Genomic DNA, 57,671 nt, shown 5'->3' with positions numbered 1-57,671 from the left:
ACACGGTCGGCTTCATTGAGGGCTGGGGCGGCCACGTCATCGACTCCGATGAGAAGCCCGTCGTCGACTCCGACGACTCCAAGGCGGGACTGAAGGCACTCGTCGACGCCTACGATGACGGCGTCATCGCCGGAGACTCGATCTCCGCGACCGAGGAGGAGACGAACCTCGCCTTCACCGAGGGGCGTACCGCCTTCGCCATCAACTGGCCCTACATGTACGGCAACGCGGAGAAGGACAACTCGGCGGTCAAGGGCGAGTTCGAGGTGCAGCCGCTGGTGGCCAAGGACGGCGTCGGTGTCTCCACCCTGGGTGGATACAACAACGCCATCTCGGTCTACTCCGAGCACAAGGCAACCGCGCGTGACTTCATCGAGTTCATCATCTCCGAGGACAACCAGATGAGCTTCGCCGAGGCCTCCTTCCCGCCGGTTCTCGCGTCGATCTACGACGATGAGGACCTCATCAAGGAGTTCCCCTACATGCCCGCGCTGAAGGTCTCCCTCGAGAACGCTGTCCCGCGTCCCGTGAGCCCCTTCTACCCGGCGATCTCCAAGGCAATCCAGGACAACTCCTACGCCGCGCTGACCGGCGAGAAGAGCGTCGATGACGCAGCTTCCGACATGCAGGCGGCCATGGAGCAGGCCAGCCGCTAGTCGGCCCCGGGTGAGCGGCGGAACACCGCCCACCCGGATTCACCATCCTGCGGGCCCGCCCCGGTGGTCGACATGTCGTCGAGCATCGGGGCGGGCCTCTGTGTACCGAGCCAATTGTGCCGCCCTCCGCCCCCACACCACCCCCGACCTCCGGGGAGGATGTCCACCCCCGGTGTCCGGCGGGTAGATGTAGTAGAGGGATGGCCCCACCGGGTCCACCGTATTCCACCGGACCCATCACCACCGGACCGAGGAGTTCCATGTCCAGGTTGAAGCAGACCCGTTCCGCGGCCGCACTCATCGCGCCGACGATGATCGTGCTGGCCATAGTCATCGGGTATCCCATCGTCCGGGCCATCTGGTTGTCGTTCCAGGCGGACAAGGGCCTCGATCCGACGACCGGATTCTTCGTGGAGGGGGGCTTCGCGGGGCTCCGGCACTACCTGTACTGGCTCACCCAGAGCTGTCCCGCGGGCGGCGGTGAGTACAGCACCTGCCCACCCGGTGTGTTGTCCACGGACTTCTGGCCCGCGCTCCGCATCACCATCTTCTTCGCGGTCGTCACCGTGAGCCTGGAGACCGTCCTCGGCATGTGGATGGCGACCGTGATGAACCGGGAGTTCTTCGGCCGTGGTCTGCTCCGGGCCGCGGTCCTGATCCCCTGGGCGATCCCGACCGCGGTCACGGCGAAACTGTGGCAGTTCATCTTCGCCGATCAGGGCGTGGTCAACGCCGTGCTGGGGCTGGATGTCCGGTGGACGACCGACCCGTGGGCCGCACGAGCCGCGGTCATCCTCGCCGACGTGTGGAAGACGACACCATTCATGGCGCTGCTCATCCTCGCCGGTCTGCAGATGATCCCCAAGGACGTGTACGAGGCCGCGCGCGTCGACGGCGCCTCCCGGTGGCAGATCTTCACCCGGATCACCCTCCCACTGGTGCGTCCGGCGCTGATGGTGGCGGTCCTGTTCCGTACCCTCGACGCACTGCGCATGTACGATCTCCCGGTCATCATGATCTCCGGGGCGTCCAGTTCACCGACCGCCACCATCTCACAGCTCGTCGTCGAGGACATGCGGCAGAACCACTTCAACTCCGCCTCGGCGCTGTCCACCCTGATCTTCCTGCTCATCTTCGCGGTGGCGTTCGTGATGATCCGCTTCCTCGGGGCGGACATCCGCAGTACCTCCCGGACCGCGAAGGGCACGACCGCGGCGCCGCCCGATGATGCTCCCCCGGCACACAATCCACTCGTCCTGGCCGCGTCCGGTGTCCGTCCCGGAACCGCCTCGACTCCCGGCCCGGCCCACACCGAAGGAGAGGAAGGGTAATGAAGAGCATCCGCAACTACATCGGCGTCCTGGCGATCCTCGTCTGGGGCCTCGCGCCCTTCTACTGGATGCTGGTCACCGCGCTCCGTGACTCGGACTGGACCTTCGACACGACCCCCTGGCCCACACACGTAACCCTGGACAACTTCCGCGATGCCCTGGCGACGGATGCCGGCAACAATTTCCTCGCGGCGATCGGGAACTCCCTGATCATCGGTCTGATCACCACCGCGGCCAGCGTCCTCGTCGGTGTCTTCGCCGCCTACGCTCTTGCCCGACTGGACTTCCGGGGCAAGGGCATCGTGACCGGCATCGTCCTGGCCGCAAGCATGTTTCCGGGCATCGCGCTGGTCACCCCCCTGTTCCAGCTCTTCGGTGATCTGGGGTGGATCGGCACCTACCGGGCGCTGATCATCCCCAACATCTCCTTCGCACTCCCCCTGACCATCTACACGCTGGTGAGCTTCTTCCAGCAGCTCCCCTGGGAGCTCGAGGAGGCCGCCCGCGTGGATGGGGCATCCCGGGGGCAGGCGTTCCGGCTGGTTCTGCTCCCGCTGGCGGCACCCGCGCTGTTCACGACCGCGATCCTCGCGTTCATCGCGGCGTGGAACGAGTTCATGCTGGCCAAGCAGCTCTCCACGACAGCGACGGAGCCCGTGACCGTGGCGATCGCGCGCTTCTCCGGTCCCTCCGCGTTCGAGTACCCGTACACCTCGATCATGGCCGCGGGTGCGTTGGTGACGGTCCCCCTCGTCATCATGGTGCTCGTGTTCCAGCGCCGCATCGTCGCCGGTCTGACCGCCGGTGGCGTGAAGGCCTGATCACCCCACACCGCAACCACCCGGGAGGAACCCGCCTTGGCCACGACCCCGCCCGACCGTGACCCGTCGGAGACCCGCCGCCGGAAACTGCAGCGCGACACCCTCACCGGGTTCCTGTCCTTCTTCGCGGCCGTCGCACTGCTCCAGGCGGTGATCAACGTGACCCGTCCCGAACCGGAGGTGTGGCCCGCCGTCCTCGCCCTCGTCCTCGTTCTCGCCGCCGTCTGGTTGTGGCGTTCCGGCAGGAGGCGCTGACCGGGCCCCGTGGGAACGGTCGTTCAGGAGCGGATGCGCCGCCAGATGATGCGGAGCGCCGAGTGGAGCAGTGCGAATACCTCACGCGTCCACAGGTGGGGAATCCTGACGAGCGGGGTCCTCGCGGCGACCATCCGCACGCGGTACCCGTGGTGCCAGGCCCAGAGCTTCACCCTGGGGGTGTGGAACTCGTTGGTGACCACGATCCACTCGGGCCAGTCGACGAGCAGCTCACGGGTGTTCTCGAGATTCTCGTTGGTGGAGGTCGCGCGATCCTCGGTGATGATGCGCGCCGCGTCGACCCCGTTGCGGACCAGCCAGTCACGCATCGCCGGGGCCTCCCCGGATCCGGTCACCACGACGGGTGAGTCCGGTTGCCGACGCACGGCGGGAAGGGCCGCGACGAGACGCTGCTCGAGGGCGCGTCCGGGGCGACCGTCGCGGAGCCTGCAGCCGAGGATGACGACCGGGAGCCGGGAGCCGTCGCCGACGGGCGGGGTCACTGTCCCAGCAGCCGCTCACGCAGTGCCGCGTCCTTGGCGAGCACCGCGTCACGCATCTCGTCCTGATAGGCGGCCATCCGCTCGACGAGTGAGGGATCGCCGGCACCGAGGATGCGGGCGGCGAGGAGCCCGGCGTTCTTCGCTCCGCCGATGCTCACGGTGGCGACGGGGACACCGGCGGGCATCTGGACGATCGACAGCAGGGAGTCCATCCCGTCGAGGGTGGCGAGGGCCCGGGGGATGCCGATGACCGGCAGCGGGGTCGCCGCGGCGACCATACCGGGAAGGTGCGCCGCTCCGCCGGCGCAGGCGATGATGCAGGACAGACCGCGGGTATGGGCGGAACGGGCGTAGTCGAGCATGCGCTCGGGGGTCCGGTGCGCGGACACGACACCGACCTCGAAGGGGATGCCGAACTCCGCGAGTACCTCTGCGGCGGGTTCCACGGTGGGCCAGTCGGAGTCGGATCCCATGATCAGGCCGACGAGCGGGCCGGTGGGTCGTTCGGAGGCGCTGCTAGCGGTGGTGTCCATGACCGTCCTTCGGGTGGGCTGATGGGGTGCGGGAGGTGGGGCGTGGGTCAGTCGGAGATCCAGCCGTCCGCCCAGGTCGCGTGGACGAGGTAGTGGGCCGCGAGACGCGCCCGCCGGCGTAGTTCGGGGACGTCACCGTCGTGACCGGGTCCGGCGACCAGGTTGACGTGTCCGATCTTACGTCCGGGGCGCCAGTCCTTGCCGTACATGTGGATCTTCGCGTCGGGGAACCGGTTCCACACCTCGATCATGCGGGCGTGCATGCTCTGCCCGGGGTCCTCGTCGGCACCGAGGACGTTCGCCATCACCGTCGTACCACCGACGGGGTCCGGGGAGCCGAGCGGGAGATCGAGGACGGCACGGATGTGCTGCTCGAACTGGCTGGTGCGGGACCCGTCCTGGGTCCAGTGTCCGGTGTTGTGCGGCCGCATGGCCAGTTCGTTGACCAGTATCCGGGCCTCATCGTCCCCGTCCGCGTGGGTGAGGAAGATCTCGACGGCGAAGACACCGGTGACACCGAGTTCTGCGGCGATCTCCACCGCGAGTTTCTCGGCCTGCTCCGCGAGTCTCGGGGGAAGGTCGGGCGCGGGCGCGACCGCCTCGGTGCAGACGCCGGAGGTCTGGACCGATTCCACGACCGGCCACGTCGCGCAGCACCCGGAGGGGGTTCGGGCGACCATCGCCGACAGTTCCCGGTCGAGGCGGACCTTCTTCTCCGCCATGAGCGGGATCCCGCGGCCGAGCAGCTCGGTGACCAGCCGGATCAGTTCCTCCCGGGTCCCGGGGAACCAGACCCCCTTGCCGTCGTATCCACCGCGGCGCGCCTTCAGACAGACCCGGCCGTCGACCTCGTCGAAGAAGTCGGTGGCGTCATCGACCGATCCGATCGCGGCGAACGGGGGTACCGGTGCTCCGAGATCGCGCAGCCGTTCCCGCATGACCAGCTTGTCCTGCGCGTGGACCAGTGCGTCGGGACCGGGTTGGACGTTGACCCCGGCGTCGATCAGCGCACGCAGGTGACGGGCGGGTACGTGCTCATGGTCGAAGGTGACGACGTCCGCGCCCTCGGCGGCCGTCTCGAGTGCCGCGAGGTCGGTGTAGTCGCCGATGACGACATCGGCGGCGACCTGGGCGGCCGAAGCTGCGGGAGATCCGGCGAGAAGCCTCACGGACTGTCCCATCTCGATCGCGGCGGTCTGCATCATCCGGGCGAGTTGACCGTCACCGATGACGGTGACGACAGGCATTCCGGCGGCGTGCGCCTGGTTGTTTCCACCGGCGGGCAGGGGATCACGGGGATGGTTGCTCACACCGCACAACTATAGCCGCGCAGCCGTCGGGTTCAGATGAGGGGATCGTTGATCATCCGGGCGATCTTCCGGATTTTCGGCAGTCCGCTGTAGTAGACGGGTAGATCACTGTCCTGCAGGTAGACCGCGAGCAGTCCGCGTTCCTTCTCCGCCCAGGTCACCGCGGACATGGCGAGGGTGCGGGGGCGTGCGCGGAAGCCGTCCGCCCGGAAGATGATGCGGCGGTCCGTGACGACCATCCGGCGACGACGCTTCCTCAGGAGCGGGAGCACGAAGCGCCAGAGGACCAGCATCACCCACAGATACACGAAACCGTTGCGCCACTCGGGCGGCAGACGGAGCGGCCCCACCCCGTATCTCCCGGCGTCCGCGGCATCGAACCAGCCGATGACGATCCAGAGCACGCCGGTGATCACGATCGTCTCCAGGAACGGGAAGATCATCTCCCGCAGCGGCGCCCGCACATCGACGAGGACCTGCTCATCGGGATCGGGGATCATCCGCCCACTCATACGGACCTCAGGTGCGTGACGTCCCCGGCCGCCAATTCGTGGTCCGTCCCATCTTCGTCACGGAACAACAGACGCCCGTCATCGGCGACGCCGGTGACGGTGCCGTAGATGGTCCGCTCCCCCTCCGCGGCAGGGACGACGACCTTGGCGCGGGCCCCGATAGAGGAGCAGACCCGGCGGTAGTCGGCGAGGAGCGCGGGTTCTCCGGCCGCCCACTGCGTCAGTCGGTGATGGAGCGCGAGCAGCACATCCCCGGTCAGCAGGGTGCGGTCGAAGGTGTGCCCCGGATCAGCGAGATCGAGGGAGATCGCGTGCGGGACCGGCAGTTCCTCCTCCGTGAGGGACACGTTGATGCCGAGACCGACCACCACCGCCGGGGCGTCGGAGAGATTCGCGGCCTCGGCGAGGATTCCGCAGAGTTTCCGCCCCCCGATCAGCACATCGTTCGGCCATTTCAGTACCGGGTCCAGGGCAACGGGATGGCCCGAGTCCGCGGCGGTCCTCCCTGCGGCGGCGGTGACGGCGTCGATCACCGCAAGTCCGGCCGCCAACGGCAGGGTACCGAGGCGACCGAGGCTCGACCGTGGTGGACGGATCAGGACACTGACGATGACCTGACTGCCCGCGGGGGCCGTCCAGACCCGTCCGTGCCGTCCCCGACCGGCGGACTGGTCCTCCGTTATCGCGGCGGTCCACTCCGGCGCCCCCTTACCCGCCGCAGCGACCAGGTCGGCGTTCGTGGAACCGGTCCGCGCGGTGTGGTCGATGCGGTTGTAGGGCCCGCCGTCCACACAACGGCGGCGCAGTGCGTCGGTGTCGACCGGGTTACGTGGGCTCCGCGAAATCATGCCTGCCACGATAGCGCGTGCGCGGCCGGCCGGGCGACACGCCCGAATCCACTGTCACCGCCGGAAACAACCTTTCACCAGCACGTTCTCTAATTGTGATGCAGATCACCACGTTTTTGCTTTGAAAACTAAAACTGCTCCCCTAGACTCCCCAAACATGACGATTTCCTCACCTTTGATCGACGTTTCCTCGATGTCCGGCCCGATGACCACAGCCGACAAGATCGCGGACCTCAAGGCACGCCGCGCCGAGGCCACCTTCCCCATGGGTCTCACACCGGTGGAGAAAATCCATTCCGCAGGCCGACTCACCGCCCGCGAACGCCTGGATTTCCTCCTCGACGAGGGTTCCTTCATCGAGACGGACCAGCTGGCCCGGCACCGCACCACCGCCTTCGGGATGGGCGGCCGACGCCCGGCCACCGACGGGGTCGTCACCGGCTGGGGCACCATCGACGGCCGTGAGGTCTGCATCTTCTCCCAGGACGGCACCGTGTTCGGCGGTGCCCTCGGCGAGGTGTACGGCGAGAAGATGATCAAGATCATGGAGCTGGCCGTGGACACCGGCCGCCCCCTCATCGGCCTGTACGAGGGAGCGGGCGCACGCATCCAGGACGGTGCCGTATCCCTGGATCTCATCGCGCAGACCTTCTACCAGAACATCAACGCCTCCGGTGTCGTCCCGCAGATCTCCGTGATCATGGGTGCCTGCGCCGGCGGCAACGCCTACTCCCCCGCACTCACCGACTTCGTCGTCATGGTCGACCAGACCTCGAAGATGTTCGTCACCGGCCCCGACGTCATCAAGACCGTCACCGGCGAACAGATCACCCAGGAGGAACTGGGGGGCGCGAGCACCCACATGGAGACCGCCGGCAACAGCCACTACACCGCCGCCTCCGACGAGGACGCCCTCGAATGGGTGCAGGAGCTCGTCGGATACCTCCCCTCGAACAACCGGAGCTTCGCTCCGCTCGAGGACCACGACCGTGATGAGGGATCCATCAGCGACAACATCACCGCGGACGACCTCAAGCTCGACGGGATCATCCCCGACTCACCGACCACGCCCTACGACGTCCGCGAGGTCATCGAGTGCCTGACCGACGACGGCGACTACCTGGAGATCCAGGAGGACCGCGCCGCGAACGTGGTGATCGCGTTCGGCCGCGTCGAGGGACAGTCCGTCGGATTCGTGGCTAACCAGCCGACCCAGTTCGCCGGCTGCCTGGACATCGACGCCAGCGAGAAGGCCGCCCGGTTCATCCGCACCTGCGACGCCTTCAACATCCCGATCGTCATGCTCGTCGACGTCCCCGGCTTCCTGCCCGGGGCCGGACAGGAATACGAGGGCATCCTCCGCCGGGGAGCGAAGCTGCTCTACGCCTACGGCGAGGCCACCGTCCCGAAGATCACCGTCACCATGCGCAAGGCCTACGGCGGGGCGTACTGCGTGATGGGGTCCAAGGGCCTCGGTGCGGACCTGAACCTGGCGTGGCCCACGGCCCAGATTGCCGTCATGGGAGCCAAGGGCGCCGTCGGCTTCATCTACCGCAAGCAGCTGAAGGACGCCGCCGAACGCGGTCTCGACGTCGCCGAGTTCGCCGCCTCGTTCGAGCGCGAGTACGAGGACTACATGCTGACTCCGTACCTCGCCGCCGAACGCGGCCTGATCGACGCGGTCATCCTGCCCAGCGAAACCCGCGGCCAGATCGCCCGCAACCTGCGCCTCTTCGCGGGGAAGAACGTCCAGAGGCCCGCCCGGAAGCACGGAAACATCCCCCTGTAGGCGGGAAAACCGGTTCCTCCACCTGACGGAAGGCCACACCATGGCCCCCTGACCGGGGGTAATGGATGAGAATCCCCTGGCGCCTCCCCGGCTCCGTTGCGGAACCGGGGAGGCGCCTTCCGTAGCTGATGTTCCGGGACCAAAAGTGCTGTACAACTCGTACCCGCAGCCCTCCGTCCGGGGCTGCGTCCCCTGCTAGAGTGTCTCCGTCCACCGGGCTCTCCCACCGGGAAGGCGTCCCGACAAGAGAATGCTGTCCGGTTTTCACTCCTTCGGGCGGCCCCACCCCTATAAACTTGGAAAACATGACGACCGAAAACTCCACACCCGACCTGACCACCACGGCCGGTAAACTCGCCGACCTCCGCGCGCGCCTCACGGAGACCGTCGCCCCCATGGGTGAAGCCTCCGTCGAGCGTGTCCACGAGGCGGGCAAGAAAACCGCCCGCGAACGCATCGAGTACCTTCTCGACGACGGCTCCTTCGTTGAGGTGGACGCTCTCGCACGCCACCGGTCGAAGAACTTCGGTCTCGACGCGAAGCGTCCCGTCACCGACGGTGTCGTGACCGGCTACGGCACCATCGACGGGCGGAAGGTCTGCGTGTTCTCGCAGGACGGCGCCGTGTTCGGCGGTGCCCTCGGCGAGGTCTACGGCGAAAAGATCGTCAAGATCATGGACCTGGCCATCAAGACCGGGGTCCCGCTCATCGGCATCAACGAAGGCGCCGGAGCCCGGATCCAGGAGGGCGTGGTCTCCCTCGGCCTCTACTCCCAGATCTTCTATCGCAACACCATGGCCTCCGGTGTCATCCCGCAGATCTCCATGATCATGGGCGCCTGCGCCGGCGGGCACGTCTACTCCCCCGCACTGACCGACTTCATCGTGATGGTCGACAAGACCTCCAAGATGTTCATCACCGGCCCCGACGTCATCAAGACCGTCACCGGCGAGGAGGTCACCCAGGAGGAACTGGGCGGCGCCGACACCCACATGTCCATGTCGGGTACCTCGCACTACACCGGGTCCGACGACGCCGACGCCCTCGACTGGGTCCGCGAGCTCATCACCTACCTGCCGCAGAACAACCGTGCGGAGACGCCGCGCCAGGAAGCCGAGATCATGGAGGGCTCCATCGCGGACAACATCACAGACGCGGACCGCGAACTCGACACGATCATCCCGGATTCCCCGAACCAGCCGTACGACATGAAGGATGTCATCACCCGTGTCGTCGACGACGGCGAGTTCCTGGAGATCCAGGAGGGCTACGCGGAGAACATCCTCATCGGATTCGGTCGCATCGAGGGCCGGAGCGTCGGGTTCGTCGCGAATCAGCCGATGCAGTTCGCCGGCTGCCTGGACATCAAGGCCAGCGAGAAGGCCGCCCGGTTCATCCGCACCTGCGACGCCTTCAACGTCCCCATCGTCGAGTTCGTCGACGTCCCCGGCTTCCTGCCCGGCACGAACCAGGAGTACGACGGCATCATCCGTCGCGGCGCGAAGCTGCTCTTCGCCTACGCCGAAGCGACCGTCGGCAAGATAACCGTCATCACCCGGAAGGCCTACGGCGGAGCGTACTGCGTCATGGGGTCCAAGGACATGGGCGCGGACATCTGCCTCGCATGGCCCACCGCACAGATCGCGGTCATGGGTGCCTCCGGCGCCGTCGGCTTCATCTTCCGCAAGGAGCTGAAGGCCGCCGCGGCGGAAGGCAGGGACGTCGCCGCCGTGATGAAGGAGTACGAGAAGGAGTACGAGGAGACCCTGTGCACCCCGTACATGGCGGCCGAGCGTGGCTACGTGGACGCCGTCATCCCGCCGTCCGAGACCCGTGGTCAACTGATCGAGGGCCTGCGTCTGCTCGACCGCAAGGTCGTCAACGTCCCGGCCAAGAAACACGGCAACATCCCGCTGTAGGGGCCATCGCCCTTCCCACGGCACAGTCACCGAAAACTCAACCGGAGGTTCCATGTCCGACACCACCACCGCCCCGGCGGAGACCGACGCCGCCGACTCCGCGGCTCCGGCGAAGCCGGCCCTGCAGATCATCAGCGGCAACCCGGATGACGCCGAAACAGCCGCGTTGACGGTGATCTTCGCCGGTCTCGCGGCACAGGCCGCGGCCGAGGCGGAGAAAACCGAACGCTCGCGGAACATGTGGGGCAACCTGGAGGAGCGCCTGCGTCGCCCGGTGACCCACAATCCGACCGCATTCCAGAACGTCAGCTTCTACTGATCTACCGAAAATAGACCCTCCGCACCGGACCCTCACGACGTCCTGGGCGGAGGGTCTCGTCGATTCAATACAAAGCACATTAGGTCCTAATAATCACCGTTGCATCGAACAGTAGTAGATTTCGGCCGGAGCGAAACGAAACTAGCCAAACCACAGGACCAGAACATACCTCCCCCTGGTGACCTGACCGATACTACCGCGACTCGGTGAAAGAATCATCAGAAAACTCGAACACCAAAACCGCGACGCCTCACATCGATATCTTCGGGCATCACCACTCCAGTACAGCTGCTGGGCCAACCAATCAAACGGCAAAACATAACTGCAGCACAATCGTAGACTTGTTAGATTCTTTCCCCTCGCATAGTTGACAAACGCACCGCTGACCACTCGGAGAAAAAGATATTCCTCCGCAGATCACCAGTAAATACTCCAGACAAATCCAGATAGACCGCAGGAAACCAACCCCGTTCCATGGTGCAATATTCCAAATCTCGAGACCAGAAGATGTCCAAACAAACAGCAATGCAGGACGTCGCCGAACCAAGGCACAACAATAAGAGCGCCGCCGGCTAAAATAGATACACAAATGGATTAAATATGGGAAATCCTGGACCTAAAGAATAATGGACTGTATACTTTTGGCCGTATAGGTACCCGTCGCCGACAAAGCGACCACTTCGACGCCGAACCGGCCCGATAGATCAGCCCAGGCATTCAACAGGCACACACCAAAGCAGAGCCCAACCCGAGGCATCCTACCCGAGAAAAGAGAATACCATGCTCACCGTAATATCCAATAAGCCTTTGAAGAACGTCAAAGAAGACGCTCTAAAAGGCGTTCTTTTAAACAAAAATACCGTTTTCTTCGGAATTAACGGTGCAGGTAAATCGACAGTTTGCGAAGTATTGCGAAGTGGGTCCACCTTCAAAGATAGTGACCCCACCAGCAGTGATGAGGCCAATATTTTCTCCTTTGACGAGAAGTGGAAAAAAGACAATATAGGCGATTTTATCGAGGGCGGATCAGCTAAAGGCGTAACCACGGTACGACTCAGTAAAAATGCCGGCGAAATCGAAGAAAAAATCCGACAAGCCGAATCAGACTTGGAACGGAACAAAAAAGCTACTGCGAGAAAACTGAAGGAAAAAGAACAATTACTGGAAAAGCAAAAAGAAATCACGTCCGCGGTTTTCAAAGGTGAACGCAAGCGACTAGAAAATCGGTGCGCCCAGTTGAGCGGAAAATCTTTCAATCGTACAAGAATAGCGAAACTACTGGAAAAAGGTGGCGCAACGGTCCTTAGCCCATCCGAAATCGACCAGAGGATAGAAATAGCAAACTCACCACACCCAGGCGGCCTTCAACCACTGCCGACATACCCGGCGCGCTGGTCTATTTCTGAAGATCTATGGAATGAAATCTGTAGAACAGATCCTCCACCGGAAGAATTTGATATAGATATTAATGAATGGGTCCGCACCGGTTTGAGCCTCCACCAGGTGAATGATAAGTGTCAGTTTTGTGATGGGCTTTTCACAGAAAGCCGGTTCAACGCCCTCGTGAACGCGATTCGGCAGATTGAGAAAAAGACGTCATCGTCTATAAAAGAAGCATACAATGATTGTTGTTTTGCACTTTCAGAACTGGATAGATTCGGAGTGCAATTGGATAGTACTAGCTTCTCTGACACCACCTATGGAGCAGATCTAGAACCGATTAAAAATAGAGTCCTCCTTTTAACCGGCCCGGTAATGGAAGAACTCCGAAAAACTAAAAGTATACTCAATGAAAAGATAGAAAATCCCTGGACCCCGGTTACAAGAGATAGACCCCGCATCGACTATGGCCCGCTAAATGCCGCATTCGAACAGTTAAGGACCAAATACTCTGAAGCTCTCACAGAGATGGAGAACCATACACGCAATCAAGAGAAAGCTATTGAAGACCTAAAGAAGCACTGCTGTGCGACAGATGGTGCCGAATGGAGGTCTAATTCAGACAACCTTGAAGAAGCTATTGAGGCACTTAATCAGGCATCAGCGAGTGAACATCTGGCACAGCAACGACTAGACGAACTCAAGCACTCGATATCCACTACCTCTGATACCGCTGATTTTATTGACAAATATCTGGCCATAATACTCGGCGAAAATATTCTACGCGTAACCGAAGGGAAGTCTGGAGAGGGATACCGTATTGAGCGCTTTGGAAAACCGGCCGATGGAATGTCTGAGGGAGAGCGCAAACTGGTTTCGCTTCTGTACTTCTGCGCGGAGTTTCGGACGGAAGCCCGCAAAGAAGCACTGAAGAATGCTCTGGTAATGTTCGATGATCTCGGGTCCGAACTCGATGAAACGCGACTACTTGCCGTAGATAGATTTATAACTAACCAGTTTCAAAAACGCTCGGGCGTCAAGCTAGTCTACTTCACCCATAGCCACACTCATTTGAAAATACTACAGGAACGGCTACGCAAAAAGGTGAAAGAACAGAAAAAGCGGGACAAAATTATGCCTGCAACCGCAGTGTTCTACGAGGTGTATAAGGATCACCTAAACGATAATCAACAGTCGACCGCCGTCCGTCTTTGGGACGTCAAAGCTGTCGAGTTAGTCAATGACTACTGGCTTTCATTTTATATGGTTATTCAGGCGTTCAAAAATATTCAAAATAACGAACCGCCACCTTTCTCGGCAGGAAATTACTGCCGGAAGGTCCTTGAAGGCTTTACGGAATTTAAGGCCCCGACCAGTGAACAGTTCGGAAGTAGAATTGATCATATTTTAAATAGCGCCGATATTCCCCTATCTCCGTCTCTATCGAAAATTGTCAACATCTTTTCGCACTCAGGCCTTGACAGAAAAAGTGCATTTTGGTCTCGTAGCGAAATTGAATCTGCCATTATTCAAACCCTGCACTTTATGCTACGGGTTGACCGGTGCCATTTTGAGACCTTGTTGAAAGCTATCGAAAAGGACGATTATAATAGCATCCTCACTTCACTGCGCACGCGGCTCCAAATAGACAGGTAAGGCAATAGTTTTTGTTCGACACAAGCCGTTCCATGCCGCTTCGCAGAGGAAGAAATGGTACATCATTTCGTGAGGTCGAGAAATAGATTCGGGATGTTCAAATCACGACACTCAGACGTCAGGCTGGGGGTCTCTACCTTCCACCAGGAGGACACCTCCGGTGTAACTTCATGTCGTTTTCCGGTTCATTGTTCAAGATTTCATATTATCCTTTGCCGTGAACTTTCCTTAGGCGTTTCATGAATGCATGACAGATTCTGGAACGTACGAATTTGTCACCAGCGGCCGGAAAACCGATTTTCTTGGGACTGTGAGTTTCCTCATGTCCAAAAGCTATAGAGCTGTATATAGGCGGTTTTCCACACCAATAGACCTCGCATTTGCTGGCGCAATGCGAAGGCGGCTCGGCCCGGGGGCCTCGCGAGCTCCTGTTGGTTCGCCGCCAGTACATCTCCGTCGCGCTTCCCGGGGAGGATGGCGCCGGAGGCTCGAGTTTTACGCTTCGCCGTCGCAGTTTTACCGGATCCCGCACGGCGCGGCACACACAATGCCCCGGCCCTACAGGACCGGCCCGATGGTGGCCAGAATGTTGTTCCACGCCCGCTTGGACAGACTCCAGTCGAGCACTTCCTCAAGGGGGACCGTCCGGGACGCCTCGATGTACCGACTCTGACGGGCCTGCACGGCAGCGGTGACACCGGCGTCGTGGATGAGAATGTTGTTCTCGTAGTTCAGGTCGAAACTGCGCAGATCGACGTTGGTGGACCCGATGAGGGTGACCGTTTCGTCGATCGTGAGCGTCTTCGCGTGCAGCAGCCCACCGCTGAATTCGTGGATGACGACGCCCGCGTCCAGAAGCTGACGGTAGTAGCTGCGGCTCGCACCACCGACGACCCAGCTGTCGTTGTTCGCGGGAAAGATCATCGTGACCTCGACCCCACGGAACGCCGCTGCCATGAGCGCCTGAACCACGGTCTCATCGGGCACGAAATAGGGGGTGGACATGGTCAGCCGATGATGCGCCGAGGCGATCAGGGTCGCGAACAGCTGCGGCGTCGCCCCCTTACGTTCGGTCGGGCCATCCCCTATCACCTGCGCGGGGAAGCCCTCCGGGTCCGCGGGTTGCGGAGGAACCGGTACGACATCGATGCTCTCTCCCGTCGTCTGGGCCCAGTCACTGGCGAACAGCAGCTGGTTCTGGGAGACGACCGGACCGGTGAACCGGAGCATGATGTCCACCCACGGCGCGTACTTCGGCTTTACCCGGAACTCGGGGTCCGCGGAGTTCCGGGAGCCGCAGTAGGTGACGCGGCCGTCGATGACGGTGATCTTGCGGTGGTTGCGCAGATCGATTCTCGAGGTGATCATCGTCACCAGTGGATTCCGGATCGGGAGTGCGACGCCGAGCTGCACCCCCGCATCCGCCATCTCCCGCCACAGGCTCGACCGGATGAGGGCACGGGACCCGAGTCCGTCCGCGAGTGCCCGGCAGGTCACACCCCGCTCCGCGGCACGGATCAGCGCTCTCGCGACGTCGGTACCGGTGGTGTCCGTCAACCAGATGTAGTAGAGGACGTGCACGTGGTCGGTGGCCGCGTCGATGTCCGCAATGAGCCGCCGGTTGGTCTCCGCCGCATCCGCCATGAGCTCCGCGCGGTTGCCGGGGACCGCGTGGAAGCCGTTGATCGAGGCGGAGTAGTGGAACGCCGGCCGATACCGGGCTTCGACGAGTTCATCGGTGGCGGCCTGATCTCCGAGAAACACGGCACCCCGGTCACGCATCTCCGCGCACACCTCATCGTGCCGGCGGTTGGCAGACTGCCCGAGGTCAACCTCACCGAAGAGGAAGTAGACGATCGCACCGATGAATGGCAGCAACAGGAGAACGATCATCCAGGCGAGCCGCACCGGTGGCTCGAGATCATCCCTGACGAGAATTCGGAGCCCGAAGCCCACGAGAATCAGGATGTGGAGGATGACGACGATGGTCACGGAAATACCGCCTTCGGGTTGCCGTTACCGGGAAAACCGGTGCTGAGAAACGGATTCTACCCGGCCCACAGCTGGCCCGGCCGCCCGAGAGTCTGACGGTCACGCCTCCGCGGCGAGGTCCCCGTAGTCCCCGATTCTCAGAAGGTGCCATTCACGCGCGAGGCTGATGCAGGGACGGACACCGAAAAGGATCGAACCTATGAGGAACAACCAGGTGCCGGTGTTCGTGGTCGACTCCCGGAAGAACAGGATTGAACCGATCACGAACAGTACGGCAGCGGCCACATCGACGACGGTGTAGGCGATGGCGTAGCACGCGTAGATCCGCTGAGTGGCAGGGGACCGCGTCGCGTTTCGTGGATCGAACATCTGACCGCTCATGCACTCATCTCCTCGTCGTCCGGAGGGCGGGTCGACCAGATTAGCAGAATCGACGCCGGTCCCGTTGCCCGGCCGGGAGGGTGCGCAATAGAGTCGGGGCATGAACATCGTTCTCGCCTCCGCGTCGCCCTCCCGCCGGTCCATCCTCAATTCGGCGGGGGTGGAGCCGGTCATCCATCCCGCAGACGTTGACGAGGACGCACTGATCGCCGGTTTGCGGGAGGCGGAACCCGACGAGGTGGTCGCCGCCCTCGCGGAGGCGAAGGCCCGGAAGGTCGCGCCGGACCACCCGGACGACATCGTCATCGGGTGTGACTCGATGCTGCTCCTCGACGGCGAACTGCAGGGCAAGCCGCGCACCGCGGCCGCCACGGTGGAGCGTTGGCGGCGGCAACGTGGCCGGACCGCCGAGCTCATCACCGGTCATTGTGTGGTCGGCCCCGGGGGCGCCTGCAGGGTCACGGTCTCCCGCACGTCGGTCGTGTTCGCGGACGTGTCGGACGCGGACATCGAGGCGTACGCCGCGACGGGTGAACCGTGGCAGTGTGCGGGCGCCTTCACCCTGGAGGCACTGGGCGGGTGGTTCATCGACCGGATCGAAGGGGACCCCTCCAACGTCATCGGCCTGAGTCTCCCAGTCGTCCGACGCGCGATCTACGAGCTCGGCCACGATGTGAGCGGGTTCTGGAACCTGACGGCCAGACCTGTCGCCCGGTAGCCGCGGCGGGACGGTTCACCCGCCCGGACCCCGGCGGCTAAACTCCGGGTATGAACAACACCAGGACAGCTCTATCCGGTCTTCTCGCCGCCACGGCGCTCCTCGCCGCGGCCTGCGGCTCGTCGAACGACACCGAGGACTCCACGACCACCGGCAGTGCGACGCAACCGGAGACGACGGCCGCTGCGGAATCGTGTGAGTACACGGCCTCCCGCGCAGCGGCGAAGGACGTCGATCTGCCCCCGTCGGAGCCGGAACGCGGCACCGTTTCCATGACGCTGGACACCAGCGCCGGTGAGATTCCGGTGAGCCTCGACGGTGATCGCGCCCCGTGTACGGTCAACGCGATCACCCATCTCGCCCGGGCGGGCTACTACGACGACACCGTCTGCCACAGGATCACCACGTCGGGTATCTACGTGTTGCAGTGCGGGGATCCCACCGGAACGGGAACCGGTGGACCGGGATTCACCTACGCCGACGAGTATCCGGTCGGTTCGGGCGAATCGCCCCTGTACGCGGCAGGGGTTCTGGCGATGGCGAACGCCGGACCGGGGACCAACGGATCCCAGTTCTTCATGAATTACGCCGACTCCCCGCTACCGCCGAGCTACACGATGTTCGGCACAGTCGAGCCGGACGGGATGAAGATCCTGGAGGAGATCGCGGAGAAGGGTGCCGCCGGCGGCTCCGCGGACGGTGCCCCCGCCGAGGAAGTCCGCATCAACCACGTCACGGTGAACTGACGGTCGAGCCGGAACGGGGTGGGTCTCGACATGTTCGGTGCAGCGTACCGCCCGTATTGTTAGGCTCGGACCCATGCAGCAGTTCCTGGCTCTACTCGGCGCACTCGGTACGGTGCTGACGCTCATCGCCCAGCTCCTCACCGGATCACCCTCCGCCGGGGTCGGGGAGACCCCCGCCCCGTTCCCGGACACCCCGGCCGTCGTCGTCACGGACGGCCTCGGAGACGTACACGTCAACGGCATCACCGTGGGACAGAGCATCGACCAGGTCCGGGCGTTGAACGGTGGTTTTCCCGCGAACGGCACCCCCGTGTTCCTCGAGACCGGTGCCGCCCGGATCCGCTACAGCTTCGAGGGCGCGGAGTACTACGTCGCCGACGGCGCGGTGTCCCGCATCCGGATGCCGCACACCCCTGAGGGAATCCGGAAGGGATCGAGTCTCGTCGAGGCGACCGCCACCTACGGGAGCCCCGTCCACGGTTACAGTTCCTCCAACGGAGGCCGGTACGCCGTCTACGTCGCCGAGGAGCAGCTGAATCTGGCGTGGATCTTCGAGTACCGCGGTCGCACCGTGCAGAAGGTCTATCTGGACGATTCCCTCGAGCAGATGCGGAGGGACGCAGCCGCCGCACCCCGGGCGATGTTCCGCCAGCAGGGATCCAGCTAGACCCGACGCCGTTTGTGGCCCATGGTGTCGACACGGACCACGTAGGGTTGGCGACATGAACCAGTTCAAGGACATGCTCGCCCCACCGCCCGTCACCCTCCCCGATGACCCGGCGGCCGCCGTGGTCGCCGACGCTACGGACGATATCCCGGCACTTGCCGTGAAGGCACGGGAGTATCCGGAGTCCCCGCTCGTCTGGGCCGTCCTCGCGGAGCACGCGCTGACCACGGCTGTCGCCGATTCAGCGTCCGATGTCGACGCGATCACCGCCTACGCGTTGTCCCGTACCGGATACCACCGGGGACTCGACAAGCTCCGTGGGAACGGCTGGAAGGGGTTCGGCCCGGTCCCCTATTCACACGAACCGAACCGGGGCGTGCTGCGCGCAATCGCCGCGCTCGCACGCGCGGCCCGTCTGATCGGCGAAGAAAACGAGTATGACCGGTGCCGTGCGCTTCTCTCCGACTGTGATCCGGAGAGTATCGCCACTCTTCTCGGATCCTGACCGACCTCAAAAAGGCCGACCACCGACACTTTTTGTGTCGGTGGGCGGCCTTTTCCGTCATACGGGGTTGTCAGGCGCGGTTCTTGTCCTCGACGCGCTTGATGGCCTCTTCGGCGACGAGTTCCTGGATCCCCATGTCCAGCTCGGAGGTGAAGCCGACGCAGGAGCAGTTGATCTCGCCCAGGACGTAGTCGTCGCCGCCGTCGGCACCGTCGGCGAGCATGAAGTCGGCGGTCCAGATCAGCGGGATGTTGTCGCCGCCGAGCTTCTCGGCGATGACCGGGCGGGCCGCGGCGAACTGGTCGATGAGCTCCTGCCACGCCTCCGGCTTGTCGTAGGTGTACTTCGCGCCGGAGAACAGGGTGGCGGAGAAGTTGTCGCCGCCGGCGGCGGGCTTCTTGTGCACGACGAAGACGGGGTGGGGACCGACCAGCAGGATGCGGATCTCACCCTCGACGATGCGCGGCATGAAGCGCATGTCCACGAGCATGCCGTTGTCACCCACGATGTACTGGTCACAGAAGTCCATGAACTCGCCGAGCTCGCGGACCTCGGTGTGGTTGTCCACGGCCTCGGTGCACTTGAGCTTCGTGTCGAGGGGCAGTGACGTCCCGGGCTCGACGGAGGCCGCGAGTTCCTTGTCGACGAGCTGCACACGCCAGATACCGGAGCCGGTGGAGCCACGGTTCTGCTTGAGGACGCGCTCGCCGTAGGACAGCGAGGACGGGAACGTCTCGTGGAAGTTCTCGACGTCGTAGTACGCGTAGGTGTCCTCGGGGACGAGGTCGGTGTCGGCGAGCTTCACGAGCGCGTCCTTGGCGCCGTAGGACATCATCTCGTCGGGACGGGACATGCCCACGAGACCGGCCTCGTCGGAGAGCCTGGTCAGCAGGTCGAAGTAACCCCGCTCGCCGCCGGGGATGTTGCCGGGGTTGACGCGGGAGATGTAGGCGTCGAAGTTGTTCGACACGTACTCGAAGAGGGCATCGGCCCACTCCGGGCGGTAGAAGACGACCTCCGCGTCCCACCCCTTCTCGCGGATCGCGCGGACGATGGGCATGGTGTCCTTGCGGTGTCCGTCAATGAACTTGTCGGAGCCGCCTTCGACCTCGAAAACGACGATGCTCTTGTGCACGTAATTTCTCCTTGTTTCTTCGGGTGATTCAGCTGATGCGGGATCGTGCGTCCGTGGTTGCGTCCGATCGTTTTCCGGTGCCCCGGAACCCCGTCCGACACTCCACCGGACATCTCAAGGCTATGTCAGATCTGGGGGCTGCACCGGCGATGCGGACACAACGTAACTAAGCCCACATCACCTCCACCCGGATGCCGTGAGGTGCACGACATAATATGCTGGGATCGCATGTGCGCCACACAGCGCTCCTCATCCGGCGAACCCCGCCGTTTGCCGCACCCGAGAGTCCCGAAGAAGAGGAACCGATGTCCGCAGCATCCGACCAGAACCCACCCACCGTCACCCCCGGTTCACAGGAGAAGCGGGGCTACGCACACCCGGACCGCCTCGTAGAGGCCGCGTGGTTGAGCGCCCGCCTCGGCGGCAAGGGACTCAAGGTCGTAGAGTCCGACGAGGATTTACTCCTCTACGACATCGGACACATCCCGGGCGCGATCCGGATCGACTGGCGTCGGGAACTGAACGATCCCGTGCAGCGCGATTTCATCAGCCCCGAGGCTTTCGCCGAGTTGATGCGGTCCAAGGGAATATCCAGGGACGACACGGTGGTCGTCTACGGCGACCGGTCCAACTGGTGGGCGAGTTTCACCCTGTGGGTGTTCGAGCTCTACGGGCATCCCGACGTCCGGCTGCTCAACGGTGGACGCGACGCCTGGATGGCCGAGGAGCGGGAGACCTCCTACGTGGTCCCCGAATACCCCCGCACCGACTACCCGGTCCCGGACCGCAGGGAACCGGAACTCCGCGCTTTCGTAGATGACACCCTCGCACAGATCGGGACCGGCCCCCTGGTCGACGTCCGCTCCCCCGCCGAGTACGTCGGCGAGCCTGTCCCCGCGGACTCCGCCCCCTGGGAGTTCGTCATGCGCGACGGTCACATTCCGACGGCGGTGAACATCCAGTGGACCCGCGCGGTCCACCCCAACAGCCGCTTCCGGTCCAGGGAGGAACTCGAGGAGATCTACTCGGGTCTCGATCCGAAGGAACCGACGATCGTGTACTGCAGGGTCGGAGACCGCAGTGCCCACACCTGGTTCGTCCTGAAGCACCTGCTCGGCTTCGAGTCGGTGCGCAACTACGACGGATCCTGGATCGAGTGGGGCAACATGGTGCGGATGCCGATTGCTGTGGGAGAGGAGCCGGGAGAAGCCCCGAACATCACCCCCGGTTCCCCCACCCGCAAATGAACGGCGTTCAACTCCCCTGTTCACACGGTGGTGTCCACCACCCCCTACCCCCGTAGTGGCGGAAAAGCTACCCCAGATACAGTATTCCGGCCCAAACCAGCCCCCTCATTGTGCAAGAATGTGAGGTATTCCGCAGTTCGGCCATGATGCGTCTCCGACGCGCCACAGCCGAACCCCACGGTAAAAATGTCAGGCCCGCCCACGTCCACCCCGTCGGGGTGCGCTCGTCGGTGGCGCAGCAATCTATCAGGAGTGTTTTCAGTGACCGTCGAGACGAAGAAGATCACCAAGGTTCTGGTGGCCAACCGCGGTGAGATCGCCATCCGCGTTTTCCGGGCCGCCCGGGACGCTGGCATCGCCAGCGTCGCCGTCTACGCTGAGCCGGACGCGGACGCGCCGTTCGTGACCATGGCAGACGAGGCCTTTGCCCTCGGTGGACAGAACTCCGCCGAGTCCTACCTCGTCTTCGACAAGATCCTGGACGCCGCCAAGAAGTCCGGCGCGGACGCCATTCACCCGGGCTACGGTTTCCTCTCCGAGAACGGCGAGTTCGCGCAGGCCGTCATCGACGCCGGTCTCATCTGGATCGGTCCTTCACCGCAGTCCATCCGTGACCTCGGCGACAAGGTCACCGCACGTCACATCGCGCTGAAGGCCAACGCACCCATGGCACCGGGCACCAAGGAACCGGTCAAGAACGCCGAGGAATGCGTCGCCTTCGCCGAGGAGCACGGCCTGCCCATCGCGATCAAGGCCGCCTTCGGCGGCGGAGGCCGCGGCATGAAGGTCGCCTACGAGATGGAGGAGGTCGCCGACCTCTTCGACTCCGCCACCCGTGAGGCCACCGCCGCGTTCGGTCGCGGCGAGTGCTTCGTGGAGCGCTACCTGGACAAGGCCCGCCACGTGGAGTGCCAGGTCCTCGCCGACCAGCACGGCAACGTCATCGTCGCCGGCACCCGTGACTGCTCCCTCCAGCGCCGTTTTCAGAAGGTCATCGAGGAGGCCCCCGCCCCCTTCCTGACCGACGATCAGCGCAGCCGCCTGCACGAGTCCGCGAAGGCCATCTGCCGCGAGGCCGGCTACTACGGTGCCGGTACCGTCGAGTACCTCGTCGGCGCCGACGGCCTGATCTCCTTCCTCGAGGTCAACACCCGTCTCCAGGTCGAGCACCCCGTCACCGAGGCCACCACCGGCCTGGATCTCGTGCGCGAGCAGTTCCGCATCGCGGAGGGCGCTGAGCTGCACCTGAAGGAGGACCCGAAGCCGCGTGGCCACGCCTTCGAGTTCCGCATCAACGGCGAGGACGCCGGCAACAACTTCATGCCGGCCCCCGGCAAGGTCACGAAGTACGTCGAGCCCTCGGGTCCGGGCGTCCGGATGGACTCCGGCATCGTCGAGGGGTCGGTCATCGGCGGCCAGTTCGACTCCATGCTCGCCAAGCTCATCGTCTTCGGTGAGACCCGTACCGAGGCACTCGAGCGCTCGCGTCGTGCTCTGGCCGAGTACGTGATCGAGGGGCTTCCCACCGCGCTTCCCTTCCACCGTCACATGGTCGAGAACCCCGCCTTCGTCGGCGACGAAGATGGCTTCGACGTCTACACCAAGTGGATCGAGGAGGAGTGGGAGAACACCATCGAGCCCTTCGTCGATCCCGCCGACGCGGAGGAGGAGGACGAGTCGATCCCCGCCAAGAAGGTCGTCGTCGAGATCAACGGCCGTCGCGTGGAGGTCGCTCTGCCGGGCGATCTGGCCCTCGGTGGCGGCGCCGCCAAGAAGAAGGCCAAGAAGCGCCGCGCCGGCGGCGCGAAGAAAGCCATCTCCGGTGACGCGGTCGCGGCCCCCATGCAGGGCACCGTCATCAAGGTGAACGTCGAGGAGGGCCAGGAGGTCAACGAGGGGGACACCGTCGTGGTCCTCGAGGCCATGAAGATGGAGAACCCGGTCAAGGCACACAAGTCCGGCACGGTCACCGGCCTCGACTGTGAAGCCGGCGCCGGCGTCAACAAGGGCGCCGTCCTGATGGAGATCAAGTAGCGCTTCCCCGCTCCAGCACAAACGCCTCTCCCGGGATCCCGGGAGAGGCGTTCCCCATTCACATCCACCACTCAGCGTTACACTGGACCCATGGATCACGATGTTCCCAGACAGTTACCCGCTCCCAGTCTCGTTCCCCCGTCACGGGAGACCCGAATAGGTGACGAGGACCGCGCCAGGGCCCTGGATCTGCTCGCCGGCTACCTCGAGACGGGCCACCTCACGATCTCCGATTTCGAGGAACGGTCCGCCGCTGTACCCGGCTGTCGGACGGCCAGCGATCTGGAGATCATCCTCGCCGATCTACCCGTCCGCGGAGACGCCCCGAGATCCGCCGAGTCCGCCACCGCACGTCCGGCATCCGGCCGCGTGTCCGGGCTCCGCTTCCGGATCGGCATCTTCCTCGCCATCGGTGTGGTCTGCCTGACCGCCACCGTCGCGACCGATAGCCCGGCACCACTGGTGGTGTGGGCACTCAGCGCCATCGCACTGTTCATCCTCAACGTCGGCCCCGACAGCTGGTACACACCCTCACTACGTCAGCTCGAGCGCCGCAACCGGCGCCCCGGTCGGAACCGCGGGGAATAGGGCCTTCTCTTCCCGGAAACCGGGTTCTCCCGGGCGGGTCGTTCCGTAGACTGGGACGCATGGAACCGATGGAGATCAACGGTGGCAGGTTCTACGCCCGCCCCCTGCACGACGACGACCGTATAGACGACCGCCCGGCACTCGGCGAGGTGTTCGGAAAGCCGGTGGAACCGGATTTCGTCGACAGGGCACGCGCGGACTGGACGGCCGACCGGGCCTACACCTGGGCGATCTGCGAGCAGACCTCGGTGTTCATGCTCGCCCTCGCCACCCTCACCCTCCACGGGGACGGTGAGGCGAGCCTGGAGGTGCTGCCCGCCGGCGACCCGGGCAGAATGCTGCCCAACGACCCGACCCTCCCCCCGAAGTCCGTGGGTGACGGCGTGATCGAGGGGACCGGAACCGTCGAACGCTGGGCCCGGGGCTTCTGCGGACTGACTCTCCGATGAGTTCCGGCCGTGGCGCCATGAGCGAGGTCGGAGAGATGGTCAGCCGGGTCACCGGCCGGAGCCAACGCAAGCGGAACCGCGACCGGAGGGACGCGGCGATCATCGCGGCACTCGATCACGGCACCACGTCGACACGCTGCATCCTCTTCGACGCCCGGGGCAACGCGCTCGCGACGTCACAGCTCGAGCACCGTCAGATCTTCCCCCGGGCGGGCTGGGTCGAACACGACCCGACCGAGATCTGGGCGAACACCCGTCGGGTGCTCGCGGACGCGGTGGCCCGCTCGGACGTGAATCCCGGGGACATCGCGACGCTCGGCATCACCAACCAGCGGGAGACCGTCGTCGTCTGGGACGCGGCGACGGGCGTGCCGGTCCACAACGCGATCGTCTGGCAAGACACCCGTACCAAGCGGATCTGCGCCGGGCTCGATCCCGACCTGTTCACCCGCACCGGGCTGCCGGTGTCCACCTACTTCTCGGGGCCGAAGATCGCCTGGATCCTGGACAACGTCCCCGGCGCGCGGTCCCGCGCGGAATCCGGCGAGCTGCTCGTCGGCACGATGGACACGTGGCTGGTGTGTAACCTGACCCGGGGCGACCGGCACATCACCGACGTCACCAATGCCTCCCGCACCATGCTGATGGATCTGGAGACGCAGACATGGGACCCGGAGCTGTGCGCGGCGCTCGGGTTACCGGAGTCGATGCTGCCGGAGATCGTGCCCTCCTCCGGCGACCTGGGGACGGTGACCCGCACGGGTGACTTCTCCGGGGTTCCGATCGGCGGGATCCTGGGCGACCAGCAGGCGGCCACCTTCGGGCAGGCGTGCCTCGAACCGGGCGAGGCGAAGAACACCTACGGCACGGGGAACTTCCTGCTGCTCAACACCGGTACCGAGGTCAAGCGCTCGGAGCACGGGCTGATCTCGACGGTCTGCTACCGGATCGGCGACGAGCCCACCGTGTTCGCCCTGGAGGGCTCGATCGCGGTCACGGGTTCACTGGTGCAGTGGCTCCGGGACAACCTGGGGATCATCCGTACCGCCCCGGAGGTCGAGCGGCTGGCGCGAACGGTCGACGACAACGGCGGCTGCTACATCGTCCCGGCGTTCTCCGGACTGCTGGCCCCGCACTGGCGCGACGACGCCCGGGGCGTGATCGCCGGCCTGACCCGCTTCAACAACAAGGGGCACATCGCACGCGCGGCACTCGAGGCCGTGGCCTACCAGACCCGGGAGGTCGTTGAGGCGATGAACGCCGACTCCGGGGTTCCGCTGACCGCACTGCGGGTGGACGGCGGAATGGTGGCCAATGAACTGCTCATGCAGTTCCAGGCCGACCAGCTGGGCGTCCCGGTGACGGTGCCCGCGGTGCACGAGACCACAGCTCTGGGTGCGGCGTACGCCGCCGGGCTCGCCGCGGGGATCTACTCCTCCACCGACGAGATCCGAACGCTGTGGCGGGAGGAGCACACCTATCAGCCGACGATGCCGAAAACCGAGCGGGAGAGCCTGTACGCGGGGTGGCACAAAGCGGTGGAACGGACGCTGAACTGGGTGGACTAGCCGGCCTGCCGGCGTCCGATCCCCTCCGCGACGTCGTCCATCAGTTCCAGGACGGCGGGCGCCCGCCAGGCCCGGTGTCGCTTCCCGATCTGGTACGCCACGACTATCCCCGCCTCCTCCAGAGACGACAGTGCCCGCCGTGCGGTGATCCCGGTGCAGCCGAGGTTGTCCGTCACCGTGGTGACGTCGACCACCGGTTGCGAGGTCAGGAGATCGCAGATCTTCCGGTCAGCGGCGTCCGCCCGTGAGGTGAGCAGCGGTTCCCACTCCATGTCACGTATGGAACAGAGTTCAGCGGCGGTGTCCACACCGAGTTCAGCAGCCTGGCGTGCACACGTGGTGAACAACCGGACGACGGGTTCGGGATCACCTGCACGATAGGCCGTCAGGGCGGCGAAGTAGTTCGCGACCCGCGTGAGCAGTCGCACGGAGAGCGGTAGCGCCGCGGTCGCCGTCAGATCGGCATTGCGCAGCAGCACATGGACGAGCGCCCGCCCTGTCCTGCCGTTGCCGTCGGCGAACGGGTGGATCGTCCCGAACTGGGCGTGCGCCACCGCGATCTTCGCCAGCGCCGGAAGATCCGTCCGCCGCATGAACGCACAGAGATCGTCGATGAGGTCGGGGACCGTGGCACTATCGGGGGCGACGAATTCCGCATCTGCGGGGCTGAGATCCGACCCACCGATCCACACGGGTTCACCACGGAACAGGCCCACGATCCCCGGGTTGGTGCGCTCCATCAGTATGCGGTGCATCTCGAGGATGGTCCCGGGGTTCAGTGGATCGACCGTCCGGGACACCAGCTCCATGGCTCTGGTGTTGGCGACGATCTCGGGTGCGTTGCCCCGTGAGCCGGGTTGACCGGTGCCGAAAATCTCTTCCTCGACCAGTTTCCGAGACGAGACGGTCAGGCGTTCCATCCGTGAGGAAGCACTGGCTTCGCTACGGAGCAGCGGGGCGGTGAACGGCAGCGGTGAGGTGTGCCGGGCGGCATCGAAGCGGACAATCTCCAGGGTAGCCGCCTCTATCTCGGCGAACAGATCCGTCGGAAGGCTGAGCATTGCACCTGAGATATCCGGGACCACCACGGATTCCCGGCAGGTGGCGGGGAGCCGTGTGCGCTGGCGTGTGGACAACAGATCGGTGTTGCGGGGCTTCCAGGGGCGTTCACGGATGTGGACACCGGGCCATCCCCGTTCGGCCATGTCCACACCTCCTCCGGTCTCTTCCAGTCCGCAATGAACGAACAGTTATCCGGTCATGTGTTCACGCGACTACCACCGGTGAACATTTAGGGGCTCAACTGTTCACCTTCTTCCCTTTCGGGGACGGATCCGCCGGTTGACGACCACGATCCCGCACAGACGGGCGCCCCCGTCCCCGACGATGACGGTCAGGGGCAGGGGCGTACCGGGTGGGTCTCTGCGGTGGGTCTACTCCGCCGGATCGATGACCACGAGCAGGTCACCGCCCTCCACCTTGACCGCGGCACCGAGGACGACGCGACTGATCGTGCCGGCGACCGGCGCGGTGATGGTGGCCTCCATCTTCATGGCCTCGATGACGGCGACCGGATCACCGGCGGCGACGGCCGCGCCCTCCTCCACGTTCACGGTGACGACGCCGGCGAACGGGGCCGCGACGTGACCCGGGTTCGAGGTGTCGGCCTTCTCCGCCTCGGGGGTCTCGGACTTCACGGCACGGTTGCGGACTCGGACCGGGCGGATCTGGCCGTTGACCGTGCAGACGACGGTGCACATTCCCTTGGAGTCGGCCTCGGACACGGCGTCGAGACGCACGGTGATCTCCTGACCGGTGCGCAGTCGGACGGTGATCTCCTCCCCGTGCTCCAGCCCGTAGAAGAACTGGTTGTCACAGAGCACGGTGGTGTCGCCGTGCAGACGCCGGTGCTCGGCGAGTTCCTTCGCCGGGGCCGGGAACAGCAGCCGGTCGAGTGTGGCGCGCCGGACCATCGGATCCTCGTCCGAGAGCAGGGCGGCGTCATCGTCGGAGACCGGGGTGAGGGTGGAGGGCTTCTCCGCGCGACCCTCGAGTGCGCGGGTACGCAGCGGCTCGGGCCAGCCGCCGGGTGGGGTGCCGAGCTCGCCGCGGAGGAAAGCGATCACAGAGTCGGGGATGTCGTACTTCTGCGGATCCGCGACGAAATCGGCCGGATCGACTCCCGCGCCGACGAGGTGCAGCGCCAGGTCGCCGACGACCTTCGAACTCGGGGTGACCTTCGTCGGGCGACCGAGCATCTCGTTCACCGCGGCGTAGTTGTCCTCGATGAGCTCGAAACGGTCGGCCAACCCCAGTGCCGTGGCCTGGGCGCGCAGGTTCGACAACTGACCGCCGGGGATCTCATGGTGGTAGACACGCCCGGTCGGGCCGGGGGTGCCGGACTCGAAGGGGGCGTAGACGCGGCGGACGGCCTCCCAGTAGGGCTCGAGGTCACAGACCGCCCCCATGTCGAGCCCGGTGTCGTGCTCGGTGTTCTCGAACGCGGCGACGATCGCGGACAGGGACGGCTGGGACGTGGTGCCGGACAGCGGTGCCGAGGCGCCGTCGATCGCGTCGGCGCCCGCGGTCACCGCGGCGATGTAGGTGGCCAACTGGCCACCGGCGGTGTCGTGGGTGTGCACGTGCACCGGCAGGTCGAACTCGCTGCGCAGCGCGGAGACGAGGTTCGCCGCCGCGATCGGGCGCAGCAGACCAGCCATGTCCTTGATCGCGAGGACGTGGGCCCCGGACTCCACGATCTGCTCCGCGAGCTTCAGGTAGTAGTCCAGGGTGTAGAGCTTCTCCCGCGGACTGCTCATGTCACCGGAGTAGGCCATGGCGACCTCCGCGACGGCGGTGCCGGTGGACAGGACCGCGTCGATCGCGGGGCGCATCTGGGAGACGTCGTTGAGCGCGTCGAAGATGCGGAAGATGTCGACGCCGCTCCGTGCGGCCTCGGTGACGAAGGCGTCGCAGACGGTGTCCGGGTAGGGCGTGTAGCCGACGGTGTTGCGGCCGCGCAGCAGCATCTGGATGTTCACGTTGGGCATCGCCCGGCGCAGCTGGTCGAGCCGCTCCCACGGATCCTCGAAGAGGAAACGCATCGCGACGTCGTAGGTCGCCCCGCCCCACGCCTCGACGGACAGGAGATCGGGGGTGGAGCGGGCGACGTGGCGTGCGGCGTCGACCAGGGCGCTGGAGCGGACCCGCGTCGCGAGCAGGGACTGGTGCGCATCGCGGAAGGTCGTCTCGGTGACCGCCACGGCGCGCTGGGCGCGCAGCTGCTCCGCGAACGCCTTGGGTCCGAGCTTCAGCAGGCGGTCGCGGGATCCCCCGGGCAGAGGTGCGTCGAGATCCAGGGTGGGCAGCTTGTCCGACGGCAGCGGCGCCTCGGGGCGGGGGCCGTGGGGACGGTTGACGGTGGTGTCCGCCAGGAAGTTCAGCACCCGGCCGGCCTCGTTGTCCGCGGGCGGGGCGGCGAGCAGCCAGGGGTGTTCGTTGATGAAGGACGTGTCGATCCGCTTCTTCTGGAAGTCCGGTTCCCGCAGCAGTGCGCGGAGGAATCCGATGTTCGTCGCGACACCCGCGACGGTGAACTCGGCCAGTGCGCGCTGGGCGCGGGTGACCGCGGCGGCGAAATCGCCACCGCGACAGGTCATCTTCACCAGCATCGAGTCGAAGTGGGCGGTGATCTCGCCGCCGAGCTGCGCCGCGCCGTCGAGACGCACACCCGCACCGCCCGGCGAACGGTAGGCGGTGACGATACCGGTGTCGGGGCGGAATCCGTTGCCCGGGTCCTCGGTCGTGATGCGGCACTGCAGGGCCGCACCGTTGAGTTCGATGCGGTCCTGGGTCAGACCGAGCTCCTTGAGCGTCGCACCGGCTGCGAGCTGCAGCTGGGCCCGGACGAGATCGACGAGGGTGACCTCCTCCGTGACGGTGTGCTCCACCTGGATCCGGGGGTTCATCTCGATGAAGACGTGTCGGCCCTGCTCGTCGACGAGGAACTCCACGGTGCCGGCTCCGGTGTAGTTGATGGACCGGCAGAACTTCACGGCGTCGGCGCAGATGGCCTCGCGCTGTTCCTGGGTGATGTGCTGCGCGGGGGCGATCTCGACGACCTTCTGGTGGCGGCGCTGCACCGAGCAGTCGCGCTCGAAGAGGTGGACGACCTCGCCGGTGTGGTCGCCGAGGATCTGGACCTCGATGTGCTGCGGTTTGATCACCGCCCGTTCCAGGTACACCCGGGAATCACCGAAGGCGCTCATCGCCTCGCGGGACGCTTCGGCGGCGAGAGCGGCGAGCTTGTCGGGCGACTCGATGAAGCGCATGCCGCGCCCGCCGCCTCCGGCGACGGCCTTGACGAACAGCGGGTACTCCTGTCCCTCCGCCTGGCGGACGATTTCGTCGATGTCGTCGGTGGGCGGGGACTCGTTCAGGGTGGGCAGCCCGGCGCGGCGGGCCGCGGCGACGGCCTGGGACTTGTCGCCGGTGAGGTCGAGTACCTCGGGGGATGGTCCGATGAACGTGATGCCGTTCTCCGCGCACTCGCGCGCCAGCTGGGCGTTCTCGGAGAGGAATCCGTAGCCCGGGTAGATCGCGTCGGCTCCGGAGAGCTTCGCCACCCGGATCATCTCGTCGATGTTGAGGTAGGCCTTGACCGGGGAATCGTCCTTACCGATCAGGTAGGCCTCGGTGGCGTGGCTCCGGTGGAAGGAGTTGCGGTCCTCCTGCGGGTAGACCGCGACGGTGGCGGCGCCGACCTCGTAGGCGGCGCGGAACGCACGGACCGCGATCTCACCGCGGTTGGCTACCAGTATCTTCTTCAGCATCTCGTCTGCTTCCTTGGAACTAAAACTGTGGATCACGGAACGGGTCGGGTCCCGCCTGTGTCGGTCCGGAACCGGGCTGCGGGAGACCGGGCATCACCCCGGTGAGAATGACGGTGCGCCACCGCCGGGAGCGACAGTGGCGCAGGACACTTCAAATCTAGCAAGTGGCGGGTGTCTCCCGCAGTGGTTTGGGGCGCCCCCACCATCCCGGACGACCGAGAACGGGATGGTGGGGGCGGGTCTGTGGGGTCAGGCAGCTCCGGAAACCGGGACGTCCCGCTGGGAGTGGCCGTGGTAGGCCGACAGCGGACGGATCAGGCGGTTGTCCTCGCTCTGTTCGATGATGTGCGCGATCCACCCGGTGATCCGCGCCATGACGAACAGCGGGGTGAAGAACTCGACCTCGAAGCCGAGCAGGTAGTAGGTCGGGCCGGAGGGGAAGTCGAGGTTCGGCTTCATGCCCTTCGCCTCGTCGACGGTGGCGGCCATCCGGTCGTACATCTCGACCCACTTCCCGCCGTCGTGGTTCGCGGCGAGTGCCTTGAACGCGGCCTCCATCGTCGGCACGCGGGAGTCGCCCTTCTTGTACACGCGGTGCCCGAAGCCCATGATGAGCTCCTTCCTGGCCAGGGCGTCGGTGACCCACTGTTCTGCCTTGGCGGGGTCACCGATCTCGAGCATCGTGTGCATGACGGCCTCGTTCGCGCCGCCGTGCAGCGGGCCCTTGAGCGCCCCGATCGCCGCGGTGATCGCGGAGTAGCTGTCGGACATGGTGGACGTGGTGACGCGGGCGGTGAAGGTGGAGGCGTTGAAGGAGTGCTCCGCATAGAGGATCATCGACACATCGAAGGCGTGGATGTCCTCGGGATTCATCGCGGGCGATCCCTCTCCCCTGCCGAAGGCCATGGAGAGGAAGTTCTCCGAGAAACCCAGCTCGGGGTCCGGCGCGATGAATTCCTGGCCACGACGGCGCCGCATGTCCAGGGCGACGATGGTCGGCAGCTTGGCCAGCAGGTGCATGCCGCTGTCGCGGATGTGCGCGGAATCGCGGCTGTAGGCGTCCGGATCCTGGGTGCCGATCCAGCTCACCGCGGTACGGAGCACGTCCATGGGGTGGCAGGTGGTCGGCAGTCCGCGGACCAGGTCGACCAGACCCGGCTCGAGGTCACGGAGTGAGCGCTCGCGGTCGGAGAACTCCCTGAGCTGCTCCGGCGTGGGCAGTTCGCCGTGCCACAGGAGGTAGGCCACCTCCTCGAAGCTGCAGTTCGCGGCTAGGTCCTGCACGGGGTAGCCGCAGTAGGTGAGTGAGTTGGTTTCGGGGACGACCTTGGACACCGCGGTGGAGTCGACGACGACGCCACCGAGGCCCTTGTGGATGGTCGGCTGGGTGTTTTCGGACATGACGGATACTCCTTGGAGGTGAGCTGGTGCAATGCGGGGGTTGCTGATCGACGTCCGCCTGGGTCGCGGCGTCGCTTCCGGGTCGCCGGGTCGGCGTTGTCCGGGAAAGTCTGTGGGGTGGGCCGGCCCCGAAATGTCAGGAACGGGACCGGCCCCGTCCACCTAGTCGCCCGGAGGTCGGCGGTAGGTGAACAGCTTCTGGTCGAAGACGTTGTACTCGGCGTATCGCAGGAGCTCGTAGAGCCGGGAGCGGTGCTGCATCCGGTCGAGCCACCCGGTCTGGGTACCCGTCGCGGCGATGTCGGCGAGGGCGTCCTCGACCTGTCCCATCGCGATGCGGAGGGTGGTGACCGGGTAGATCACCGCGTTGTAGCCGATGTCCTCGAGCAGTTCGGCGCCGATCAACTCGGTCTTGCCGAACTCGGTCATGTTGGCCAGCAGTGGGATGTCCACGGCGGCCCGGAACTTCTCGAAGTCCGCCGGGGTGCGGAGCGCCTCGGTGAAGATCATGTCCGCGCCGGCGTCCGCGTAGGCCTTCGCCCGTTCGATGGCGGCGTCGATCCCCTCAGTTCCGGCGGCGTCGGTGCGGGCGCAGATGACGAAGCTGTCGTCGCGCCGGGCGGAGACCGCGGCACCGAGCCGGCGGACCATGACGTCCGTCGGGACGACCTCCTTGCCGTCGAGGTGGCCGCAGCGCTTGGGGTTGACCTGGTCCTCCAGGTGGCAGCCCGCGAGCCCGGCGTCCTCGAGTTCGCTGACGGTGCGGGCCGCGGACATGGGCTCACCGAAGCCGGTGTCGGCGTCGACGAGGACGGGCAGTTCCGTGGCGCGGGCGATCTGCCGTGCACGCCCGGCGACCTCGGTGAGGGTGGTCAGTCCGATGTCGGGCAGGGCCAGGTCGGCGGCGACGACGGCGCCGGAGACGTAGACGCCCTCGAAACCGGCGTCGGCGATGGCGCGGGCCACCAGCGGGGAGAACGCCCCGGGCAGCCGCTGGATGCGGTCGCCCGCGAGTCCCGCGCGGAAAGCCCTGCGCCGTTCGGTGGGGGTGGTTGCGGCGGAGAACAGGTTGGTCATCTAGAACAGCCCCTCCGGGGTCTCGGGTGCACGGGCCAGCACATCATCGGCCAGCTCGATGTTGAGTTGATCGAGCTCGCCGGCGCCAAGGTCGTCGAGCCGCTGGACGACGTGGAGGAAGCGGTCCTGCTCATCGGCTGAGACCACGCCCTCGGCGAGGGTCCGGAATTTGTTGATGTACTGCTCGCGGGCGAAGGGACGGGCGCCCAGCGGGTGGGCGTCGGCGATGGCGAGCTCGTCGGTGATGACGGTGCCGTCCTTCAGCGTGACCTCCGCGCGGCAACCGAAGGCCTTCTCGTTGGGGTCTTCGGCGTGGTAGCGGCGGGTCCACTCAGGGTCCTCCACGGTCGAGATCTTCCGCCACAGTTCGATGGTCTCCGGGCGGTGCGCACGCTCGGGCGCGTAGGAGCGCTCGTGGTGCCAGTCGCCGTCCTCGAGGGCCACGGCGAAGATGTACATGATCGAGTGGTCGAGGGTCTCGCGGGAGGCGTCCGGGTCGAACTTCTGCGGATCGTTGGAGCCGGTTCCGATGACGTAGTGGGTGTGGTGTGAGGTGTGTAGCTCGATCTTCTCCACCCGGGTGAGATCGCCGATCCGCTCCCGCATGCGGCGGGCCAGGTCGATGGGCGCCTGGGACTGGTACTCGGCGGAGTGCTCCTTGGTGAAGGTGTCGAGGATGGCGCGCTTCTCCTCGCCGGCTGTGGGCAGCGGGATGGTGTAGCTGGCATCGGGGCCGCCGAGCATCCAGGCGATGACGCCGTCCTCGCCTTCCCAGATCGGGGCGGGTGCGCCCTCCCCGCGCATGGCGCGGTCGACGGATTCGATGGCCATCTTTCCGGCGTACGCCGGGGCGAAGGCCTTCCAGGAGGAGATCAGGCCCTTGCGGGACTGCCGGGTCGCGGTGGTGGTGTGGAGCGCCTGGCCGATGGCCTGGTACACGGTCTCGTCATCGAGGTGCAGCAGGGTTCCGAGGCCCGCGGCGACGGAGGGGCCGAGGTGTGCGACGTGGTCGATCTTGTGCTCGTGGAGGCACATGCCGCGGACGAGGTCGACCTGGATCTCGTAGCCGGTGGCGATGCCTCGGATCAGGTCGTGGCCGGTGGAGCCGCGGTGCTGGGCGACGGCGACGATCGGCGGGATGTTGTCGCCGGGGTGGGAGTACTCGGCGGCGAGGAAGGTGTCGTGGAAGTCGAGTTCGCGGACGGCGGTGCCGTTGGCCAGGGCGGCCCACTCGGCGGAGTAGGTGCCCGGCACACCGAAGACCCTGGCGCCCCCCTTGTTCGTGGGATGGGCGGTGGCCTGCCTGCGGGCGACGCTGACGGGGCGACGGAGGACGGAGGCTGCGGACACCGCGGCGTTGTCGATGATCCGGTTGATGATCATCTCCCGGGTGTCGTCCGGAACCTCCACCGGATCGGTCGCGACTTCGGCGATCCGCTGTGCGAGGTGTTCACCGCGGGGGAACTCCTCCGCGGAACGGCGGGTGCGGACTTCGATGTTCTCCATGTTCTGTCCTAACGGGGTCGGGGCTGGCGCACTGCGGCGTCTCGGATGGTCATTCACCGCCACACCCCCGTTAGGAGGTATGAAACGGATATCTTGTTGCCCGACTATACAGTGGTTCACAACCCCTCCAAGCTGCGGAAACAGCATAATCCTGCGGTACGGAAACGGCCTTTCCGCAAAGTTTGCGGAAACTTCAGGCCACGGCCGCTTTACCAGGAAGTGACACCCATGGAGAAGATGTACGCGGGGGCCCGGATCCGGACTCTGCGCCGGGCGGAAGGCCTCACCCAGACCGAGATGGCCAAGCACATCGGCCTGTCCACCAGCTATCTCAACCAGCTGGAGAATGACGCGCGACCACTGACCATCACCGCCCTGATGGCCTTCGTCCGCACCTTCAACGTCGACGCCTCCTACTTCGCCCCGGACTCCAACTCGCGCATGGTCGCCGACCTGAAGGACATCCTGACGCTCGCCGGGACGTCCGGTGTGGACGATGCCGAGCTGGTCGAGTTCGCCGAGCGACACCCGGAGATCGCGCGCGGAATACTGCGGCTGACACACCGCCACCCCGTGAACGGCGACACCGGGGGGAAATACCCCCACGACACCCCCAAATCCGATGGGAAGGTACATCCCACACCACTTTCAGAGGGAAGCACTTCTGCGTACGAGCACGTCCGCGACTTCTTCTATGCACACCGCAACCACATCCCGGAACTCGACGACCGAGCGGAGCAGTTCGCCGCCACCTTAGGCCGCCCGGGTCTCCGGCTCACCCGCCTGACCGCGCTGCTCGACGGGACCCACGGGGTGACCGTGCGGTTCAACGCACACGACCGTGGTCCGCGCCGCATCTTCGACGACAGTTCCCGGTGTGTCCGGCTCCGGGCGGACCTCACGGAGGCCCAGCAGACCTTCGAGCTGGCCCTCCAGCTCGCGTTCCTGGTGCACGGGGATCTTTTGACACGGCTCGCGGATTCACCTGAACTGCCCACCGCCGAATCCCGGGAACTCGGCAGATTCGGGCTCGCCCAGTACTTCGCCGCGGCCGTCGTCATGCCGTACACGGACTTCCTGGAGACCGCGCGCACCAGCGACCACGACATCGACCGGATCGCCGCCCACTTCGGGACCGGGTTCGAGACGACCGCCCACCGGCTGTCCACCCTCCAGCGTCCGGGCAGGGAAGGGGTCCCCTTCTTCTTCGTCCGGACCGACCGGGCCGGGAACATCTCGAAGCGACAGTCGGCTACCGGCTTCCACTTCTCGCGTACGGGCGGTTCCTGCCCGTTGTGGGTGGTACACCGGGCATTCGAGAATCCGGGACACATCGTGCGCCAGATCGCCTCCATGCCGGACGGACGCACCTACCTGTGGATCGCACGCACCGTCCGCAGCCGGACACGGGAGTACGGCGAGGTGCCACGGGAGTTCGCGATCGGCCTGGGCTGCGACCTGGACCAGGCACACAAGCTGGTCTATTCCCGGGGGCTGGAACTCACCCCGGACGCCGCAACCCCCATCGGCTCAGGGTGCCGGACCTGTCCGCGCGGACACTGCCGGCAGCGGGCGTTCCCGGCAACGGGCCTCACCCTCGACATCGACGAGCGCTACTCCCCCGACGAGCCCTACCGCGCCTTCAGCCCCTCGTGCGAGAAACGCTGAAGGGGGCACACCCATTCTCGGGTGCGCCCCCTAACCGGGGTGCCGGTCAGCTCAGGTCGTCGTGGGCGACGAGCTGGCGGGCGGCCTCGGTCACGGAGCCCGACAGCGTCGGGTAGACCGAGAACGTGTTCGCCAGATCATCCACGGTCAGCCGGTTGGTGACGGCCACCGCGATCGGCAGAATCAGCTCGGATGCGGTCGGCGCGACGACGACGCCACCGATGACGAGGCTGGAGTTCCTCCGGCAGAACAGCTTCACGAAACCGTGGCGGAGGGAACGCATCTTGGCCCGCGGGTTCGTCGTCAGCGGGAGTACGATGGTCCGCGCGGTGACCCCACCGGACTCGATGTCGCTCTGGGTGTGCCCCACGGCGGCGATCTCCGGACGGGTGAACACGGCCGTGGCGACGGTCTTCAGCCGGATCGGGCTCACTCCCTCACCGAGCGCGTGGTACATCGCGACCCGGCCCTGCATGGCCGCGACGGACGCCAGCGGAAACAGGTCGGAGCAGTCGCCCGCGGCATAGATACCGGCGACAGACGTCCGGGAGACCCGGTCGACGATGATGTGCCCCGAAGGGGCGGTCTCGACGCCGACGGTCTCCAGACCGAGGTTCTCCGTGTTCGGCACGGAACCGACGGTCATCAGGGCGTGGGAACCGAGGATCTCACGTCCGTCGGTCGTCCGGACGCAGACCCCGCCGTCGTCGGTCCGGGTCACGGACTCCACGCGGGCGTGCTTCTCGAGTGAGACCCCGCGCTCGGCGAGCACGGTCTCGAGAACGTCGGCCGCGTCGGCGTCGTCGTGCGGGAGGATCCGGTCCCGCGAGGCGACCATGGTCACCTTCACACCTAGCTCCGCGAACGCGGAGACGAACTCGGCACCGGTGACACCGGAACCGACGACGATCAGGTGTTCCGGCATCTCGTCGATGTTGTAGACCTGCCGCCAGGTGAGGATCCGCTCCCCGTCGGGCTGCGCACCGGGCAGGATGCGGGGTGAGGCACCCGTGGCCAGGAGCACGAGATCGCATTCGATGACCTCGTCGTCACCGCCGTCATTCGGGGTGACCGCGATGTAGTGGGTGCTCTGCTTGGGCTTGTAGTCGTCGAAGCGGGCACGTCCGTCGATCAGCCGGACACCTGCGGACTCCATCTGTGCGCGGACGTCCGCGGACTGCGCGGCCGCCAGGTTTCGCACGCGGTCATTGACCTCGTCCAGCTGCAGCAGAGTGGAGGTCTCGGTCCGCTCAAGCCCCATGTCGTCCGCGCGCCGGAGGTCGGTCTGGATACCGGTTGCCGCGATGAACGACTTGGAGGGGACACAGTCATGGATGACAGCTGAACCGCCGAGCCCCTGGTCCTCGATCAGGGTGATGTCGGCGCCGTACTTCGAGCCGGCTAGCGCGGCCTCGTAGCCGGCGGGGCCACCGCCGATGATCACGATTCGCTTGGACACAGATATCCTCCAGGTACGCGTCGGGTGCAGGTCAGTGCGTCAGTATCGGGCCACACCGCGGGCGCGGCACGGCCGCTTCCCACGGACAGTGTGGGCTGTCCCAGGGTGCAGTCTAGTGCACCGGTCACACACGCGACCGCCCACCCGACCCGGGGTCACCTGGTGGGCAGGAAACCGTCCGGCCCCACGGGCCGCTGCGTGTCGTTGTTCATCTCACGGGAGTAGCCGTCGACGACGGCCCCGAACAGGCGCACGCCGACGCCGAGACACCGCTCGTCCACCACGAAGTCCCCCTGGTGCAGGTCGAACTGGCGGCCGGTCCCGGACCAGCAGCCGAGCCGCGCCATCGAACCGGGGACATGTTCCAGGTACCAGGAGAAGTCCTCGCCGCCGGACGACTGGGGTGCCGCCACGATCGAGTGGGCATCGATGCCGCGTGCGGCGTTGGCCATCAGGGCGGTGGCGACATCGTCATTGATCACCGGCGGCACACCCTTGGTGTAGACCACCTCATGGGTGCAGCCGGTCGGCGCGATGATCTGAGCGATGAGCTCGGTGATCAGTGGCTCCGCCGCCCGCCACACCCCGATGTCCGCGGTCCGGAGGGTGCCGGAGATCCGCCCGTTCTCGGGGATCGCGTTCGCCGCGTAACCGGCGTTGATCGAGCCAAAGACGAGAACCGTTCCGGTCCGCGGATCGACCCTGCGACTGAGCAGTGCGGGAAGCTGCGTCACGACACTGGACAGGGCGTAGACCACGTCCGCGGTCATCTGCGGGCGGGACGTGTGGCCTCCTGGCCCATTGACCTTGACCTCGAGGATGTCCGCGGCCGAGGTGATCGCGCCGGTCCGGAGACCGATTTTGCCGGTCCGGAGTTTCGGCTCGACGTGGACGGCGAAGATGGAGGCGACATCCTCGAGCCCACCCCAGGAGACGACGTCCGGGGCACCGCCGTCCATCACCTCCTCCGCGGGCTGGAAGATGATCCGCACGCCGTGGTTGAGGTCGGCCGCGTGCAGGGCGCACGCGGCCCCCATCACGATCGCGGTGTGGACGTCGTGGCCGCAGGCGTGCATGACACCGGGGGTCCGCGAGCTGAACTCCACGACCGCCTTCTCCTCGATGGGGAGGGCGTCGATGTCCGCCCTGAGCGCGATCCGGTGCCCGGTGTCCGGGCCGATGTCGACCATGAGGCCGGTGCCCGGGAAGAGCTTCGGCTCCATCCCCCGGTCCGCGAGCTGCTCCGCGATCCAGGCGGTGGTGTCGTACTCCATGTGGCTGAGCTCGGGGTGCGTGTGCAGGTGCCGCCGCCACCGGATCAGCTCATCGGTGTGCTCAGTCAGCCAACCGTCGACCTGTGCCCGGATGCTCATCTGGTCCTCTCACGCTGTGGGTGTCGCATATGTGTGTTCGGCGAACCGTGTAGCCGCCCCGCGTGCCGGCGAACCACCTCCACGGAGGCGATCCACCGGGCACAGGGGCCTAGCCAACGGTCCTGACCTGATTCTATATTTGACCCATGATCCGGCCCGCACCGCCCCGTCCCCCTGCCCCTGAATACCGGCCCGGGCAGTGCTTGCGGGCATCCCGGCGACCCGACCGGAGCGTGTGATGCACCCCCGGCACCTGTCCTTCGGAACAGCGGGCCTCCGCGCGCCCGTGGGCCCGGCACACGGACAGATGAACGTCGCGCAGGTGACCCGGGCCAGCGCCGGGCTCGCGGCCTGGCTCGCCCGGAACGCCGCGACGCGGTCACCGTCGCGGAGCAGGGTGCCCGTCGAGGACATCTCCGACGAGGATCCGCGCGGATTCGGTCTGTCCATCTACGGGGAGAACGGACCGCTCCGGGTGGCGGTGGGTTACGACGCCCGCTACGGTTCCCACACCTTCGCCGCCACCGCGGCGGAGGTGTTCGCCGGCGCGGGTTTCGAGGTGACGTTGCTGCCCACGCCCACGCCGACGCCGGTGCTCCCCTGGCTCGTCCGCTACCGGGGTCTGGACGCCGGGGTCCAGATCACCGCCTCCCACAATCCAGCGGCCGACAACGGGTACAAGGTGTACGGTCCGGACGGCTCCGAGATCGACGTCTCCGCCGAGAAGGACGTCGAGGCAGCGATCAGAGAGCTCGAGGATCCGCTCACTGTTCCACGGGTTGCCGTGCGCCCGGCGGGAAATCAGCTGCGTCGGTACCTCGATCAGGTGGTCGCCGAGATCAACCCCGACGAAAACGACCGGCTCCGGGTGAACAATGAACGCGCCGCACTGAAGATCGTCTACACCGCCCTCCACGGAGTCGGGGGGCGGCCCCTGGCACAGGCGCTCGGCGCAGCCGGTTTCGCGCGTGCCACGCCGGTGATCGCACAGCAGTACCCGGATCCGACATTCCCGACGGTGAGTTTCCCCGATCCGGAGCAACCCGACGCGGTTGAGCTTCTCCTCCGGCAGGCCGCGGACACCGGTTCCGACCTCCTGATAGCGCTCGACCCGGACGCCGACCGTTGTGCCGTGGGATTCCGCCGAACAGACGGAACCCACCGCATGCTCCGGGGCGATGAGCTGGGCCCGCTCCTCGCGACCCGTCTGCTGGAACCCCATGACGGCGATGGCCCGGCACCGGTGGTGGCCACCTCCCTCGTCTCCTCGACGCTGCTGCCGGACATCGCCGGTGAACTCGGCTGGGACTGCGTGATCACCCCGACGGGGTTCAAGAACCTCATGCGTGCCGGTGACAACCGGCCTGGGCCGCTCATGTTCGCCTATGAGGAGGCGCACGGGACCTGCCCCATGCCGCATCTCGTCGCGGACAAGGACGGGTTGGCCACCGCACTCCACGCGTGCGCGTGGGCGGCCGAGCTGAAGGCCCGCGGCCGGACGCTCGGCGATGAGCTGGCCCGACTGCACCGGCGGTTCGGTGCCTATGCGGGCACCCAGATACACGTCAGGACCTCCGATCCGGAGGGGCTCGTGGCTCAGCTCCGCACCGACCCGCCGTCCACACTCGCCGGAATAGACGTCGACTGCACCGATCTCCCGGCCGAGCAGGGGATATTAATCGGCGGCCGGCACCGGGACGGGACGTGTGTGCGGATGATCGGCCGGGTCTCCGGGACGGAGACCAAGACCAAGGTCTACCTCGAGGTGTCCCACTTCCCCGAACCCCGAGGAGCAGAGGACCTCCTGGAACGGCTCCGGGCCGAGGTCGAAGAGTTCCTGCACGGGATCTGAACGAACTACAGGTGGATGTTGCGTGGACCGTAGAGCCGGTCCCCCGCATCCCCCAGACCCGGGACGATGTAGGCGTCGGCGTTCAACTCGGGATCAACGGTGGCGGTGACCAACCTGACGGGGTACCCGGAGTTCGCCAGAGCATCGACGCCGGGTTGCGCGGACACCATGCACACCGCGGTGATGTCCTTCGCGCCCCGGTCACAGAGCAACTTCAGCGAGTGGAGGAGAGATCCTCCGGTGGCGAGCATCGGGTCGACGATGAACACCGTCTCATCGGACATGTCCTCCGGCAACGCCTCGAGATAGGGCACCGGCTCGTGGGTCTCCTCGTCGCGGGCGATCCCGATGAAACCGACCTGTGCGTCGGGGATCATCGACAGGGCGGGGTCGACCATCCCCAATCCCGCGCGGATCACCGGCACGATGATCGGAGGCTTGCGCAGTCGGGTACCGGTCGCGGTGGCCACGGGGGTCTCGGTATCGAAGCGCTCGACATCCAGGTCGCGGGCCGCCTCGTAGATGAGCATCGCCCCCAGGTCCCGCAGCGCCGCACGGAAAACGGAGTTGTCGCTGCGCCGGTCGCGCATGATCGTCAGGCGGGCTGCCGCCAGAGGGTGGTCGACGATTGTGATGTCCATGGCCCCAATCCTAAGGCACCCCGACCACGGGACGGGAACCTTTCCCGCACCTCCACGGTCTGATGGTGCATGAACACTCTCACTCTCGATCCAGACAACGCCCGGGCCCTGGCCCGGGATCTGGCGCACTGCGCCGATGCCACCCCGATCGAGGAGGCCCGGGTTCCGTCGCCGACACCGGGCACCTTCGATCTGATTCCCGCGTTCGCCGATGCGGCCCGGAACCTGAACCGGCGGCGGATCACACTGGCTGACCACGTCCGGGAGCTCGCTGATGCCCATGCCGGGTCCGGCGGCCACATCGACGCGGCCGTGGAGGCGGACGCAGCACTGGCGCGGGGATGCCGGGCATGAACGCCCTGGCACAGGTGACGGCCCCGTTCGCCGGGATGCTCGACGGACTCAACACGATCTCGTCGCTCCTTCCGCCGGAGATACATCCCCCGGCCACGGACATCACAGACGTTTCCTCGGCACCTGCGCTGGCGGAGATGTTCGGAACGGATGCCTCGACGCTCGTGGGGGCCGCCGAATCGCTGACGGAGGACTTCGGTGAGTTCCTCCTCACGACGGGAAATGCGTTGGCGGTCCTCCGCTCCGCCCGGGACGACCTCATCCTGATCGCCTCGACGGCCGTGAACAACGTCCGGCCGATGATCCCGCTGCTGTGCGCCCCGAATCCCGTCACCGTCGCGACCGCGCTCCTGCGATTGACGACGATCGTCGTGGCCGCGGTGGCCGCCGCCACCGCACGGATCGCGACGATGGAGGCTTCCCTGCGTCCACTCGCCGCGAAGTTCCGCGAACTCGCGGCGACCGACACCTGCCTTCCCCGGCCAATTCACGCAGCCGGAACGGGGGCCGAATTCGCGCCGGTCCCCCGTCCTGTGCTGTCGCTTCCCGAACCGAAGGATCTGGAGGCTGGGCGCCGGGCCGCGGATGCCGCCCGTTCCATGATCGGGACGCCGTACGTCTGGGGTGGTTCGGAACCCGGCGGTTTCGACTGCTCCGGACTGACCCGCTGGGCGTGGTCCCGAGCCGGGGTCGAGCTACCACGGCTGGCGGAACAACAGACCGTCGGTCGACGGGTCAGTGCCGATGAGCTGATCGAGGGCGATCTGGCGGTGTGGAACGGGCACGTCGCGATGTACGTCGGCGACGGCCAGATAATCGAGGCGGGGAGCCCGGTGGAGGTCTCCCCGCTACGGACCACCAACAGTGGCATGGACTTCTACGGCTTCTGGCGACCCACGGGGTAGCCCATTCACGGCACGCCAGGTGACGAGGTCCGAAACAGCACGCTAGAATCTGCACCCATGGCACTACAAGGCATCGTCCCCATCACCATCGCTCTGACAGAGGGCGACTTCCACACCCTGTGGGCCCCGAAGTGGAGGGAGCACGGACAGGAGTGGCAGGCGTTCCTCGGATACGGGGACGATGTCTACCTCTTCCGGTCCACCGGCGAACTACTCGCCTTCATCGAATCCGATGCCCGCCACGACCTGCGGGACCACCCGAAGTGGCAGGCGTTCCAGCACGAAGACGCCGCCAGGGTCGTGCCCGGAAAGCGTGGCTACTGCGACGTGATCGGTGTCCCGGAACTGCTCGCGGGGCGACCGAGCCACGAGAACGTGACGGGTGCGGCGCGCGCCGTCGCCGTCGCACGTTCCCTCGGCGACGTCATCGACTCCACCACGATCGGTTCCTTCTTCTCCTCCTATTCCGTGCTCGCCAATCTCGAACGCGGAGCCGACCACTACGCGGTGGAGAACGGCGAATCGGAATGGTCCGCCGTCGGGCGGGCGGTGCTGTCGAACTGGGACCGGGTCGTCGACGAGCTGGACGGGTGCTATGTCATCCCGGAGCAGGACGCCTCCGCCGTCGAGGCGGCCCAGAAGAAGGTCGAGGCCGCCGAGGAAGCCCGCGAGCGGGCCCGCATCGAGGAGGAGAAGGCAGCCGAGGAAGCCGCCTCGCAGATAGACCCCTACGACGCCTCCCTCTGGGGTACCGCCGGCATCGACCCGGTGAAGATCGCCATCGAGGGCCGGACCCTCTACACCCTGCGCACGTACGTGGACGGCCAGCCGGTGTTCCTCGGCCACTTCGGCCAGATCTACACCTTCAACAACCGGCGGGCGATGCTCCGCTGGCTGGCCGAACACGATGAACATGATCTGGCGGCCACGGCCACCTGGTCCGAGATCATGGACGGCATCAACGGCGGCACGCTCGAGGTCACCGCGCACCCGGACAACACCTACGTATTCACCGGGCTGACCGAGGACATCACCAAGGGGCCGAAGGAAGTGGACACCGAACAGATGCGGCAGGCCTACGAGCTTCTCGCCGATGCCGCCGACTGGGCCCGCGATGACGCCGTGAACTCCGTCCTGGTGGCCAACCCGGCACTGCAGGAGTACATCGCCTACATGCTCGGTGGGTCCTCCGGGTACTCCCCTTCAGCGCCCTACACCGCTGAGGCGGAGGGCTGGCGCCAACTGGAGAACGGCCTGGTCGGCCGCTTCAGCCGGTTCTGATCCCCACCCGATCAACGAGAGCCCGCCCCCTTACCGGAGCGGGCTCTCCGCTTTTCCCCGGTCAGCTCCGGGGCCGTAGATCATCCGGGTCAATGCCCAGTTCGACGAGGAGCTCCGGGTCGATCCCGGCGAGGTCCTCCTCCGCCAGGTCGAATGCCGCCCCCCTATCCGTGTACCCGTCCGGAGTGCCGGACACGGAGGCCCCGTCGCTTCCACCTTCAGCGAGCTCGTCCCAGCCCGGCACGATCAGCGTGGACATGATCTCCCTGCGCTCGGGCTCGGGGATGAATGCACCACTGATCGCAGTGGCGGTGAGCTCGAACAACTCACCGACGCCGTAGCCGAACGTGTCGACCAACAGCATCATCTCGTCGGTCATCGTGGTCCCGGACATCAGCCGGTTGTCGGTGTTCACCGTGCAGGCGAAACCAAGCTGCTGGAGCAGCGGCAGGGGATGGTCCACGAGATCGTCCACCACGCCCGTCTGCAGGTTGGAGCTCGGGGCGAGCTCGAGGACGATCTGCCGGTCCCGCACGAAGGCCGACACACGGCCCGGTTCGATCCCGGTGTCGAGGTCGGCGGTGAAATCCTCGTAGAGTCGCGCCCCGTGGCCGATCCGCCAGGTTCCCTCTCTCACGGTCCCCTCGAGCGAGTCGATTCCTGCGGCCTCCCCGGCGTGGATGGTGAATGGGACGAGTTCGCGGCGCAGTGTCGCGAACGCCCCCGCGCAGCAACTCGGCGGGAAACCATCCTCCGCCCCGGCGATGTCGAAGCCCACGACATACCCGCGGTGCTCCCGTTCCGCGTCATTCCGGTAGCCGACCAGGAGGTCGGCTACCTCCTGTGAGCGGTCGGAGTGCCGCATCGCACAGAGGATCACCCGCGCCCGGATGGTGTGGCCGGTCAGTGCCGCGGTCTTCTCCCCCTCGACGATTCCCTCGACGACGGCATCCACGACGGCCCCGAGCTCCAACCCACGCTCCCTGTGCTGTTCCGGAGCGAAGCGGAGCTCGGCGTACACCACACCGTCCTCGGCGAGGTCCTCGACGGCTTCCCGTGCCACCCGGTGGAGCGCGGACCGGGTCTGCATGACCGCACAAGTGTGAGTGAAGGTCTCCAGGTACTTCTCGAGGGATCCTGAGTCGGCGGCGTCGACGAACCATCTGCCCAGGGCATCGGGTTCGGTCGCGGGCAGCGCGTCGTAGCCGCACTCCGCGGCCAGATCAATCACTGTACCGGGACGGAGTCCCCCGTCCAGATGATCGTGGAGGACGACCTTCGGCAGGGCGGCGACGGTCTCCCGGGTGAGGCTCTTGTGTTCCGGGGTGTAGTTCGGTGTCTGCCTGGTGCTGATATCCATGGCGCTCAATCTACCTTCAGGTCAGCTCCGGGAATATCCGGGCAGCGGTGGGGCACCCCGTCTCCACATGGCGCCCGCGCTAGTCTGGGCAACCATGCGAAGACGTCTCCTCGGTGCGCTCACAGCCACAGCACTGGTCTCCATCCACCCGATCTCCGCCACCGCGGAACAGCCGGACACCGGCACCCTGACGGTCACGACCACACCACCGCAGACCGCGTTGTCCGGGCGGCCCGCCGCGCCGCTGACGGATGGCTGCCCCTGGGCGACAACACCCGTGGAACCGGTCGACGCCTCCGAGATTCCCGCCGCCGGACTCCCCTCCCCAACTCCACTCCCCGTCGCGGCGACGCCTGCGGGCGGTCCGGCGATGGCTGAATGCGGTGTGACCGCGGCAGTCGGCTTCCTCGTACCGGAGGAACAGACAGCAACCGCATGGATCGTCTTCGATCTCGACACCGGCGACGTCATCGCCGCAAAGGACCCGCACGGCAGATACCGTCCCGCGTCCATCATCAAGGCGCTGCTCGCGATGGTTGTGCTCGACCGACTCCCCCTCGACCGGGAGGTGGTCGCGACACGTGACTCAGCGGACATGGAGGGCTCGCGCGTCGGACTGGTCGAGGACGGCCGCTACACCGTCGAACAGCTGCTGCAGGGTCTCCTCATGGCCTCCGGCAACGATGCCGCGCACGCACTGGCACAGGAGCTCGGTGGCGATCAACGGACCCTGGAGCTGGTCAACACGAAAGCGCGGGAACTGGGCACCCAGGACACCCGCGTCGCCGACTACACGGGCCTCGACGGGCCCGGCATGTCCACATCGCCGTTCGATCTCGCCCTGATCTACCGGGAGGCGTGGGCGAACCCGGTGTTCGCCCACATCGTCGACACCGATTTCGTGGACTTCCCCGGTGGGCCGGAGAACGAGGGGTTCCAGGTCTGGAACGACAACCACCTGCTGCTCAACGATCCGGACGGCATCGGCGGGAAGACCGGCTTCACCGACGACGCCCGGCACACGTTCGTCGGCGCCAAGGATGTCGGTGGACGCCGCCTGGCGGCGATCATCCTGGACACCACCGTCGACAGGGGACGGCCGTGGGAACAGGCGAGGCGCCTCCTCGATGCGGCGTACGCCGTACCACGGGGCACCGCCATCGGATCGGTGGAGAAGCTCCCGGTTGTCTCCGCAGCCCCATCCCCGTCGGTGACGGCGGCCGGTTCCACCACCGCAACCACGCCGGACGGAACCGGTGCCGACATTTCCGGTGCCTCAGAACCGCATTCGCCCGCGTGGGAGGCCGCGGCGATCACCACGGGACTGCTGTTTCTCGTGGCTCTCATCGCCGGGATCGCACTCAACCGGAAACTGGCGGAGAAGCGCAGCGCCAGGCAGCGGCGTCGGTAGCTCCGCGAAAAAGGAGCGTGGGGTACCCGTAGGCACACACCACGCCCCGAGGGCTGGAGGAGACGGGAGGCTACCTCCCGATCATCCTCCGGGCGACCGCGATCCCGGCCGCCCCGATCGCCGCTCCGGCACCGACCAGCGCCGCCGAGGCCTTCGGATCTGGAACCGGGTCGACGTCGTTACGCACCCGGATCACGGCGGGTTCCGGCACCGGTGTATGCGTCTGCTCGAGGGATTCCTCCGTCGTCGCCGCCCACGCGGAACTGTAGAGCAGGATCCGCCAGACAAAGTACAGCAGGACCATCACACCGATGATCGGCCCGAAGGTGGCACCCGCCGGGTTGTCCAGTGCCTTGGAGAAGAACACCGTACCGATCTGCTTGAAGATCTCGAAGGCGAGGGCTCCCAGAATCGCGCCCTTGACCGCCGCGGCCCTGGGCACGTGGGTCCGCGGGAGATAACGGATCAATCCCACGAATACGGTGAAGTTCACCAGCAGACCGATGACGAGGGTCAACGCGAACACGATGTAGGTGATGCCCGGGATATGATCCAGGCTCAGTTTCTCGAGGATGATCGCCGTCAGACTCGAGGACCCGGCCGCCGTGACACCGAACGCGACGATGAGGGCGAACAGCAACGCGATCAGTCCGATGAGATCCCGGAGTTTCCGGATGGCGAAGTTGCCCTCGGTCGGGTCAGCCTTCCACATCATGGAAACGCCGTACCGGAGATGGTTCATCCAGTTCAGCCCCGACCACAGTGCGGTCAGACCACCGATACCGGCGACCGTCGAGCGCTGCTCGATGGCGGTATCGAGGATCTTGTTCACCGGCTCCGACAGGTCACCTGATATTGAACTGTTGATCCGGTCCTGCACCTCGACCACAGCGGTGGGATGGTTGGCCAGGACGAAGCCGACCGCAGCGAACACGAGCATGAGGATGGGGAACATCGACAGCACCGAGAAGTACGTGATGCCCGCCGCATACTGATTTCCCCCCATCGAGCCGTACCGCTCCTGCATGCGCATGACGTGATCGAACCACGGCCACTTCTCGCGGTACTTGTCCACCATTCCGGGATCGTCCTGGGTCACCCGCTCAATGCCGAACTCATCGGTGTTCTTCGGTGCGGTCTTCGTTGATGCCACAGTCGCGTCGGTCCTTCTGGGTCGGTGAAAAGATCATCTGAAAAACAGCAGGTGCCTTCAGACTAGGCATAGTAGGCGACAAGGAGGCAATCAGCACAGCCATTCTCTAGTCAATGCTGACGTCGTCTACCCGACCGAGCGGGATTCACCACCGACACCCGGATCGACCGGGGGTTACCCGGGATGACAACGACCCCCGGGGCTTCTAACCTGTTGGGGATAATGTATCCACGGGCAAACCACCGCCACAGCCCGCACAGTCCCTACCCACAGCTCCCGAGGAACCTGCAACCATGCGCCGAATGACCACCCTGACCACGGCCGCGACTCTGTCAGTCGGTCTCCTCATCGCGACACCGACAGCCGGCGCGGAGACCGGATCAACGACCTCCCAGCTTCCTCTCTCCTGCCGCGCGGTACCGAGTGCCTTCGCCGGACCGCAGGACAACTACGTTCCCCCGATCGACGTCACGGTCACTTCACCGGACATCGTGAGCATCGGCGAGGAGTTCACCGTCGACGTGCACATGGACATCCCGGACAATCCCGGTGGCGGATCGAACGGTCCCGCCAAGCTGAAGGATGTATCCCGCATCAAAATGGACCTGGCGCTGCCCGAAGGTGTCGAGTTCCTCGGTGCGGAGATCGACGGAGAAACCCCCGGCGCGAATCTCCGGGGCTTCTCCGTGCTCAGGGTCAATGAATCCGGACGGCCGGACCCCGCCGGCGGTTTCCTCCGGCTGGTCAGTCCGGACAACGCGACCATCGGAAACGGCCCGAACTCGTCCACCAGCAGAACAGGGGGCGTCACCGCCCCGGCGGTGAACGGCACGGTACGACTCGGATTCCCCGATTTCACTCTGCGCCTCCGTGCGGAGACAGAGGGGACCAAGGCCTTCGGGGTTCGCACCGCAGGTGCCGCATCCACATACGGGGACAACCGGAACTTCCTCACCTTCCTGCCACGACTCAAGGCCACGTTCATCACCATATGGGCCCCGACCAGCTGCTCCCCGAGGATCAACCCCTCGTCCGCCGTCGTACCCGCGGCATCGAATCTCCGTACCGTCACGGTCATCGACGACACCCCCCTCATCAAACCGGTTCTCACAGTCGACGCCCCCGGTACCGTTGTCGCTGGTGAACCGGCCAGCTTCTCGGCACACATCGATCCAGAGAACGCTGACGGCACGGTCTCCTTCCTCGTGGAGGAGCCCGGCGGGGACATCTCCGACGTCTACACAACCACGGGCACAGCCTCGACCGACCTGACCTTCGCGAAACCCGGAACGACCGCGCTCCGGGTGATCTTCAACCCCGGTCAGCCGGGCACCTTCGATATTGCCGCCACCACGACCCGGATCACGGTGTCCCCGCGAGCAACCGATCTCACCTTCTCTCTCCCGGACAGCGTGGAATCAGGGGAATCCGTCACCGCAACCGCGGAGGTTCCCGCCGACGCCGTCGGAGATATCGAGTTCTCCATCGCCGGGCAGACGATCTCCGCACCGGTCATCGGAGGCAGGGCATCCGCTCCGTTCACATTCAGCGACGATGACGGCGGCATCCAGAGGGCCTCAGCGCGCTTCATCCCAGGCTCGGACTCGGTGTATGCGCCAGTGGAGAAATCCCGCCGTTTCACCGTGCTCGTGCGGGCATATCCCACTGAGCCGACAACCACGGCTCCGACGCTCTCCACTTCGACCGCCCCCACCACAACGGCGCTTCCGACGACGAAACCATCCATCCCCAGTACTACGGCCACTCCGAGCACCACCGCCGTGCCAACGACCACCAGAACCGCAACAACCACCACGGCACCGTCCACCACGGCCACCACAACGACAACCACCGCCGTGCCAACGGTCACCGGCACCACCGCACCAAGCACCACCACGAAGATGACGAGCACCACCGTGCCGACGACCACCACGACACCCTCCACCACGGTCACCACCACGACAACCACCGCCGCACCGACGAGTACCTCAACCCCCACGAGCACGACCAAACCTGAACAGCCCTCGGAGTCGGGTTTCTTCGCGCTGCTCCGCAGACTGTTCGCTCTGGTCCAGCAGCTGCTCGGAGCATTCTTCTCCCCGCTGCACTTCAGGTAGAGGTATATCCCCGGCCCCTGGAGGACATGGTCCAGCCAGCCTTTCCGGTGCCGCTGGGCGCGGCAACAACGCCCATGCCTGCAGTGTCTCCCCACAGAGGAGCCACTGCAGGCATCGTTATCTAAACCGGCGCACCCCTCCGGCATCCCCTTCGCTCAGTGGAGCCCGCCGCCGGGCGTCGCGACCGATGCCACGTATGCGGTGGACCGGCGCCCGAATCGGTATCGACGATCGCTGTCGGGCGAATCCGTCTCATCCACCGCCGACGGTTGCGGGTCTACCGGCTTCCGCCTGAGGGGGTGAATACCGCCGCTCAAAAGGCGCAGAAGCCGCGTGGAGTACCGAGTCGAAGACAGGACTCCACGTGGGGACCGACGTGTCTCCGTCGTACTCAGATCGGCCGCCAGGCGTTCCCTGGGATGCGGTGGCGATTCCACTCTCACTGCACCAACGACCGGTGGACTCCGAGAAGGAAGCGGTGTCCGGGCAGGCTCCGACCACAACCCCGGTGCGCGTGGGCACACCTCACCATCGGGACATGTGGTCCAAAATCCAACCCGACTGCGAAACCACTACATTTCTCGCGTCTTAACGCGCTCCACATGGAAGATGAAGATCTCGCGCACAACTTCTCTCCACCGTACTTTTCGGGGAAACTGATTGAGCATGCTGGGCCGTAACCTGTCTCAGCTTCTTCCTCCGATCCCCGTACAAGGACCTTCCACACATGTCTAGGTTTTCCCGTATCGCCACCGCGACCACGGTTTCCCTGATCGGCAGTCTGCTGCTCGTGCCGGGTGCCGTCGCCGCGGGCCACACCGTATCCACGAATATTCCACTGACCTGCAAGGCGACTCCGAACAAGTTCGCGGATCCGCAGGATTTCTCCACCGGTGAAGACGGGGTCTCGGTGGATATAACCACTCCCGACACCGTGAGTGTCGGCGAGGAATTCGCGGTCAAACTCGAGATCAGGCCCGTGCAGATCAACGTCGGCGGACTCTCCTTCGGAGCCAAGATCGAAAGCGTCTCGCGCATCAAACTCGATGTCGCCATTCCGGCAGGCCTCACCTATCTGGACAGCAGCCTCGACAACAGCAACGCCAACCTCGCCGGATTCACGGTCAAACGGATCAACGAGTCCGGGACCGAGGATCCGAACGGCAGAATCCTGCGGATCGCCAGTGCCGACAACGCCACCGTCGGCAACGGACCGAACGCCAGCGGCACCACAGCAGGCGGAGTAACGCACGTCGTCAAGAACGACAAGCTCAACATGAAGTTCCCCGTGGTGGAGCTGAAGTTCCGGGCGGAAGCCTCCGGAGCAGCGGGCCTCGGCGTCAGGACCACCGGGAATGCGGGGAACTACGGTGCCGACGAGAATTTCCTCACGATGCTGGCCAAGATCAACGCTCCCTTCGTCGGCACGCTCTGGGCACCGACGCAGTGCACCCCGAGAGAGAACAAGGACGCCGCGCTCGCTCCCCAGGCTTCCGCTCTCGCGACGGTCCGGGTGGTCGACAGTGGCCCCGCCACCGAAACCGGCCTCACCGTCACCGCCGCAGACGCGACGGCGGGCCTCCCCTCACCAGTCACTGCACAGGTCAGCCCCGTGGAGGCCACCGGCACCGTCAGCTTCGCCTCCGGGAACACCACGGTCGAGGCAACCGTGAAAAACGGTACGGCCACCGCGGACCTCACCTTTCCGTCCGTCGGCGCCCACGAACTCCGCACGACCTTCACCCCGGACAAGGCCTACCTGTTCGCCCCCTCGTCCTCCACGACGCAGGTCCAGGTGAAGGGACAGGACGCGCAGTTCACGTTCTCGGCCCCGGGAACCGCCCGCGCGGACTCGATACTCGCGGTTCGGGCGACGACGAACACGGCTGCCACCGGCAGCGTCACCTTCCAGCTCGGCGACGGAGATCCCGTCACCGTTCCGGTGAAGAACGGCCGTACCAGTGCCTCACTCACCGTGCCTTCGACCCCTGGACAGAGTGAACTCACCGCCACCTTCACACCGGCTGAAGGTTCGCTCTTCGCCGGCGCGGAGAAGCGCACGGACATCACGGTCTCCAGCGATGCCTCCACCGTCCTCACGTTGGAGGGACCGCAGGGTACGGTCCGCCCCGGCGAGAAAGTCACCGTCACGGCCGGACTACAGCCCGCCGCGGAGACGACCGTGGCCGACGGCACGGTGGTGTTCTCCACCGACGGTAGAACGGTGGCTGTTCCCGTGACCGCCAATTCCGCGGCATTCACCTTCGTCCCCGACCGCGAGGGTTCGTTCACCATCTCCGCGAGGTACACACCGGCAGATGCGTCCCAGACTCCCGCGACCGCCGACGTCACCGTCACCGCCGCGAGCACCCCGACGTCGCTCGAGCTCAACGTGCCGGACCGGGTGCTGCCATTCGAGGAGACAGTCCTCGGGGTCTCGGTGACGCCCGCAGCGGACGGCACACTCACCGCGACCCACGGGGGGCGCTCCACGACGGTCCCGGTGACGGCCGGCACCGCGGTACTCCCGATGATCTTCACCCGCAGTGGCGCGCAGCAGATCACCCTGAACTTCGTGCCCTCAGACGACTCGCCCACACAGGCAACGACACGCTCCTTCGACATCAAGGTCGCCGAATTCACCTTCGAATCCGCCACGGTCGCGATCGAGGCGGACCCGACGGTTGCCGCAGGCACCCCGCTCCCCCTCGCGGTCACGGTGAACCCGGACAGGGGCACCACCCGTGCGGTGTCCGGGCCCCTCTCCTTCGCCGTCGACGGCGAAACGCTCGTCGGTACCGACGGCGAGCCGGTCACGATGCCGGTCTCCAACGGAACCGCCACGGTCCGCCTCACCTTCGCGCACGGCGGGGAACGTACCGTGACGGTCACCTTCACCGGTGACGGTGGGGTCACCGCAACCGGGACCCACACGGTCACGGTCACCGGCGGCAAGCAGGCACCGGGTGGCAGCTCGGACATCGGCATCAGCTCAGGTACGAACACCGGTTCGGCGGGCACGAACCCCTTCGCATCACTGGTGGCCCTTCTCGCCCCCTTGTGGACGTGGTTGAACAACATCTTCATCAAGTTGCTCGGTGGCTCGTCCTAGTCACCCCTCATTCCACACCCGACGAACCACCAGAAACGTATGCCCAAGGAGATCCGAGAAACCATGAAAGCCACCACCCGTACCGCCACCGCAGCGGGCGCCACCCTGTGTCTGGTGCTCGGTACAGCCCCATCCTTCACGGCCACAGCCGATGAGATCACATCCGCCACCCGGGTCACCGGGATCACCCACACCTGCACGTTCGACGGGGCCACCTTCGGCAACGGAAAGCAGGACGTCTCCCTGAGCCCCGAATCAGTCACCGCCACGTATCCCGAAACCATTGAGCCCGGCGGCACATTCACGATCACCCTCCGGCCCGGGGAGTGGAACACCACGGAGAAGGTCGGCCGGATCCGCTACGACATCGCACTGCCCACGAACGGAACGGTCACCGGGCTCGCACTCGCCGATGCCGGAGAGAACATCACGGGCACCGACGCCGAGGTGTCGGTGCTCCGGGTCAACGCCGAGGGCGAGGAGGACCCGGACGGTGGGTTCGCTCGGATCTCCGCGGGAAACCTCACAATCGACAACGGCCCCAACGCCGACAACGGCAACAACGCCGCCACGGGACTCACCGCCGAGAAGGGCGCCACATTCCGGCTGCCCGGGGTGACGATCACGATGACCGCCCCCACCGAACTGGGCACCGTCGTCACCACCGGACTGCGCAACGCCGGCACCACCGGTGAGACGTCGACGCTCTCCCTGCTCGAGGTGCGTCCAGGTTTCTTCTCCGGCTTCAACAACGACGCCGTCGTCTGCACCGCGGATGCAGCCGGGGGCCAGCTGAGTTCCACCACCGTCAGCCAGATCGACACCACGACCACCTTCGCCGCCACCGATCCGATCGAGCTGTCCTATGACGATCCCCGGACCCCGGAAGGCGCCCTGCGGGTGAACGTCACCCGACCCGACGGAACGGCCATCCCCCGGGGTCAGGTGCGATTCACCATCGGTGACCAGGCCCGGTCCGTCGACGTCACCGACGGCGTCGCCGAACTCACCGGGTTCTCCTTCCCCGTTCCCGAGGGCCGCGAGCCCGTCGTGCACACCGTGTCCGCGGCGTACACCGGCGTCGAAGGCGTGTTCCGGCCCTCAACCGCCGCCCAGCAGGCCACGGTCACGGTCTCGCCCAAGGCCCTGGAGGAGATTCGCGGCACGATCTCCCTCGAAGCGGTTCCGGACTACGCCACCATCGTCGACGATCAGCTGCCGGTGGTACTCACCGCACAGGTCGGCGCGGAGAACGGCGCCGCACTTCCGGAGGGACTCACCGTGAGCTTCCGCGACGGTGACGTCGATCTCGGTACCTCGGATGTCGTCAACGGCGTCGCCACCCTCACAGCTCCGGTACCCAATGAAAAGAAGGAGCATTCCTTCACCGCGAAGCTCGCCGAACGCACCACCGACACGGTCCACGTCTCCGGTGCCACAGCGGGCGCACAGCTCGCCGTCGTCCCCGTGGTGTTCCCCGTTCTCGATATGGCGGTTGAACCCACCCAGGCGGCACCCGGCGGCACAGTGACTCTGCGTGCACACTACCGCGTGGACGGAGGAGAAGCAGCGGGCAGTGAGATCGTCTTCCGCGGCAACGGGGTGCGTATCGGTACCGCCACCACCGGCGGGGACGGGACCGCCGTCCTGACCCACCAGCTCCGCGGGTCCGGCGACGTAACCTTCACCGCCTTCGCCCCCGAGCGCACCGGTACGGACGGGCGCCACTACAGGTCGGCTGATTCGGCGGCCGTCCGCATCTCGATCGACGATCCCGCGACCCACAACACGACGACCACGCTGCGCCGTACCGTTCCTGCCGCGGAATCCACGTTCACGGCGGGCGACGAGGCGGAATTCACCGCCACCGTCGACACCGACGGCGACCGGGTCGACGGAACCGTTTCGTTCTACGCCGGGGATGTCCTGCTGGGTACCGCTGACCTGGACCCCGCAGCAAAGACCGCGACCTTCCGGCACACCTTCACCGCGCCGGGTGACATCGCCGTGCACGCGGTGTTCGGTGGCGGACAGGTCCGTACAGGCGGCGTCACCACCGCAATCTACGTTCCCTCCCGGTCCGAGTCCCTGGTACTCACCGTGACGCCCCGCGACATCATGGTCCCGGGCCCCGGCGGTGGCGACGGTGACTCCGCCGGGTCGAGTCTGCCGGGTGGATCCTCCACCGACGGGCTCGGGGCGGTACTGCAGAAGCTGTTCGGCTTCGTCGGAAGCACCTCATTCACAGACATCTTCAGCGGTATCATCAGTGCGATCCGGAGCTTCTTCGCCGGTTTCGGGCAGAACTGATTCTCTCTCTTCACCGAGCGTGGGGTCCGGTACGGTACCGTGCCGGACCCCACCTCCGTTCGCGGCCGGTTCCCAGGGCGCAACATATACTGCGCTCCATGAGGATCGCAGTGATCTCCCCCGCCTTCGCCGTGCCCGCCGTGTTCCCCGATATCCACGAGCAGGCCCTGACCCGAATGCGGGAACTCGGCTGGGATCCCGTCGAGTACCCGACGACGAGACAGCTCGATGCGGCCCCCACGGACCGGGCGGCCGACATCCACGCGGCGTTCGCCGATCCCTCGATCGACGCTGTCTTCGCCACCATCGGCGGGAACGACCAGGTCACCGTGATCCCGCATCTCGACGCCGACCTGATTGCGGCACACCCGAAGCAGTTCTTCGGCTACAGCGACAACACCAACCTGCACAATTTCCTCCACAACCTGGGTATCCCCAGCGTTTACGGCGGTTCCACGCAGGTGCACCTGGGATCGGGCACCGGCATCGACGACGCCCACCTCCGCACCCTGTGCGCCGCTCTCGCCGGGGAGAGCATCGAACTGACCGCCCCCTCGTGGGGCGCGAGCGTGGGCATCAGCTGGGAGGATCCCCGGTCACTCACCGAGGACGGCCCCCGCCATTCCCCGACCCGGTGGCAGTGGTCCGGCCCTGCGGAACGCGTCAGCGGCCGCACCTGGGGTGGGTGCATCGAGGTGCTCAACCAGATCGCCATCGCCGGGCGGCTGCCCGAGCGCATCGACGGAGCGGTGCTCCTGCTCGAGGCGTCCGAGGAGCTCACCCCCGCCGGGCGCATCAATGACATCGTGCGGGCGTTCGGCGAACGCGGTTTCCTCCGGCAGTCGGCAGGCGTCCTCGTCGCCGCGCCGCCCACCACCGATCTCGAGGGGCGCACCCTGGACCCGGACACCTGGCGAGATACCGTGCTGGGCACCATTGCCCACTATGCCCCGCACGCGGTGTGTTGCTTCGGGGTTCCTTTCGGCCACACCCTGCCGCAACTGGTCGTACCCTACGGCGGGCGTGTCACCCTCGACGGGCGACGACAGCGCATCTGGGCGCACTACGAGCTCGCCGGCCGCCGCTGACCCCCACAACGCGCACGACGGCCGCTCCCCTCCGGGAGGCACGGCCGTCGATAGCTGATGCGGGGATGCTGCACTAGGTACGGCGCAGGAACCCGATGTTCTCATACACATCGGCGAGCGTGCGGGAGGCGATCTCGCGGGCACGGTCCGCGCCCTGGGCCAGCACGCGCTCCAGCTCGGCGCGGTCGGACATGTACATGTCGTACTTCGTGCGCAGCGGGGTGACGAAAGCCTCGAGGGCCTCGGCGGTGTCCTTCTTCAGGTCGCCGTATCCGGAACCCTGGTAACCGGCGACAAGATCATCGATGCTGGTTCCGGTGAGGCCCGACTGGATCACCAGAAGGTTGGACACGCCCGGCTTGTTGTCCTTGTCGAAGCGGATCTCCCCGTCATTGTCGGTGACGGCGCTACGGATGCGCTTGGCGGAAACCTTCGGATCATCGAGCAGGTTGATCAGGCCCTTGGGGTTGTCCCCCGACTTGCTCATCTTCGATGTCGGTTCCTGCAGATCGTAGATCTTCGACGCACCGGTCGGAATGAACCCGTCGGGCACCGGGAACGTCTTCTTGAACCGGCCGTTGAAGCGCTCCGCGAGGTTACGGGTGAGCTCCAGGTGCTGGCGCTGGTCCTCGCCCACGGGCACGAGCTGCGGACGGTAGAGCAGGATGTCCGCGGCCATGAGCATCGGGTAGGCGAACAGTCCGGCGGAGGTGCGGTCCGCGCCCCGCTTGGTGGACTTGTCCTTGAACTGGGTCATGCGGGAGGCCTCACCGAAGCCGGTGAGGCACGTGAGCACCCACGCGAGTTCGGCATGCTCGGGGACGTGGGACTGCACGAACAGGCTGGACTTCTCCGGGTCGATCCCGAGGGCGAGGAGCTGGGCGGCACCGCCGACGGTGCGGGCACGCA

The 57,671-nt window shown here is 65.9% G+C and carries 46 protein-coding genes (2 of these 46 cut by a window edge); 27 read left to right on the top strand and 19 right to left on the bottom strand.

Annotation, left to right across the window (positions count from 1 at the left end; translation table 11 throughout):
• From JDV75_RS07325 to JDV75_RS07310, 4 genes are all read left to right on the top strand, one after another.
• Positions 1-656 carry the final stretch of an ABC transporter substrate-binding protein gene (locus tag JDV75_RS07325; RefSeq protein ID WP_198738606.1) on the top strand. The gene continues 664 nt to the left of window position 1, outside the view, so only the last 656 of its 1,320 coding nucleotides appear in the window; its start codon lies off the left edge, out of view; it ends in the stop codon at positions 654-656.
• Positions 657-916: 260 nt separating this feature from the next.
• Entirely contained in the window at positions 917-1,987 is a 1,071-nt protein-coding gene (locus JDV75_RS07320) for a carbohydrate ABC transporter permease (protein ID WP_198738605.1), read from the top strand.
• On the top strand, positions 1,987-2,808 hold the full coding sequence (locus JDV75_RS07315) for a carbohydrate ABC transporter permease (RefSeq protein WP_198738604.1): 822 nt from the start codon (positions 1,987-1,989) through the stop codon (positions 2,806-2,808). The genes JDV75_RS07320 and JDV75_RS07315 overlap by 1 nt, the downstream gene beginning before the upstream one ends.
• Before the next feature lie 36 nt (positions 2,809-2,844).
• On the top strand, positions 2,845-3,063 hold the full coding sequence (locus JDV75_RS07310; protein WP_198738603.1) for a hypothetical protein: 219 nt from the start codon (positions 2,845-2,847) through the stop codon (positions 3,061-3,063).
• A 23-nt stretch (positions 3,064-3,086) separates the two neighbouring features.
• Here JDV75_RS07310 and JDV75_RS07305 read toward each other — a convergent pair whose 3' ends face one another.
• The 5 genes from JDV75_RS07305 to JDV75_RS07285 are packed head-to-tail and all read right to left on the bottom strand — an operon-like array spanning position 3,087 to position 6,766.
• A complete protein-coding gene (locus JDV75_RS07305; RefSeq protein ID WP_198738602.1) occupies positions 3,087-3,566 on the bottom strand; it encodes an ElyC/SanA/YdcF family protein in 480 nt (159 codons plus the stop codon).
• Positions 3,563-4,099 carry a 5-(carboxyamino)imidazole ribonucleotide mutase gene (gene purE / locus JDV75_RS07300; protein ID WP_198738601.1) on the bottom strand — a complete coding sequence of 179 codons (537 nt, stop codon included), beginning with the start codon at positions 4,097-4,099 and terminating at the stop codon, positions 3,563-3,565. The genes JDV75_RS07305 and purE overlap by 4 nt, the downstream gene beginning before the upstream one ends.
• Before the next feature lie 47 nt (positions 4,100-4,146).
• The gene (locus JDV75_RS07295; protein WP_255520521.1) at positions 4,147-5,385 is read right to left on the bottom strand and encodes a 5-(carboxyamino)imidazole ribonucleotide synthase; all 1,239 of its coding nucleotides are present in this window, start codon (positions 5,383-5,385) and stop codon (positions 4,147-4,149) included.
• 56 nt (positions 5,386-5,441) lie between these two features.
• Positions 5,442-5,909 carry a hypothetical protein gene (locus JDV75_RS07290; RefSeq protein WP_198738600.1) on the bottom strand — a complete coding sequence of 156 codons (468 nt, stop codon included), beginning with the start codon at positions 5,907-5,909 and terminating at the stop codon, positions 5,442-5,444.
• A gap of 8 nt (positions 5,910-5,917) precedes the next feature.
• Positions 5,918-6,766, bottom strand: a complete 849-nt coding sequence (locus JDV75_RS07285) for a biotin--[acetyl-CoA-carboxylase] ligase (RefSeq protein WP_418884388.1) — start codon at positions 6,764-6,766, stop codon at positions 5,918-5,920.
• Between the two features lie 160 nt (positions 6,767-6,926).
• On the opposite strand from JDV75_RS07285, the gene JDV75_RS07280 reads away from it, so the two are divergent.
• From JDV75_RS07280 to JDV75_RS07265, 4 genes are all read left to right on the top strand, one after another.
• Complete coding sequence (locus tag JDV75_RS07280) at positions 6,927-8,558, top strand: acyl-CoA carboxylase subunit beta (protein WP_198738598.1); 1,632 nt, start codon at positions 6,927-6,929, stop codon at positions 8,556-8,558.
• Between the two features lie 305 nt (positions 8,559-8,863).
• Positions 8,864-10,477, top strand: a complete 1,614-nt coding sequence (locus tag JDV75_RS07275; protein ID WP_198738597.1) for an acyl-CoA carboxylase subunit beta — start codon at positions 8,864-8,866, stop codon at positions 10,475-10,477.
• A 52-nt stretch (positions 10,478-10,529) separates the two neighbouring features.
• Positions 10,530-10,796, top strand: coding sequence for an acyl-CoA carboxylase subunit epsilon (locus tag JDV75_RS07270; RefSeq protein WP_198738596.1), 267 nt, complete (start codon positions 10,530-10,532; stop codon positions 10,794-10,796).
• 807 nt (positions 10,797-11,603) lie between these two features.
• Positions 11,604-13,832, top strand: coding sequence for an AAA family ATPase (locus JDV75_RS07265; protein WP_198738595.1), 2,229 nt, complete (start codon positions 11,604-11,606; stop codon positions 13,830-13,832).
• A 558-nt stretch (positions 13,833-14,390) separates the two neighbouring features.
• Here JDV75_RS07265 and cls read toward each other — a convergent pair.
• Positions 14,391-15,824 carry a cardiolipin synthase gene (cls, locus tag JDV75_RS07260; protein WP_198738594.1) on the bottom strand — a complete coding sequence of 478 codons (1,434 nt, stop codon included), beginning with the start codon at positions 15,822-15,824 and terminating at the stop codon, positions 14,391-14,393.
• Positions 15,825-15,923: 99 nt separating this feature from the next.
• Complete coding sequence (locus JDV75_RS07255) at positions 15,924-16,205, bottom strand: YrhK family protein (protein WP_232958316.1); 282 nt, start codon at positions 16,203-16,205, stop codon at positions 15,924-15,926.
• 100 nt (positions 16,206-16,305) lie between these two features.
• Between JDV75_RS07255 and JDV75_RS07250 the strand changes: the two genes are divergently transcribed.
• The 4 genes from JDV75_RS07250 to JDV75_RS07235 all read left to right on the top strand — a co-directional run bounded on the left by JDV75_RS07250 (position 16,306) and on the right by JDV75_RS07235 (position 18,841).
• The gene (locus JDV75_RS07250) at positions 16,306-16,923 is read left to right on the top strand and encodes a Maf family protein (RefSeq protein WP_198738593.1); all 618 of its coding nucleotides are present in this window, start codon (positions 16,306-16,308) and stop codon (positions 16,921-16,923) included.
• Between the two features lie 50 nt (positions 16,924-16,973).
• Positions 16,974-17,669 (top strand): peptidylprolyl isomerase, encoded by a 696-nt coding sequence (locus JDV75_RS07245; protein WP_198737151.1) that lies wholly within the window; start codon positions 16,974-16,976, stop codon positions 17,667-17,669.
• Between the two features lie 73 nt (positions 17,670-17,742).
• Positions 17,743-18,336: a hypothetical protein gene (locus JDV75_RS07240; RefSeq protein WP_198738592.1), complete on the top strand. Its 594-nt coding sequence runs from the start codon at positions 17,743-17,745 to the stop codon at positions 18,334-18,336.
• A gap of 55 nt (positions 18,337-18,391) precedes the next feature.
• Positions 18,392-18,841: a DUF3151 domain-containing protein gene (locus JDV75_RS07235; protein ID WP_198738591.1), complete on the top strand. Its 450-nt coding sequence runs from the start codon at positions 18,392-18,394 to the stop codon at positions 18,839-18,841.
• Between the two features lie 70 nt (positions 18,842-18,911).
• Here JDV75_RS07235 and JDV75_RS07230 read toward each other — a convergent pair whose 3' ends face one another.
• The gene (locus JDV75_RS07230; protein ID WP_198738590.1) at positions 18,912-19,976 is read right to left on the bottom strand and encodes a Cj0069 family protein; all 1,065 of its coding nucleotides are present in this window, start codon (positions 19,974-19,976) and stop codon (positions 18,912-18,914) included.
• 305 nt (positions 19,977-20,281) lie between these two features.
• Between JDV75_RS07230 and JDV75_RS07225 the strand changes: the two genes are divergently transcribed.
• The 5 genes from JDV75_RS07225 to glpK all read left to right on the top strand — a co-directional run bounded on the left by JDV75_RS07225 (position 20,282) and on the right by glpK (position 25,862).
• Positions 20,282-21,223, top strand: coding sequence for a sulfurtransferase (locus JDV75_RS07225; RefSeq protein ID WP_198738589.1), 942 nt, complete (start codon positions 20,282-20,284; stop codon positions 21,221-21,223).
• 261 nt (positions 21,224-21,484) lie between these two features.
• A complete protein-coding gene (locus tag JDV75_RS07220; protein ID WP_198738588.1) occupies positions 21,485-23,257 on the top strand; it encodes an ATP-binding protein in 1,773 nt (590 codons plus the stop codon).
• Positions 23,258-23,347: 90 nt separating this feature from the next.
• Positions 23,348-23,845 (top strand): DUF1707 SHOCT-like domain-containing protein, encoded by a 498-nt coding sequence (locus JDV75_RS07215; RefSeq protein ID WP_198738587.1) that lies wholly within the window; start codon positions 23,348-23,350, stop codon positions 23,843-23,845.
• A 59-nt stretch (positions 23,846-23,904) separates the two neighbouring features.
• Positions 23,905-24,294 (top strand): hypothetical protein, encoded by a 390-nt coding sequence (locus JDV75_RS07210; protein ID WP_198738586.1) that lies wholly within the window; start codon positions 23,905-23,907, stop codon positions 24,292-24,294.
• Between the two features lie 35 nt (positions 24,295-24,329).
• Positions 24,330-25,862 (top strand): glycerol kinase GlpK, encoded by a 1,533-nt coding sequence (gene glpK / locus JDV75_RS07205; protein WP_198738704.1) that lies wholly within the window; start codon positions 24,330-24,332, stop codon positions 25,860-25,862.
• Here the strand turns inward: glpK and JDV75_RS07200 are convergent.
• From JDV75_RS07200 to prpD, 5 genes are all read right to left on the bottom strand, one after another.
• Entirely contained in the window at positions 25,859-27,067 is a 1,209-nt protein-coding gene (locus JDV75_RS07200; RefSeq protein ID WP_198738585.1) for a Fic family protein, read from the bottom strand. The two genes, glpK and JDV75_RS07200, sit on opposite strands and share 4 nt — an antisense overlap.
• A gap of 228 nt (positions 27,068-27,295) precedes the next feature.
• Entirely contained in the window at positions 27,296-30,694 is a 3,399-nt protein-coding gene (locus JDV75_RS07195; protein ID WP_198738584.1) for a pyruvate carboxylase, read from the bottom strand.
• Between the two features lie 249 nt (positions 30,695-30,943).
• Entirely contained in the window at positions 30,944-32,095 is a 1,152-nt protein-coding gene (locus JDV75_RS07190; protein ID WP_198738583.1) for a bifunctional 2-methylcitrate synthase/citrate synthase, read from the bottom strand.
• 162 nt (positions 32,096-32,257) lie between these two features.
• Complete coding sequence (gene prpB / locus JDV75_RS07185) at positions 32,258-33,172, bottom strand: methylisocitrate lyase (RefSeq protein WP_198738582.1); 915 nt, start codon at positions 33,170-33,172, stop codon at positions 32,258-32,260.
• Positions 33,173-34,678: a 2-methylcitrate dehydratase PrpD gene (gene prpD, locus JDV75_RS07180; protein ID WP_198738581.1), complete on the bottom strand. Its 1,506-nt coding sequence runs from the start codon at positions 34,676-34,678 to the stop codon at positions 33,173-33,175.
• A 228-nt stretch (positions 34,679-34,906) separates the two neighbouring features.
• On the opposite strand from prpD, the gene JDV75_RS07175 reads away from it, so the two are divergent.
• Positions 34,907-36,346, top strand: coding sequence for a short-chain fatty acyl-CoA regulator family protein (locus tag JDV75_RS07175; RefSeq protein WP_198738580.1), 1,440 nt, complete (start codon positions 34,907-34,909; stop codon positions 36,344-36,346).
• Between the two features lie 46 nt (positions 36,347-36,392).
• On the opposite strand, the gene JDV75_RS07170 is transcribed toward JDV75_RS07175, so the two are convergent.
• Together JDV75_RS07170 and JDV75_RS07165 are read right to left on the bottom strand one after the other, a co-directional pair.
• On the bottom strand, positions 36,393-37,805 hold the full coding sequence (locus JDV75_RS07170; RefSeq protein ID WP_198738579.1) for an NAD(P)H-quinone dehydrogenase: 1,413 nt from the start codon (positions 37,803-37,805) through the stop codon (positions 36,393-36,395).
• A gap of 155 nt (positions 37,806-37,960) precedes the next feature.
• Positions 37,961-39,178 carry a M20 family metallopeptidase gene (locus JDV75_RS07165; RefSeq protein ID WP_198738578.1) on the bottom strand — a complete coding sequence of 406 codons (1,218 nt, stop codon included), beginning with the start codon at positions 39,176-39,178 and terminating at the stop codon, positions 37,961-37,963.
• Between the two features lie 238 nt (positions 39,179-39,416).
• On the opposite strand from JDV75_RS07165, the gene JDV75_RS07160 reads away from it, so the two are divergent.
• A complete protein-coding gene (locus tag JDV75_RS07160; RefSeq protein ID WP_232958314.1) occupies positions 39,417-41,030 on the top strand; it encodes a phospho-sugar mutase in 1,614 nt (537 codons plus the stop codon).
• Between the two features lie 5 nt (positions 41,031-41,035).
• On the opposite strand, the gene upp is transcribed toward JDV75_RS07160, so the two are convergent.
• Positions 41,036-41,671 (bottom strand): uracil phosphoribosyltransferase, encoded by a 636-nt coding sequence (gene upp, locus JDV75_RS07155; RefSeq protein ID WP_198738577.1) that lies wholly within the window; start codon positions 41,669-41,671, stop codon positions 41,036-41,038.
• A gap of 69 nt (positions 41,672-41,740) precedes the next feature.
• On the opposite strand from upp, the gene JDV75_RS07150 reads away from it, so the two are divergent.
• The 3 genes from JDV75_RS07150 to JDV75_RS07140 are packed head-to-tail and all read left to right on the top strand — an operon-like array spanning position 41,741 to position 44,211.
• The gene (locus JDV75_RS07150) at positions 41,741-42,025 is read left to right on the top strand and encodes a hypothetical protein (protein ID WP_198738576.1); all 285 of its coding nucleotides are present in this window, start codon (positions 41,741-41,743) and stop codon (positions 42,023-42,025) included.
• Positions 42,022-42,930: a C40 family peptidase gene (locus tag JDV75_RS07145; RefSeq protein ID WP_232958313.1), complete on the top strand. Its 909-nt coding sequence runs from the start codon at positions 42,022-42,024 to the stop codon at positions 42,928-42,930. The genes JDV75_RS07150 and JDV75_RS07145 overlap by 4 nt, the downstream gene beginning before the upstream one ends.
• Before the next feature lie 57 nt (positions 42,931-42,987).
• Positions 42,988-44,211 (top strand): hypothetical protein, encoded by a 1,224-nt coding sequence (locus JDV75_RS07140; protein ID WP_198738575.1) that lies wholly within the window; start codon positions 42,988-42,990, stop codon positions 44,209-44,211.
• A gap of 61 nt (positions 44,212-44,272) precedes the next feature.
• On the opposite strand, the gene JDV75_RS07135 is transcribed toward JDV75_RS07140, so the two are convergent.
• Positions 44,273-45,571 (bottom strand): adenosine deaminase, encoded by a 1,299-nt coding sequence (locus JDV75_RS07135; protein WP_198738574.1) that lies wholly within the window; start codon positions 45,569-45,571, stop codon positions 44,273-44,275.
• Between the two features lie 94 nt (positions 45,572-45,665).
• Between JDV75_RS07135 and JDV75_RS07130 the strand changes: the two genes are divergently transcribed.
• On the top strand, positions 45,666-46,982 hold the full coding sequence (locus JDV75_RS07130) for a D-alanyl-D-alanine carboxypeptidase family protein (protein ID WP_198738573.1): 1,317 nt from the start codon (positions 45,666-45,668) through the stop codon (positions 46,980-46,982).
• Between the two features lie 70 nt (positions 46,983-47,052).
• On the opposite strand, the gene JDV75_RS07125 is transcribed toward JDV75_RS07130, so the two are convergent.
• Positions 47,053-48,135, bottom strand: a complete 1,083-nt coding sequence (locus JDV75_RS07125) for a YhjD/YihY/BrkB family envelope integrity protein (protein ID WP_248095991.1) — start codon at positions 48,133-48,135, stop codon at positions 47,053-47,055.
• 293 nt (positions 48,136-48,428) lie between these two features.
• Between JDV75_RS07125 and JDV75_RS07120 the strand changes: the two genes are divergently transcribed.
• The 4 genes from JDV75_RS07120 to JDV75_RS07105 all read left to right on the top strand — a co-directional run bounded on the left by JDV75_RS07120 (position 48,429) and on the right by JDV75_RS07105 (position 56,762).
• A complete protein-coding gene (locus JDV75_RS07120; protein ID WP_198738572.1) occupies positions 48,429-50,252 on the top strand; it encodes a hypothetical protein in 1,824 nt (607 codons plus the stop codon).
• A gap of 727 nt (positions 50,253-50,979) precedes the next feature.
• Positions 50,980-53,364, top strand: coding sequence for an Ig-like domain repeat protein (locus JDV75_RS07115; RefSeq protein ID WP_198738571.1), 2,385 nt, complete (start codon positions 50,980-50,982; stop codon positions 53,362-53,364).
• Positions 53,365-53,427: 63 nt separating this feature from the next.
• Positions 53,428-55,674 carry an Ig-like domain-containing protein gene (locus JDV75_RS07110; protein WP_198738570.1) on the top strand — a complete coding sequence of 749 codons (2,247 nt, stop codon included), beginning with the start codon at positions 53,428-53,430 and terminating at the stop codon, positions 55,672-55,674.
• Positions 55,675-55,772: 98 nt separating this feature from the next.
• Positions 55,773-56,762, top strand: coding sequence for a S66 family peptidase (locus tag JDV75_RS07105; protein ID WP_198738569.1), 990 nt, complete (start codon positions 55,773-55,775; stop codon positions 56,760-56,762).
• Between the two features lie 73 nt (positions 56,763-56,835).
• Here the strand turns inward: JDV75_RS07105 and trpS are convergent, their stop codons facing one another.
• Positions 56,836-57,671: the 3' portion of a tryptophan--tRNA ligase gene (gene trpS, locus JDV75_RS07100; protein WP_198738568.1), read on the bottom strand. The gene runs 205 nt beyond the window's last position; only the last 836 of its 1,041 coding nucleotides appear in the window; its start codon lies beyond the right edge, outside the window — the gene reads right to left on this strand; the stop codon is at positions 56,836-56,838.

This window comes from Corynebacterium meridianum, assembly GCF_016342265.1.
In the GTDB taxonomy this organism is placed as follows: Bacteria; Actinomycetota; Actinomycetes; order Mycobacteriales; family Mycobacteriaceae; genus Corynebacterium; species Corynebacterium meridianum.
Note: the sequence above shows the minus strand (reverse complement) of the source record. Positions and strands in the feature narration are given on the sequence as shown.

Excerpts from the sequence above, each read along its gene's own strand:
- purE (WP_198738601.1), bottom strand. The coding sequence starts at position 4,099 with ATGGACACCACCGCTAGCAGCGCCTCCGAACGACCCACCGGCCCGCTC.
- JDV75_RS07150 (WP_198738576.1), top strand. The coding sequence starts at position 41,741 with ATGAACACTCTCACTCTCGATCCAGACAACGCCCGGGCCCTGGCCCGG.
- JDV75_RS07250 (WP_198738593.1), top strand. The coding sequence starts at position 16,306 with ATGAACATCGTTCTCGCCTCCGCGTCGCCCTCCCGCCGGTCCATCCTC.
- JDV75_RS07215 (WP_198738587.1), top strand. The coding sequence starts at position 23,348 with ATGGATCACGATGTTCCCAGACAGTTACCCGCTCCCAGTCTCGTTCCC.
- JDV75_RS07270 (WP_198738596.1), top strand. The coding sequence starts at position 10,530 with ATGTCCGACACCACCACCGCCCCGGCGGAGACCGACGCCGCCGACTCC.
- JDV75_RS07175 (WP_198738580.1), top strand. The coding sequence starts at position 34,907 with ATGGAGAAGATGTACGCGGGGGCCCGGATCCGGACTCTGCGCCGGGCG.
- JDV75_RS07200 (WP_198738585.1), bottom strand. The coding sequence starts at position 27,067 with ATGGCCGAACGGGGATGGCCCGGTGTCCACATCCGTGAACGCCCCTGG.
- JDV75_RS07165 (WP_198738578.1), bottom strand. The coding sequence starts at position 39,178 with ATGAGCATCCGGGCACAGGTCGACGGTTGGCTGACTGAGCACACCGAT.
- JDV75_RS07195 (WP_198738584.1), bottom strand. The coding sequence starts at position 30,694 with ATGCTGAAGAAGATACTGGTAGCCAACCGCGGTGAGATCGCGGTCCGT.
- JDV75_RS07140 (WP_198738575.1), top strand. The coding sequence starts at position 42,988 with ATGGCACTACAAGGCATCGTCCCCATCACCATCGCTCTGACAGAGGGC.
- JDV75_RS07245 (WP_198737151.1), top strand. The coding sequence starts at position 16,974 with ATGAACAACACCAGGACAGCTCTATCCGGTCTTCTCGCCGCCACGGCG.
- JDV75_RS07315 (WP_198738604.1), top strand. The coding sequence starts at position 1,987 with ATGAAGAGCATCCGCAACTACATCGGCGTCCTGGCGATCCTCGTCTGG.
- JDV75_RS07120 (WP_198738572.1), top strand. The coding sequence starts at position 48,429 with ATGCGCCGAATGACCACCCTGACCACGGCCGCGACTCTGTCAGTCGGT.
- JDV75_RS07105 (WP_198738569.1), top strand. The coding sequence starts at position 55,773 with ATGAGGATCGCAGTGATCTCCCCCGCCTTCGCCGTGCCCGCCGTGTTC.
- JDV75_RS07135 (WP_198738574.1), bottom strand. The coding sequence starts at position 45,571 with ATGGATATCAGCACCAGGCAGACACCGAACTACACCCCGGAACACAAG.
- JDV75_RS07320 (WP_198738605.1), top strand. The coding sequence starts at position 917 with ATGTCCAGGTTGAAGCAGACCCGTTCCGCGGCCGCACTCATCGCGCCG.
- JDV75_RS07225 (WP_198738589.1), top strand. The coding sequence starts at position 20,282 with ATGTCCGCAGCATCCGACCAGAACCCACCCACCGTCACCCCCGGTTCA.
- JDV75_RS07275 (WP_198738597.1), top strand. The coding sequence starts at position 8,864 with ATGACGACCGAAAACTCCACACCCGACCTGACCACCACGGCCGGTAAA.
- JDV75_RS07110 (WP_198738570.1), top strand. The coding sequence starts at position 53,428 with ATGAAAGCCACCACCCGTACCGCCACCGCAGCGGGCGCCACCCTGTGT.
- upp (WP_198738577.1), bottom strand. The coding sequence starts at position 41,671 with ATGGACATCACAATCGTCGACCACCCTCTGGCGGCAGCCCGCCTGACG.
- JDV75_RS07235 (WP_198738591.1), top strand. The coding sequence starts at position 18,392 with ATGAACCAGTTCAAGGACATGCTCGCCCCACCGCCCGTCACCCTCCCC.
- JDV75_RS07160 (WP_232958314.1), top strand. The coding sequence starts at position 39,417 with ATGCACCCCCGGCACCTGTCCTTCGGAACAGCGGGCCTCCGCGCGCCC.
- prpB (WP_198738582.1), bottom strand. The coding sequence starts at position 33,172 with ATGACCAACCTGTTCTCCGCCGCAACCACCCCCACCGAACGGCGCAGG.
- JDV75_RS07240 (WP_198738592.1), top strand. The coding sequence starts at position 17,743 with ATGCAGCAGTTCCTGGCTCTACTCGGCGCACTCGGTACGGTGCTGACG.
- JDV75_RS07210 (WP_198738586.1), top strand. The coding sequence starts at position 23,905 with ATGGAACCGATGGAGATCAACGGTGGCAGGTTCTACGCCCGCCCCCTG.
- prpD (WP_198738581.1), bottom strand. The coding sequence starts at position 34,678 with ATGGAGAACATCGAAGTCCGCACCCGCCGTTCCGCGGAGGAGTTCCCC.
- JDV75_RS07190 (WP_198738583.1), bottom strand. The coding sequence starts at position 32,095 with ATGTCCGAAAACACCCAGCCGACCATCCACAAGGGCCTCGGTGGCGTC.
- JDV75_RS07280 (WP_198738598.1), top strand. The coding sequence starts at position 6,927 with ATGACGATTTCCTCACCTTTGATCGACGTTTCCTCGATGTCCGGCCCG.
- glpK (WP_198738704.1), top strand. The coding sequence starts at position 24,330 with ATGGTCAGCCGGGTCACCGGCCGGAGCCAACGCAAGCGGAACCGCGAC.
- JDV75_RS07290 (WP_198738600.1), bottom strand. The coding sequence starts at position 5,909 with ATGATCCCCGATCCCGATGAGCAGGTCCTCGTCGATGTGCGGGCGCCG.
- JDV75_RS07130 (WP_198738573.1), top strand. The coding sequence starts at position 45,666 with ATGCGAAGACGTCTCCTCGGTGCGCTCACAGCCACAGCACTGGTCTCC.
- JDV75_RS07145 (WP_232958313.1), top strand. The coding sequence starts at position 42,022 with ATGAACGCCCTGGCACAGGTGACGGCCCCGTTCGCCGGGATGCTCGAC.
- JDV75_RS07255 (WP_232958316.1), bottom strand. The coding sequence starts at position 16,205 with ATGAGCGGTCAGATGTTCGATCCACGAAACGCGACGCGGTCCCCTGCC.
- JDV75_RS07115 (WP_198738571.1), top strand. The coding sequence starts at position 50,980 with ATGTCTAGGTTTTCCCGTATCGCCACCGCGACCACGGTTTCCCTGATC.